At 60.4% G+C, this 56,424-nt stretch carries 55 protein-coding genes (2 of these 55 only partly in view); 20 read left to right on the plus strand and 35 right to left on the minus strand.

The genetic code is table 11. The features are described 5' to 3' along the window. The 22 genes from ASD07_RS25170 to ASD07_RS25265 all read right to left on the minus strand — a co-directional run. A protein-coding gene (locus tag ASD07_RS25170; protein ID WP_055936867.1) for a hypothetical protein crosses the window boundary here: on the minus strand, nt 1-317 show its 5' end (the start). 577 nt of this gene lie to the left of the window's left edge; the window shows 317 of its 894 coding nt (coding positions 1-317); the start codon lies at nt 315-317; the stop codon falls past the left edge of the window. A gap of 57 nt (nt 318-374) precedes the next feature. Continuing rightward, on the minus strand, nt 375-1,481 hold the full coding sequence (locus ASD07_RS31155; RefSeq protein ID WP_156398178.1) for a hypothetical protein: 1,107 nt from the start codon (nt 1,479-1,481) through the stop codon (nt 375-377). A gap of 23 nt (nt 1,482-1,504) precedes the next feature. Next, nucleotides 1,505-2,317: a hypothetical protein gene (locus tag ASD07_RS25180; RefSeq protein ID WP_055936872.1), complete on the minus strand. Its 813-nt coding sequence runs from the start codon at nt 2,315-2,317 to the stop codon at nt 1,505-1,507. A gap of 319 nt (nt 2,318-2,636) precedes the next feature. Further along, nucleotides 2,637-3,164, minus strand: a complete 528-nt coding sequence (locus ASD07_RS31160) for a hypothetical protein (RefSeq protein ID WP_156398179.1) — start codon at nt 3,162-3,164, stop codon at nt 2,637-2,639. Between the two features lie 335 nt (nt 3,165-3,499). Then, nucleotides 3,500-3,979, minus strand: a complete 480-nt coding sequence (locus tag ASD07_RS31165) for a hypothetical protein (protein ID WP_156398180.1) — start codon at nt 3,977-3,979, stop codon at nt 3,500-3,502. Nucleotides 3,980-4,189: 210 nt separating this feature from the next. Further along, nucleotides 4,190-5,188 carry a hypothetical protein gene (locus ASD07_RS25185; protein ID WP_156398181.1) on the minus strand — a complete coding sequence of 333 codons (999 nt, stop codon included), beginning with the start codon at nt 5,186-5,188 and terminating at the stop codon, nt 4,190-4,192. 4 nt (nt 5,189-5,192) lie between these two features. Continuing rightward, nucleotides 5,193-7,664: a glycoside hydrolase family protein gene (locus tag ASD07_RS30445; protein WP_082507558.1), complete on the minus strand. Its 2,472-nt coding sequence runs from the start codon at nt 7,662-7,664 to the stop codon at nt 5,193-5,195. Between the two features lie 6 nt (nt 7,665-7,670). Further along, nucleotides 7,671-10,553: a type VI secretion system Vgr family protein gene (locus ASD07_RS25195; protein ID WP_055936880.1), complete on the minus strand. Its 2,883-nt coding sequence runs from the start codon at nt 10,551-10,553 to the stop codon at nt 7,671-7,673. A gap of 101 nt (nt 10,554-10,654) precedes the next feature. Beyond that, nucleotides 10,655-11,173 (minus strand): hypothetical protein, encoded by a 519-nt coding sequence (locus ASD07_RS25200; RefSeq protein WP_055936882.1) that lies wholly within the window; start codon nt 11,171-11,173, stop codon nt 10,655-10,657. Between the two features lie 14 nt (nt 11,174-11,187). Beyond that, complete coding sequence (locus ASD07_RS25205) at nt 11,188-12,882, minus strand: PoNe immunity protein domain-containing protein (protein WP_055936886.1); 1,695 nt, start codon at nt 12,880-12,882, stop codon at nt 11,188-11,190. A 164-nt stretch (nt 12,883-13,046) separates the two neighbouring features. Further along, a complete protein-coding gene (locus ASD07_RS25210) occupies nt 13,047-14,342 on the minus strand; it encodes a M48 family metallopeptidase (protein WP_055936889.1) in 1,296 nt (431 codons plus the stop codon). Between the two features lie 95 nt (nt 14,343-14,437). Further along, complete coding sequence (locus ASD07_RS25215; RefSeq protein WP_055936892.1) at nt 14,438-15,535, minus strand: ABC transporter ATP-binding protein; 1,098 nt, start codon at nt 15,533-15,535, stop codon at nt 14,438-14,440. Nucleotides 15,536-15,538: 3 nt separating this feature from the next. After that, a complete protein-coding gene (locus tag ASD07_RS25220) occupies nt 15,539-16,828 on the minus strand; it encodes an MFS transporter (protein ID WP_055936895.1) in 1,290 nt (429 codons plus the stop codon). A 16-nt stretch (nt 16,829-16,844) separates the two neighbouring features. After that, nucleotides 16,845-18,332 (minus strand): glycoside hydrolase family 3 protein, encoded by a 1,488-nt coding sequence (locus ASD07_RS25225; protein ID WP_055936898.1) that lies wholly within the window; start codon nt 18,330-18,332, stop codon nt 16,845-16,847. Then, on the minus strand, nt 18,329-19,132 hold the full coding sequence (locus tag ASD07_RS25230; protein WP_055936901.1) for a carbohydrate ABC transporter permease: 804 nt from the start codon (nt 19,130-19,132) through the stop codon (nt 18,329-18,331). Before ASD07_RS25230 ends, ASD07_RS25225 begins: the two co-directional genes overlap by 4 nt. Then, on the minus strand, nt 19,129-19,968 hold the full coding sequence (locus tag ASD07_RS25235; protein WP_055936904.1) for a carbohydrate ABC transporter permease: 840 nt from the start codon (nt 19,966-19,968) through the stop codon (nt 19,129-19,131). Before ASD07_RS25235 ends, ASD07_RS25230 begins: the two co-directional genes overlap by 4 nt. Continuing rightward, nucleotides 19,965-21,254, minus strand: a complete 1,290-nt coding sequence (locus tag ASD07_RS25240) for an ABC transporter substrate-binding protein (RefSeq protein ID WP_055936907.1) — start codon at nt 21,252-21,254, stop codon at nt 19,965-19,967. Before ASD07_RS25240 ends, ASD07_RS25235 begins: the two co-directional genes overlap by 4 nt. Nucleotides 21,255-21,283: 29 nt before the next feature. Then, nucleotides 21,284-22,297: an SIS domain-containing protein gene (locus tag ASD07_RS25245; RefSeq protein ID WP_055936910.1), complete on the minus strand. Its 1,014-nt coding sequence runs from the start codon at nt 22,295-22,297 to the stop codon at nt 21,284-21,286. Further along, on the minus strand, nt 22,287-23,399 hold the full coding sequence (gene nagA / locus ASD07_RS25250; protein ID WP_055936913.1) for an N-acetylglucosamine-6-phosphate deacetylase: 1,113 nt from the start codon (nt 23,397-23,399) through the stop codon (nt 22,287-22,289). Before nagA ends, ASD07_RS25245 begins: the two co-directional genes overlap by 11 nt. After that, the gene (locus ASD07_RS25255; RefSeq protein ID WP_055937541.1) at nt 23,396-24,073 is read right to left on the minus strand and encodes a GntR family transcriptional regulator; all 678 of its coding nucleotides are present in this window, start codon (nt 24,071-24,073) and stop codon (nt 23,396-23,398) included. The genes nagA and ASD07_RS25255 overlap by 4 nt, the downstream gene beginning before the upstream one ends. Before the next feature lie 60 nt (nt 24,074-24,133). Beyond that, nucleotides 24,134-25,003 (minus strand): BadF/BadG/BcrA/BcrD ATPase family protein, encoded by an 870-nt coding sequence (locus tag ASD07_RS25260; protein WP_055936915.1) that lies wholly within the window; start codon nt 25,001-25,003, stop codon nt 24,134-24,136. A 285-nt stretch (nt 25,004-25,288) separates the two neighbouring features. Continuing rightward, on the minus strand, nt 25,289-26,653 hold the full coding sequence (locus ASD07_RS25265) for a GIN domain-containing protein (RefSeq protein WP_055936918.1): 1,365 nt from the start codon (nt 26,651-26,653) through the stop codon (nt 25,289-25,291). A gap of 193 nt (nt 26,654-26,846) precedes the next feature. On the opposite strand from ASD07_RS25265, the gene ASD07_RS25270 reads away from it, so the two are divergent. The 8 genes from ASD07_RS25270 to ASD07_RS25305 all read left to right on the plus strand — a co-directional run bounded on the left by ASD07_RS25270 (nt 26,847) and on the right by ASD07_RS25305 (nt 32,736). Next, the gene (locus ASD07_RS25270; protein ID WP_055936922.1) at nt 26,847-27,032 is read left to right on the plus strand and encodes a hypothetical protein; all 186 of its coding nucleotides are present in this window, start codon (nt 26,847-26,849) and stop codon (nt 27,030-27,032) included. Then, nucleotides 27,033-27,506, plus strand: coding sequence for a hypothetical protein (locus ASD07_RS25275; protein ID WP_055936924.1), 474 nt, complete (start codon nt 27,033-27,035; stop codon nt 27,504-27,506). 9 nt (nt 27,507-27,515) lie between these two features. Next, complete coding sequence (locus ASD07_RS25280) at nt 27,516-29,204, plus strand: ExeA family protein (protein ID WP_055936927.1); 1,689 nt, start codon at nt 27,516-27,518, stop codon at nt 29,202-29,204. A gap of 1 nt (nt 29,205) precedes the next feature. Beyond that, the gene (locus ASD07_RS25285; RefSeq protein WP_055936930.1) at nt 29,206-29,979 is read left to right on the plus strand and encodes a general secretion pathway protein GspB; all 774 of its coding nucleotides are present in this window, start codon (nt 29,206-29,208) and stop codon (nt 29,977-29,979) included. Further along, nucleotides 29,976-30,497: a molybdopterin-guanine dinucleotide biosynthesis protein B gene (mobB, locus tag ASD07_RS25290; RefSeq protein ID WP_055936933.1), complete on the plus strand. Its 522-nt coding sequence runs from the start codon at nt 29,976-29,978 to the stop codon at nt 30,495-30,497. The genes ASD07_RS25285 and mobB overlap by 4 nt, the downstream gene beginning before the upstream one ends. 52 nt (nt 30,498-30,549) lie before the next feature. Beyond that, complete coding sequence (locus ASD07_RS25295) at nt 30,550-30,750, plus strand: YjfB family protein (RefSeq protein ID WP_055936936.1); 201 nt, start codon at nt 30,550-30,552, stop codon at nt 30,748-30,750. A 108-nt stretch (nt 30,751-30,858) separates the two neighbouring features. Then, nucleotides 30,859-31,122 (plus strand): DUF2282 domain-containing protein, encoded by a 264-nt coding sequence (locus tag ASD07_RS25300; protein WP_055936938.1) that lies wholly within the window; start codon nt 30,859-30,861, stop codon nt 31,120-31,122. Between the two features lie 3 nt (nt 31,123-31,125). Further along, on the plus strand, nt 31,126-32,736 hold the full coding sequence (locus ASD07_RS25305; protein WP_055936941.1) for a DUF692 family multinuclear iron-containing protein: 1,611 nt from the start codon (nt 31,126-31,128) through the stop codon (nt 32,734-32,736). On the opposite strand, the gene ASD07_RS25310 is transcribed toward ASD07_RS25305, so the two are convergent. From ASD07_RS25310 to fumC, 3 genes are read right to left on the minus strand one after another with little or no spacing between them, the layout of a single operon-like run. Next, nucleotides 32,716-33,003, minus strand: coding sequence for a DUF883 family protein (locus ASD07_RS25310; RefSeq protein ID WP_055936944.1), 288 nt, complete (start codon nt 33,001-33,003; stop codon nt 32,716-32,718). The two genes, ASD07_RS25305 and ASD07_RS25310, sit on opposite strands and share 21 nt — an antisense overlap. 25 nt (nt 33,004-33,028) lie before the next feature. Beyond that, nucleotides 33,029-33,259, minus strand: coding sequence for an RNA-binding S4 domain-containing protein (locus ASD07_RS25315; protein WP_055936947.1), 231 nt, complete (start codon nt 33,257-33,259; stop codon nt 33,029-33,031). Between the two features lie 53 nt (nt 33,260-33,312). After that, the gene (gene fumC, locus ASD07_RS25320) at nt 33,313-34,710 is read right to left on the minus strand and encodes a class II fumarate hydratase (protein WP_055936950.1); all 1,398 of its coding nucleotides are present in this window, start codon (nt 34,708-34,710) and stop codon (nt 33,313-33,315) included. Nucleotides 34,711-34,850: 140 nt separating this feature from the next. Here fumC and ASD07_RS25325 point away from each other — a divergent pair, with 140 nt between their 5' ends. Beyond that, complete coding sequence (locus ASD07_RS25325; RefSeq protein WP_055936953.1) at nt 34,851-36,032, plus strand: FimV family protein; 1,182 nt, start codon at nt 34,851-34,853, stop codon at nt 36,030-36,032. A gap of 342 nt (nt 36,033-36,374) precedes the next feature. Here the strand turns inward: ASD07_RS25325 and ASD07_RS25330 are convergent, their stop codons facing one another. Both ASD07_RS25330 and ASD07_RS25335 read right to left on the minus strand, forming a co-directional pair. Next, on the minus strand, nt 36,375-36,641 hold the full coding sequence (locus ASD07_RS25330; protein ID WP_055936956.1) for a flagellar protein FliT: 267 nt from the start codon (nt 36,639-36,641) through the stop codon (nt 36,375-36,377). Between the two features lie 162 nt (nt 36,642-36,803). Next, complete coding sequence (locus ASD07_RS25335) at nt 36,804-37,619, minus strand: HDOD domain-containing protein (RefSeq protein WP_055936959.1); 816 nt, start codon at nt 37,617-37,619, stop codon at nt 36,804-36,806. 233 nt (nt 37,620-37,852) lie between these two features. On the opposite strand from ASD07_RS25335, the gene ASD07_RS25340 reads away from it, so the two are divergent. From ASD07_RS25340 to ASD07_RS25350, 3 genes are all read left to right on the plus strand, one after another. Further along, complete coding sequence (locus tag ASD07_RS25340; RefSeq protein WP_082507560.1) at nt 37,853-39,904, plus strand: M13 family metallopeptidase; 2,052 nt, start codon at nt 37,853-37,855, stop codon at nt 39,902-39,904. A gap of 9 nt (nt 39,905-39,913) precedes the next feature. Continuing rightward, on the plus strand, nt 39,914-40,528 hold the full coding sequence (locus tag ASD07_RS25345; RefSeq protein WP_055936963.1) for a bifunctional 2-polyprenyl-6-hydroxyphenol methylase/3-demethylubiquinol 3-O-methyltransferase UbiG: 615 nt from the start codon (nt 39,914-39,916) through the stop codon (nt 40,526-40,528). Nucleotides 40,529-40,608: 80 nt separating this feature from the next. Continuing rightward, nucleotides 40,609-40,815 (plus strand): CsbD family protein, encoded by a 207-nt coding sequence (locus tag ASD07_RS25350; protein WP_055936965.1) that lies wholly within the window; start codon nt 40,609-40,611, stop codon nt 40,813-40,815. Between the two features lie 65 nt (nt 40,816-40,880). On the opposite strand, the gene ASD07_RS25355 is transcribed toward ASD07_RS25350, so the two are convergent. The 4 genes from ASD07_RS25355 to ASD07_RS25370 all read right to left on the minus strand — a co-directional run bounded on the left by ASD07_RS25355 (nt 40,881) and on the right by ASD07_RS25370 (nt 46,384). Beyond that, nucleotides 40,881-41,567 (minus strand): DUF2314 domain-containing protein, encoded by a 687-nt coding sequence (locus tag ASD07_RS25355; protein ID WP_055936968.1) that lies wholly within the window; start codon nt 41,565-41,567, stop codon nt 40,881-40,883. A gap of 78 nt (nt 41,568-41,645) precedes the next feature. Beyond that, entirely contained in the window at nt 41,646-42,308 is a 663-nt protein-coding gene (locus tag ASD07_RS25360; protein ID WP_055936971.1) for a glutathione S-transferase family protein, read from the minus strand. 411 nt (nt 42,309-42,719) lie between these two features. Then, the gene (locus ASD07_RS25365) at nt 42,720-44,936 is read right to left on the minus strand and encodes a S9 family peptidase (protein ID WP_055936974.1); all 2,217 of its coding nucleotides are present in this window, start codon (nt 44,934-44,936) and stop codon (nt 42,720-42,722) included. 80 nt (nt 44,937-45,016) lie between these two features. Continuing rightward, the gene (locus tag ASD07_RS25370; RefSeq protein WP_055936977.1) at nt 45,017-46,384 is read right to left on the minus strand and encodes an MATE family efflux transporter; all 1,368 of its coding nucleotides are present in this window, start codon (nt 46,382-46,384) and stop codon (nt 45,017-45,019) included. A gap of 97 nt (nt 46,385-46,481) precedes the next feature. Here ASD07_RS25370 and ASD07_RS25375 point away from each other — a divergent pair, with 97 nt between their 5' ends. From ASD07_RS25375 to ASD07_RS25395, 5 genes are all read left to right on the plus strand, one after another. After that, nucleotides 46,482-47,177, plus strand: a complete 696-nt coding sequence (locus tag ASD07_RS25375; RefSeq protein ID WP_055936980.1) for a beta/gamma crystallin-related protein — start codon at nt 46,482-46,484, stop codon at nt 47,175-47,177. Between the two features lie 200 nt (nt 47,178-47,377). Further along, nucleotides 47,378-49,201, plus strand: a complete 1,824-nt coding sequence (locus ASD07_RS25380) for a hypothetical protein (protein WP_055936985.1) — start codon at nt 47,378-47,380, stop codon at nt 49,199-49,201. A gap of 124 nt (nt 49,202-49,325) precedes the next feature. After that, nucleotides 49,326-49,859: a hypothetical protein gene (locus ASD07_RS25385; protein WP_055936988.1), complete on the plus strand. Its 534-nt coding sequence runs from the start codon at nt 49,326-49,328 to the stop codon at nt 49,857-49,859. A gap of 71 nt (nt 49,860-49,930) precedes the next feature. Then, complete coding sequence (locus ASD07_RS25390; protein WP_055936991.1) at nt 49,931-50,797, plus strand: DnaJ C-terminal domain-containing protein; 867 nt, start codon at nt 49,931-49,933, stop codon at nt 50,795-50,797. Nucleotides 50,798-50,800: 3 nt separating this feature from the next. After that, nucleotides 50,801-51,112: a chaperone modulator CbpM gene (locus tag ASD07_RS25395; RefSeq protein ID WP_055936994.1), complete on the plus strand. Its 312-nt coding sequence runs from the start codon at nt 50,801-50,803 to the stop codon at nt 51,110-51,112. A 12-nt stretch (nt 51,113-51,124) separates the two neighbouring features. Here the strand turns inward: ASD07_RS25395 and ASD07_RS25400 are convergent, their stop codons facing one another. Both ASD07_RS25400 and ASD07_RS25405 read right to left on the minus strand, forming a co-directional pair. Continuing rightward, nucleotides 51,125-51,412, minus strand: coding sequence for a hypothetical protein (locus tag ASD07_RS25400; RefSeq protein ID WP_055936996.1), 288 nt, complete (start codon nt 51,410-51,412; stop codon nt 51,125-51,127). 91 nt (nt 51,413-51,503) lie between these two features. After that, nucleotides 51,504-52,421, minus strand: a complete 918-nt coding sequence (locus ASD07_RS25405; protein ID WP_055936999.1) for a LysR family transcriptional regulator — start codon at nt 52,419-52,421, stop codon at nt 51,504-51,506. Between the two features lie 100 nt (nt 52,422-52,521). Here ASD07_RS25405 and ASD07_RS25410 point away from each other — a divergent pair, with 100 nt between their 5' ends. The 3 genes from ASD07_RS25410 to pncB all read left to right on the plus strand — a co-directional run bounded on the left by ASD07_RS25410 (nt 52,522) and on the right by pncB (nt 55,359). Beyond that, nucleotides 52,522-53,136 (plus strand): FMN-dependent NADH-azoreductase, encoded by a 615-nt coding sequence (locus ASD07_RS25410; RefSeq protein WP_055937002.1) that lies wholly within the window; start codon nt 52,522-52,524, stop codon nt 53,134-53,136. 202 nt (nt 53,137-53,338) lie between these two features. Beyond that, nucleotides 53,339-54,172, plus strand: a complete 834-nt coding sequence (locus ASD07_RS25415) for a hypothetical protein (protein WP_055937005.1) — start codon at nt 53,339-53,341, stop codon at nt 54,170-54,172. Next, nucleotides 54,169-55,359 (plus strand): nicotinate phosphoribosyltransferase, encoded by a 1,191-nt coding sequence (gene pncB, locus ASD07_RS25420; protein ID WP_055937008.1) that lies wholly within the window; start codon nt 54,169-54,171, stop codon nt 55,357-55,359. The genes ASD07_RS25415 and pncB overlap by 4 nt, the downstream gene beginning before the upstream one ends. On the opposite strand, the gene ASD07_RS25425 is transcribed toward pncB, so the two are convergent. Continuing rightward, nucleotides 55,347-56,309 (minus strand): GlxA family transcriptional regulator, encoded by a 963-nt coding sequence (locus ASD07_RS25425; RefSeq protein ID WP_055937011.1) that lies wholly within the window; start codon nt 56,307-56,309, stop codon nt 55,347-55,349. The two genes, pncB and ASD07_RS25425, sit on opposite strands and share 13 nt — an antisense overlap. A 2-nt stretch (nt 56,310-56,311) precedes the next feature. Beyond that, on the minus strand, nt 56,312-56,424 hold the 3' portion of the coding sequence (locus ASD07_RS25430) for an SLAC1 anion channel family protein (RefSeq protein WP_055937014.1). It continues 859 nt past the right edge of the window; 113 of the gene's 972 nt are visible here — the last part of the coding sequence; the start codon falls outside the window, past its right edge; it ends in the stop codon at nt 56,312-56,314.

The following is a 56,424-nucleotide window of genomic DNA, read 5'->3' on the forward strand; positions in this document are numbered from 1 at the left end:
GTTCGCACTGGCTTCCCATCGTGGAAAGCCTTCAGCCCCGGAAAGGTCTTATCTGAATTTTCTTCGCCCTCACCAAGGCTCCCGAACAGCGGGGTGGCTGCATAAAAGCCCGCGTACTGCGGCTGCCCGGTAGCGTTCCGCACCGATATCGCCAATTCAACGTCATGACCGGTTATTCGAAGTTGAACGTCTTCGACCGTCGTTTCGCCCAACTGAAAGCCCAGTGTCAGCGGGACCCCGTTCTCGAATTCGTAAGCAAAGCCCGTGCTGGCGAAGCAGGCGAAAGTTATGAAAGCCAGCGTTGACTTAAGTTGCATCAGATGGGCCGCTCGATACCTGGGACAAGCATAAAAGAACTATTCCAGCGAACGTGCTCACAGCCGCTTGAACTTGCCGGTTTCGAGAAGCTGGAATTGTGGATTGTTGTCTTCATCTACGCAGGTATATTTCTCAGTTAAGTTGCAGCGCTCATTCAGTTGATCGACGATCTTTCCAGACTTGATTGACAGATAAACACCCCCCATAACTTCGCGGTCTTCTTTTGTCTTTGCCCCCAGATCGTTTACCCGAACTACCACAATGCCTTTTAATGGAGGAAGTACGTGAAAGACGGGGTGCTGGTTGTGCGAAAAAGGCGTTGAGTAGTGATCGGCGAAGGATGCGCCGCCTCTTCGATAGTCGTGATTTCCAACTAGCTGCGCGATATAGTTCGTGCTTTCTTTCTTAGCGATATATGAATTGAACACCGGCGAACACTTATCCAATTCGCGTTGCAACTCGCCGGCAAGCCCTACCTGGGCGGCACAATGATTGGCAAAAATATCAGTGTCGTAAGGCAGGTGGGATGCGGTGAGGCCCGCCAGCTCTGGGAATGGCACTTTCGGGTCAGCAGTTCGAACAAAGCTGTAGAAAATCTCGGCGCCTGCTGCGACCAAAAGCCTATCTCCGTCGACCCAAACGTCTTCGAATTGTTCACGGCACACGTCCGTCGGACCTTCGAGTCGGTAGTAGAATCCCTTTGCTGGTAACGACACGCCAAACTCTTTCTTGGTGAATGAGCCGAGCTCCCTCTCGTCAACGCCGCCTTTCATCGCCATTTGAAAAAGCATGTGGTACGAGTATTTTGTTCTTGTATACGTACCCAGGCAACGTGGCCCGAAATTGGTCCGGTTGTTGACAAGCTGAATCGTCTTTTGATCTGGTGGCGCGATGTTCTTTTGATGGCTGTAGAAGCCTCGGGCCCTTTCAAATTTCCATGTTCCTGCAAGCTCGGCTGCAGTTGACGAAGAAATTGCGAACAGGCTTATAGCAGACAGCGCAATGATCGGAATGGATCTATTCATTTTCAGTAATCTTCGGGTGTAACTGTGTGCGTGGGTAAATCGCGTCAGGAGTACAAAACCATGCAAAAGGCCTTGCTCGGCGATTTCAAGTTCATTGAGACGTCTACTTGCAGTCAATGATGCAAATCTGCTTGCCATCAGGGCGCTTGTACATCATTGGTTTAACTGGATCGGAGAAACGGGCGAAGCCAACGTCTTCCTGTCCAAACCATTCCACCTTGTTCTTCTCTTCGCGTTCGGCGTTGTACAAACTGAGGAGACGGAGAAGTGTGCAGCATGCTGATCCCGGGCCATCCTTGCGCCAGGTTTGCCGCGCTATAGCAACTCTCTTTCGAAAGTGAAGGGCACATGGCCTGGAGGCTTGAGTCGAAGTAGTTCAAAAACCGCCAGGTGGCGTTGTCGCGCTTCGCACCATCTGCTGGGGCCAGGTAAATCGCATTACCGACCTTAAAAACACGGTCGCCGGTCCGCTTGCCAGTTTTTGCGCTGATGGCGAATCCGTCTTTATCAAACACTACTTTGAAGAAGACATTGGAGAGATCTTTCTGGGGCGCGAGGTAAGGGCTACGTTTTGCCTCGTCCTGTAGTTCGTCGGTCTCTTCGCCGGGCATGCTGCCGCCAGCACTGGCCAACCAATAGCGAATCGGCCAGTTGGATTCTGGCTGGTATTCCGCTCCCGAGATGAAGTCACTGCGGCGCACCCAGCCTGCTTTTCCTTTGATATTGCATCGTACCCAGCCATCCTCGCTTTTCCCCAGGCAGGTATGGGCAAAGCCTGTGGGGCCAATCGCGTAGTAGGTCAGATCGTAAAATTCTGCCAGCGGTTTCTCGTCGTTTTTCGCCTTGTAGACTTTCAGGGTTCTGTTTTGCGGAAAAATAGGGGCCTTGAGATCTGGACCGAAAAGAGTATATGCCTGCGCGACCTGCATCAGGCCGATCAGCGCGATGGCGAGGGTAAGTGATTTGGCGGCCATGTTCAGGTTCAACAATTCGATGAGATAAAGTAGGCGTGACTATGCTTTGCTGATGCTCGCGGAAGCCAGTCATCTGCACGAAGCGTGTAGGGATTGGCTTGGCGTCATTCTTGTTTTTATAGACTTTCAGAGTCCCGTTCGCTGGGAATATCGGGCTCGTGAGGTCGTTCCCGAAATTGCTAAAAGTTTTACCGCTACTGGAGTTCCCTGCATAGCTCAATGGAGCCATGAGCGTTAACGCCAGCGCAAGTACGGTTGTTTTAATGTCCATGCCTCAGTTCGAGGTGGCCTTAAATAGCAATTCTTGGAATAACTACCCCTAACTATGTCTGGTAATTGGAGGAACCATGCTGCAGAAAGTTCTCCATGCGGTTTGCTCGTTATTTGGGTCATTTAATGGAAGTTTGGCGATCAATTTTCTACCGCGCACCAGATTTGAAAGCTGCGGTTTCGGATTTTCACTGTAAACGATAACGCCATCCAGACCCTTTGTGGAATATCCAGGGTACGTCCTTCCCAGCATTTGATCGAGTTCTGCAATGGATCTCCTGTCTTCTTGCACTATCGCATTATTGATTAAATCCCGCGGAATCCATTCAGGCGCAGGGAAGGCCTGCATATCTGGTCTACCGCAATCTTCGCCGGCGTTTAGATGCTTTTCGATTATCTTCTCAATGCGTTGATTGCTCGACGCATTCACCCAAAGAAAGTAAGGACCGCCCGCAAATCCTGCCTCGCTCGAACTGGAGAAGGCAATGAGTGCTAAACAGAGTAGTGTCTTGAATGCGGGACTGGATGACGCTCCCATCATTTGCAGTCCATCTCGATTCTCCAAATTCATCAGCATGAGCTTGTCCTGAAAAACTGATCCATATTATCTTATGTAAGACTTCGTTGCCGTTGCTTAAAATAATAAACGTCGGCACTGATTTGTCAGCCGTATTCGACTCATTTGCCGCGGATCGAACGTTTGGCGAACCTCTGCATTCGCACGTAGTTTTCTCGTGTACGGCGAGCACTGCAGGTTCCTCAGCCTTAGGCACATCGACAATGCTGTTTCCTCCGACGTAGACGATCGCTGACTGCATACGTATTTGAGTTCTTGCGAATCGGGGCAACAGGCTTGAGCATTAAACATGCGCCATTGGAGCCCGCCTCGTTAGCTAATGAATGGGACTTAAATCAAATTGGTCTGGTAATTGGTGGCACCATGAGGCAAAAGGCTTGCCATATGATTTCATCATTTGATCCTTTTTTTAATCGCTCTTTTATTATTATTTTTCTACCTCGTACGAAATTCAAAAAATGAGGCGTGGGGGATTCAGTATAAACGATGATTCCATCCAGGCCTTGGCTGGAATATTCTGGATATTTTTTTCGTAAAAGCTTATCCAGAGTGGAAATCGAATTCTTATTATCGTGAATAACTGCTTTGTCAATTAAGTCACGAGATATCCATTCGGGAGCGGGAACAATTTTCATGTCTGGCTCACCGCAGTCTTCTCTTTGGCTCCGGTTGCTTGCTATGACATCGTCGATATGGGTATTTTTAGAGAAGTTGATCCATAAGAAATATGGCCCTCCAGCAAATCCGGCATTGCTAAAGCTTGAGCTGGTCAAAAAAATTAAAAGAAAGAACGCGATAGTTATCTTTTTCGTCATCAAACTTTAGCTTTATGTTGTTGAATTTCTTGGGTTTGTTCACCCAATATTAAATTGTTTGTTAACGACATCGGAATCGATAATTTAAACAGCGCGTTCCGTAAGGGCTCTCGCAGATACCGATTCGAGCGATGCATGAGGGCGCGACTCGGTTACAGGTGAAAACAGTGTTGCCCTAGTAATGATTGCGAAGGGCAGTATTCATAGCTGTTATGGATTGGTAATCTTTTGAAACTTTCCGTTTGGAGCTAGTTTCGCGACCGCCTGTCCCTCAGCAAGGCAGACGTATTCTAGATTGAGATGGCAGCCGGAGATCTGGTCGACGACTTTTCCGTTGACTACCGAAAGATAAACTCCAGCCATTATGTCTCGCTCTTCATTGCGAACTACCTCAAAATCGTCCACTCGTAACAAAACTACTTGGTTCATTGGCGTGAATACGAGGAATGTAGCCGGTGCTTTCTGTTTAAATGGAGGGGAAAAGCCGTCAGCATATCTATGGCCTCCCATTGTGTAATTATGGTTACCAACCAGCTTCATCAGCGGGTCATCGCTCTTAGGGTCTGCGACGTAAGGGAAGAATTCAGGAGCGCATTTGTCAGAGGTTTGAGGTTTTCCTTTGGAATTCGTAATCTTCGGCCGGCAGGTATCATAATAACGATCGAAATCCATAGGCAGGCGCGATAGCTTGTAACCAGAGATTAAACTGTCATTCTTCGATTGGGTGGCATTATGGTAAGCGGCACCGTGATCAGGTTGCGTTTTTCCATAGATATAGAATATGTCTCCTGCCGGGATTAGAATTTTATCGTTAACAACAAAAAATTCCATTACCGGACTTGCGCAATATTCTGGGTTCGGCTTAAGTTTATAGACCATTTTCGTTTTCAATAGAGAAATGCCAAAATTTTTCACAAGAAAACGGTCAACTTGAGTTTCGGAAATTCCCTCTTTTGTCATCGCTTGGAATACCTCTGGAAAGAGATAATCTGTAGCGATTAGGCGTGCCGTACAGTTTTCAGATAGCTGAATAATGTTATCTTGGAATTTGATGATGGGAAATTTTGAGGCTTTTTTTGCCGGAGCATTGCTTTCGTAATCAACAGAGCGTTCGAGTTTCCAAGTGCCCTCAACGGGGGCAGCTTGAGTATTAATTGCTGTGAGAAGAACGCCGACGAATGTCAGCCATATAGGGAAAATTGATTTCATGTCGTTAATGGTTTGCGTCGTATATATTGTTACGAAATAATCGCATTTCAGATTGCCTGCGTGCTGTCAACGCACCTCCGCTGGTGATGTCAGCAAACTCATCGCAGCAGCCGCCGTAGTTTTTGGTATTTAGCTTGGCAAGTAACTTTATGAATTTTTTCAGCCCGCCTGTGTTGAATGCAAGACTCATCAGGGCATCAAATTCATGCTGGTGCAGGGGCACTTGAAGGCTGGGCAGAATACGATTGCGTATCCGTTCGACGTCTTCAGCGAACAGGGCCCGCTCTTCCTCAACTGTAATGCCGGCTGCATACTTTTTATAGGCAACGCTACCTGAACTTGCGAGCTCCGCACATGATCGCTCGCCATCGACTAAATGCCCGACGCCAACTGTGCATTGATCTTTTACGTCGTAAGGAGCGAGATGGCTAGTGGTTAGGTCGCCATTCTCCCAGACTCGAATAAAGTCCAAGCCTAGTTGCGATACATGGAGGCTGTCGGGGTCTTTTCGCGTCGTAGCGGCTGGCCCGGCCGTGACCGGGCTTTTCTTGCTCCCTTTGCCGGCAGCAGGCGGCGGTTTTTGAGCTTGCGGATTGGTGGCTGGTGGTTTAGCGGGCGGCTTAGGCGCAGGTGTCGGCTTTTGGGTCGCAACTGGCGCGGAAATTGGTGCCTCAACAGGTAGCGTTGGTGTACTGCCGCCACAATTGACTAAGCTAAGCCGGCCCTCGCGCCTTGCAATTGTAGCGATTGGGTCGCCATCAGCCGCCTCTCGGGTCTTAGCGTAGTATCGAGGTAGCAGGTATTTTTCCTTGAACATACGTACATCCATATGCACCCACGCATCAGTGATGTGTTTGGGCTCAAGTGAAATGCAGTTTTCCGTATCCCATTTTGGACGAGCCTTCATCCTGCTAACGAATACCTTATTCTTTAGGGACTCTAGGGCGTCACCGGTTACCTCGGAATTATTGCTAACACGCAAGAAATGCACGTCGCATGCGTTGCCCAGATGGTTCGTGGTGAAGATACCCATTTGTTTGGCTCGCTTCCAGCAGCGATAGCCGGACGCGACATACCCGAACTTGAAGCCTAACTGGCTCTCCTTGGCATCCAAGTAGAAGAGTGCCGCTCGTAGACTCCAGAACAGCGCGCGGTGAATTCCTGGTTTTTCCACTCCGGCAACGTTGGCGCCGTTTTTCAGGTGACTGACAGAGGCAGACCCCAGCCTAGCCTTGCCAAAACCATTACAGCGGTCAGCTACACTTGCCCCATGCGCACCGCATTGGCAAGCAAATGGATGGAATGAGATTGGATATTTGATTAGGAACTCGTCGATTGCAGTAAGGACGGCGCCACAAACTTTGCCGCTCTCTGCTACCCCCATATAGTCACGCTGAAACTGCTTCACAGCCTTTTCCGTAGCTACTGTAAATTCGTCGAGAGAAGCTGGGTCATGGATTGTATTGCCAAAACCCATGAGACGGAGGTTCAGTTCTTCGATCAGTTGGCCTTTGTCGCCGAGCTTAATACACCCACTTTGGTCGCAAACCGGGGTAACAACGGTTTTCGGCGTACCATTTGGCCCACGGTCTTCTTCCTTGGCGACAGGTACTGGTGTAGTGACAACAGTTGCTTTCGCTGGGATCGATTCAGTACTGGCCCCCTCGTTCGCAGGGACCGCAACAGTGGGGGCTTGAGTCGCAGCCTCCGAAGGTATAGGGGCCGATGATGAAGGCGTAGTCGGCGTTCCTGTAACGTTTAAAGTAGTTTCTTGCCCCGATACTGAGGCAGGTAACGATGTGGACGCAGACAATGCACCCGGCGCCGGCTGTGCAATGCTATTTGATGTTGCCGCAGGCGATGGCGAGGCACCAGTTGCTGTTCCTGTGTCGTTTGAGACTGGTCCTTGAATTGATACGGGCTCAGAAGTTGGCGCAGTAGATGGAGCCGTGGCATTTGATGTTGCAGCCCCTGATCGCGCTGGCTTATTCGGAACTTTGAGTATCTGATCAATATGGATAATGTCTGTCACTGCAATGCCATTTAATGCAGCCAAGTCTGCGGCAGTAGTTTCGAATTGGCTTGCAATATGGCCCAGCGTATCGTCTTTGCAGACTTTATACGTTTTGCGCTGGTAATTACCAGGATTTCCTTGGTGTTCCTTCGCGTTTAGGTTTTCTTTCCGTTTTTCGCTAACAAGCTTGATGCGGAAGTCTTCGGACCAAGGAATGATCTTTTTGATCTCCTTGAATTCGTTTGTGCCGAAGCGCTCGACGTATACGGTCAAGATTGTGCCTATGATTGACGCGAATGACGAAAACTTTCCTTCCGTGTTCGTGACACCTCTTGCGACAATTTGAGTGCCTTGACGAACTTGATATCGCAGACCAGCGATACGCTTACCAAACGGGTCAACCAGCTTTACGTTCACGATGCTGCGAAGTGCATCATCGATTTTTGTTTTGTTAAATTCCATAGCTTCTTACTCGTCGTCGTAGTCGTAAATCAGACCCCATTCAGTCTGCTTAGGACCAACCAGGACTTCAATTTTTTCTTTGTCTTTGACATACAGTTGATCGGTTCGGCCGTGTTGATCCAGTAAGCCCCGAACAACCTTCCCATCGGTGCGTTTAGCCGCGTAAGTGATCCCAGCCAGTTCATGCTGGATGAAGAGATCGTGTACGTCCAACCTATTGCTGTACTTTTCCGGATAGTTCGTTACCGCGAGCTTAGGAAGATTCGGCAGTCCAATGCTGCCATCCGACGGGCCTCCCAGTTCCTTCATGCTGGCCTTGAATTCGACCTTGCCAGGTGCATTCAGCGTGATGTTCCCGCCCTCGATGCGTATTGCTGCGCCTTGGGTCGTAAGCAGCACATGCTGTTTGGCGGCGATATTTACTTCGGCGTTGATGCTGGCGACGGCAACTGCCTTGTCGGCGGTCAGCATGGTCGCGGCATCCTGGCTTTGGCTGCTGTACTTCCCGCTCGCCGCGTGCAGGTGCAGGCCGGTTTCCTGGTTCGGCTTATCCTTGGCGTCCGCTTTGCCGTAGGTGAACAGGCTGATGCCACCAGCGGAGGAATGCAGCAGGTTCGCCTGCGCGGCGAAGTTGATGTCCTGGCTGGCGGTCACGCTGCTGGACGTTTCGGACGCAAGCAGTGCGTCGGCAGGCGTGGCCGCGACGATACCGGATGGGCTGTCGACCTGCAGCAGCGGAGCGTCGAAAGCCGGTGCGCCGCTGTTTGCACGCGAGGACAGGGTATCGGCGGTGCGTTGCAAGCCTTCGGTCACCGGCAGCTTGTCGGCTTCCTCTTGTTTCGGCAAGTTGGCTTTGTGGGTCTTTGCCTGCTCGGCCAGGGCAATTTGCAGTTGCCTCGCGCTTTCAACCTGGTTCTGGGCGGGACGTGCGTCCAGCACATTGCCGCTGGCGCCGCGCGCTGCGTGAGTGGAGAGCAGCATGCCTTGGCCGGAACGCAGGGCGAGGGCATGTTCGGTCTTCAGCTCCGCGCCAAAACCGACAGCATGCAGGCGCTGGTTGTCGCTTTGGTGTCGCAGGTGGCCGAGGTTCAGTTCAGCTGTGCCCTGGTGCGGCTTGGCGTGGCGCTGCAGGGCTACGCGCGACTGGCCGGGCGAGTCGTCGAATACCAGCTGGCTGTAGGCGCCCGCGCCGGCCTGGCTGCTTTGCATGGCCTGGCTTTTCAGGCCCGACAGCGATGCCGGGTGGGCGTGACCGCCGGACTCGCCGGGGAACCATACGGGCGCATTACCGGTGGCTGCGCCGGTGCCTGCGCCGATCTTGTTGTGTTGGGCGTCGGCCTGGCCGTCGCCGTTGTACAGGGCGCCAATAATGACGGGGCGGTCGATATCGCCTTCGAGGAAGTCAACCAGCACTTCCTGGCCAACGCGCGGCAGGGTATTGCTGCCCCAATTGGCGCCGGCAATCGGCGCCAGCGGGGTGGCGACGCGCACCCAGGTGCCGGCGCTGTCGTCGGCGGGAGCGCCACTGTCGCCTGCTTGCAGCGATGGCGCCAGGCGGCTATGGCTGCTGTCGCCGCGCTGCCAGTGGAATTGCACCTTGACGCGGTGGTCACGGTCAGTATGGATCGGCGCGCCGGATGGGCCCACCACGATGGCGGTCTGCTGTCCCTGCACGGTAGGGCGTTTCCATGGCGCCCCGCTGCGGTAGGGCAGGGCAGCTTCGATGGCGTCGATGCGGTTGCGGTACAGCGGGCGTTCGGCAATGGCGTTGCCGACTGCATGGCGGCTTTCGGCCAGGTCGCCGTCGTTAAGCAGCTGTAGTGCGGCCTGGCCCAGTTCGCGCTGGATATTCGAGCGCATTTGCGCGGCCAGGTTGTTGTGCATCAGGTGCAGCACGCGGATGACGATGAAGTCGCCGCTGTCACCGGTCACCGGCTCGCCTTGCAGGGAGAAGCGCGTGGCCGGGGCCATGGTGCGCACGGTGCCGGCGCCCGTCATGTTCTTGCGTGCGACATCGACTGCCTGCAGGCGGCGTTCGGCAAGGCGCTGGCCGTGTTCGCGGCCGCTGTAGGCATAGGCGCCTGGCACATCGCGGGCGGACAGCGGAATGCCGCCATCGTCGGCACTGGCTGCACTGGCGGCGCGCTGGTCCAGCGTGCGGTAATCCCAGCTTTGCAGCGCGACTTCGCTGGTGAGCAGGCTGGCCTGCATGCGCCAGCGGTCCATGCTGTCTTCGCGCATCACGGCGCCGGCCTGGGTGAAGCGCACTGCTGCCTGCTCGTTGGGCTGGAAGGCACCATTGTGGTCTGCAATCACCAGGAGGTGGCCGTCGCTGCGGTGTTCGAAGTAATAGAACAGGCCTTCTTCCGCCATCAGTCGTTCGGCGAAGGCCCAGTCGCTTTCCTGGTATTGGGTGCACAGGCTGCGCTTTGGATAGGCTGCGCGGTCGGCCAGTTCGAAACGCCACTCGGGCACCAGTTTGCCCTGGCCTTGCCAGCTGCCCAAAACGGCATCGAGGATGTCGCATACCGACAGGTCCTGGAAAACACGGCTGTCACGGTTTTGCGCGAGGAAGGCCGTCCAGGGCTCCAGCCGCACCATGTAGCGCGCCAGGCCGCCGTTGGAGCCGCTCAACTCGATGGCAGTAATATGGCCGTGGAATGGGCGCGGCGCTTCCTTGCTGGCGGCGGTCACCAGCTCCAGTATAGCCGGCTGGCCAAGCAGGGACTTGAGCGGGATCGCTGCGTCGGTGGACAGCGTCGAAATATCGAAGGCGAAGGGTTTGCCGATCGCCTCCTCTCCGCGCACGCATTCGACCAATAGCTGCGCGGCGCCCTGCGGCGTGGTCAGTCGCAGCAGGCGTGTATCTTGAGTGAGGCGGTCCAGCATGAGATTGTGTTTTAGATAACCATACGGACCGCCATTACAGCCTAGAAGTTCTTTTGAAGCAAGAGAGATTCAATTGAATCGCTATACTTGCAAAATGAAAGTCATTTCTTCAAGCGTGCGGCTTCCGCATCCAGCGCCTGGTTGACGTCGCAGAATTTGCGCTGGCTGGTGAACTTGTTGACCTGGCGGAAGGACAGGGCCGGCGCATCGACCGATTCCTGGTCGTCATTTGCTTTCAGTTCCATGACCGTAAAAGTCACGCGGCGGTCGTCCGCCCACATGCCTTCGCGCTCGGCATAGATCACACGCAGGCCGGCCTTGGACTTGAAAGCGCGAAAATCGCTGATGGCGCAGTCGGCGCCCGCATTCAGCTGGAGCGTCGGTATGAACTTTTCGTTGACCTCAAAAGGGATCTGCTCTGCGGGACCTTTGTCGTTGGAGCGGAAGAAGGTGATTGTGCGCAGGGTGTGATTGCCCCTGTCGATATCCGTGTACAGCATTTTCAGCTCGATGCCGTTCGCCGAAATGCTGGTGATGTCGCGTTGCGGGGTGATGGCTTGTTGCGCGTGCAGCGGCAGGCCAATGGCGAGCAGCAGCGCGCCAAGGAATGGGGCTTTCAAAGTGGATCTCCGGTTTATGCGGTGCGTGAGCGTGCGAAGTCGGCCAGCTCGCGCGGGTAGAAGTGATCGTGGCGGTAGGAAGTGTCGTCGATGCCGAGCAGCACGCTGATGGCGGCGGCTTCGAAGGACCAGTAGCCGAAGAATTGGAAGCCCTTGCGGTTGGTACCGAAGTAGGGCTCGTCCTCGCTCATGTCATACCAGGCCTGCAGGTATTCGGCCATCAGGGCGGGGCGCTTCTCAGGCGCCGCGACAAAAATTGGCAGGGTTTGCGAATAGGGCTTGCCGCGCGTGCATTTCTTTGGCGGGGATTCTCGGCCCGCCACGAACGGTGCAACCAGGTGCTCCAGCAGCGCGTCGCGGCGGCGGTTGCCGTAGTCGAGTATCGGCATGATGCGCGCCAGCTTGTCCTGGTGGCCTAGCAGGATGGCGAAGCACACCAGCGACAGGCCGGTGTGATAGTCATCGTCTTGCAGGTCCAGCCAATGCTTGTAGCAGTCCTCGTCCTCGTCGTCCTCCGACGGTGTAAATGGCGCCAGGAAGCGCGCGTAGTTTTCCCAAAAGCTGAGAGCCAGCGGAAAAAAAGTATTGAGGTCCTCCAGTGCATGGCCGGCGCTGTAGCTGTTGCGCAGGTGGTTCACGGATTCCCATGCCAGCCAGTGCGCCCCGTCATACTGGTCCTGGTCGGCGCAGTCGTAACAGACCTTGTCGGTGAAGAGCACCAGGTTTTCTTCGTAGCTGCCATAGCGCATGCGGCTGGAACGGCGCCGCTGTTCGAAATCGGCTGGCGACAGCTTTTTGTGCCGCCAGTATTCGGCCAGTTCGCTGATGCTTTCTGGCGGCGCCAGCTCGGCGCTTTCTTCGATAGCCGGCGCTACGTAGGCTGGCATCCTGCCGGCATTGGCCTGGCGTGCGAAGGCGGCCATGTCCGTCGGGTAGTAGGGCAGGTGGCGATAGCTCGCATCGTCGATGCCCAGCACCAGGGTGATGGCGGCGGCTTCCCACGACCAATAGCCGACGAACTGATAGCCCGATTTGTGCAGGTCATAGTAGTTCTCCCGGCGGCTGGCCTCGTACCATTCTGCGAGGTATTGCGCCATCAGGGCGGGCCGCTCGGAAGGCTGGGCGGCAAAGATCGGCAGCGCTTTGGAGTAAGGCAGGTTGCGGCGGCAGATGCTGACCGCCGGATCGCGGCCTTCGACGCAACAGCTGAGCAGGCGCTCGACCAGCGCATCGCGCTTTTCATTGAGGTAATCGATCAGGGGCACCAGGCGATGCAGCACATCCTGTTTGCCTAGCAGGATGCCGAGGCAAACCATGGTCAATGCCTGGTGGTATTCCGGCCCGGCCAGGGCCACGTGCGGCCACGGCGTCTCGCGATCGTTGCTGTCGTTATAGGCTTTGTTGTAGTGGGCGTAGGTTTCCCAGTATTCGACCGCACGGTCATAGAAAGCTTGCAGTTGAACGATGTCGTGCCCACCGCTGTAGCAGTTGACAAGGAACGCGCTGGCATCGGTCGCCAGGCGCTTGGTGGTGTTCATCAGGTTGTACAGGGGGATCGCCGAGATCATGTCCGGCGCTTGCTGCAGGCGTTCCCGCACATGCTCGAAGGTCTCAAGCTGGTCCAGGAAATTCTCTTCGTAGCCGTAATACCTAAGCAGGGGGTCGCGCAGGGACTGTTGAAAGTCGCTTTCTGACAGCGGGGCGTGCATGGGTGTTGCTCTTTCAGTAACGGTGCGGACCGCCATTACAGCCTAGAATTTCGCGAACGGCAAGAGCGATTCAATTGAATCGGGGGTAGCGTGCGAAAAAAAGCGGGAAGGGCCCGAAAGCCATTCCCGCTTTGTTGTATCGCTTAGACGCTCAGGCGTTTTGCTTAGCCTTGCTTTTCGTCGTCGCCAGCAGTCGCCGGGTATGGACGGTTGACCCACAGGATCCAGTAGCGGGCCAGGTCGGCACGGCCGTCGGCGCCTTGCACGGTTTCCAGGATCTTGATGGCTTCCTCCTTCTTGCCGGCCATTGCGTAGGAGTAGCCCAGGCGCAGCTTGGCGTCTTCCGCATTTTTCAGGCCGCCCTTGGCGATACCGTCCTGGATCAGCTGGATGCCCTTGTCGTACTGGCCCATAGTGACGAAAGCGTAGCCCAGGTTGACCATGCCGGTACCGTTCTTGCCTTTGCGGGCCGAAGATTCAGTGGAGGCGATGTTCTTCATGTCGTCCGCGGCCTGGCGGTCCAGGTCAGCCTTCAGCTTCTTGACTTTGGCGTTCTGGGTGATGGCACCGTTGGCGATACCGGCGTCCAGTGCTGCCTTGCCTTCGATGAACTGGCCTTCCAGCTGGTCGACTTCGGCCAGTTCCAGGTAATCCTGCTCTTCCATCTTGGTGGTGGCCACTTTCTGCAGGCGGATGATGTCAGCCGAGAAGCGGGTGGAGTAGTTTTCCTTGCCGCGGGTGCGGTACAGCATGTCCGACCAGTAGCGGTCACGCGGATGCCAGCGTACCAGGCCTTCCAGCGCGGTCAGGTAGGTGCCCTTGTCTTTCAGGCGGTGCGATGCGTCGGCCAGCATGTGCAGCTCTTCGCGGGTCATTGGCTGGTTGGCCTTGATGCTGTCGTTCAGCTTCTTCAGCAGGTCGGTTTGCACACCCTTGTGGTCGCCCGATTCGAAGCGGATCGCCATGATCTGGCGCGCCACTTTCGGGTCGCCGGACAGTTCGCCGTACTTCTGCAGGTTTTCAATGGTCTTCGGGTAGTTCTTCTGTTCCTGGTAGTAGCCGGCCAGCGCCTGGGTGAACTTGGCTTGCTCAGGTTTGTCGAGGCGGCCGGACGCCAGCACGTACTCCAGCATTTCGATCAGCTTCGGCTTGTTGCCAGCGCCCAGGGCAGTGGCCAGGCGCATGCGGTTGATGACGTACTGTTCGTAAGGGGTCTTGTTCGGCATTGCATCTGCCTGGTCCAGCAAGGCGTTCACTTCGCCATAGTTCTTGGCATCCAGCAGGGGGCTCAGGACTTTACCGTCCAGGAATTTGACCATTTCTTTGCGCACGGTCTCTTGTGGAGCACTGGCGGCAGCCTGTTTGTCTTGCGCGTGGGCGGTCTGGACCAGCGCCGGGACTGCGCCCAGGCCGATGGCTGCCAGCAGCAGGCCGATACGTGCGAAACGATGTTGGGTCATGGTGTGTGATCCTTCTTGTGATTGAGGCAAACGTCTATTCTCCCATAATTTTGTCATGGGACCGCTTTTCTGAAGTAGCCAATTGTAACGATTTCTCAGGGCCGGCAGAAAGCCGCGCCATCGGCCGCAAACAGCATGCAGCGCTCCGGCGGCAGGAATAGCGAGGCCGGCGCACCGGAGGCGGGAACGGGGCAATCCTGCGCCAGTTTCACCGCCAGCGCCTCTTGCATGCCGGGCAAGGCAGCGTAAACAATCGATTGATCGCCAAGGTACTCCACATGGCTGATCGCTACAGCGGCGGCATTGTAAGCTTCTTCGCGCAATTGCAGGTGCTCCGGACGCACGCCAAGCGTGACGCGGCTGCCGCGCTCGATGTCGCCGGGCAGGGCTGCCACTTCGACGATGGCGCCGCCCGGCAGCAGTACCGCGACATGGGTGGCGCCAAGGGCGATCACTTCAGCCGGGATGAAGTTCATGCGCGGCGCGCCCAGGAAGCCGGCCACGAACAGGTTGGCCGGCCTGTTATACAGCTCCTGCGGCGTGCCGGCCTGTTCCACCTTGCCACCGTTGAACACCACGATGCGCTGGCCAAGCGTCATGGCTTCCACTTGGTCGTGCGTCACGTAGATGGTGGTGGTGCCAAGTTCCTTGTGCAGGCGGCCGATTTCCAAACGCATTTGCACGCGCAGCCCGGCATCCAGGTTGGACAGCGGTTCGTCGAACAGGAATAGCTGCGGTTTGCGCACGATGGCGCGGCCGATCGCCACGCGCTGGCGCTGGCCGCCGGACAGCTCCTTCGGCTTGCGATTGAGCAGGTGACCGATCTGCAGCGTGACGGCCGCCCGTTCAACCGCCGCGCGCACCTCGGCGGCCGGCATGCCGCCCAGCTTCAGGCCGAAAGCCATGTTTTCATAGACCGTCATGTGCGGATAGAGCGCATAGGACTGGAACACCATCGCCAGTCCACGCTGCGCCGGCGGCACGTTGTTGGCGATCCGGCCGCCGATGTGCAGCTGCCCGCCGCTGATCTCTTCCAGCCCCGCGATCATGCGCAATAGCGTCGATTTGCCGCAGCCGGACGGGCCGACGAACACGGTGAATTCACCATCCGCGATATCCAGGTCGATGCCCTGGATTACCGGGGTATTGTCGCCATAGCGCTTGGCGATGTTGCGCAGCGAGACCGACGCCATGGGTCAGGCTGCCTCGGGCACGGCTTCGCCACTGGCCTGTTCGCGCGACTCCATCGGGATGAACTGCGACAGGATAGTGACCGGGATCGCGGCCACCAGCACCCATAGGAAGAAGTTCTTGTAGCCCAGCGCCATCTGGATGTCGCCGCTGATCCAGCGGAACAGCACGAAGCCAAGCTGCATCACGCCGGTGGAGAAGGCGTAATGGGCGGTGGTGTAGCGTCCCGGCGCCACCACCTGCATCATGTACAGGATCACGCCGACGAAACCGAAGCCGTAGCCGAACATCTCGACGCTGAGCGCCACGCCGATCAGGGTCAGGTCGGTCGGCAGCGCATGCGACAGGTAATAGAACACCAGGTTGGGCAGGTTCACCGCCAGGATCAGGAACAGGATGGCGCGGCGCAGGCTGAGCCAGGAAGTGAAGTAGCCGCCGGCAATGGAGCCGATGATGAAGGCGATAGTGCCGCTGGTGCCGTACACGGCGCCCACTTCGGTCGTGCTCAGGCCAAGTCCGCCCGCTTCGCGTGCTTCGCGCAGGAACAGCGGGCCGATGGTCTGCACCTGGGCCTCGCCGGCGCGGAACAGGATGATGAACAGGATCGAAACCCAGATGCCCGGTTTGCGGAAGTAGTCGAGGATCACTTCCTTCAGCGTGCGCGCTACGCCCGCCACGGTATGGTCGTCCATGCGTGCGTTGGGGCTGAGCGGCAGCGCCCAGAAGTTGTAGGCGCCCAGCGCGCACATGGTCAGGCCGAGGATGCCGAAGATGACGGTCCAGGCGGAAGTGACGCCCTGGGTCTTTTCCAGGTAACCGGCCAGCATCAGCAAGCCGCCCTGCGCCAGGAAGCGCCCGGCGTTGAAGAAGGTGCCGGTCCAGCCGGCATACTGTGCCTGGGCCTTCTTGTTCAAGCTGGCGATGTACAGGCCGTCGCAGGAGATATCGTGCGTAGCCGAGGCAATCGACACCAGGAACAGCACGCCGATGCTGGCGCTGAGCCAGAACGGGAACTGCAATGCCAATGCCACCATGCCAAGGCACACGCCGCCGAACAGCTGCAAGCTGACCACCACCAGCTTCTTGCTGGACGCCAGTTCCAGGAAAGGACTCCACAATGGCTTGAAAATCCAGGCGCCGCCGAGGAAGGCCAGCCAGTGGCTGATCTCCGCGTTCGACATATTCATGCTCTTCATCATCTGCCCGAAGACGAGGGCAATGGCGAAGTAGGGCAGGCCCTGCGCCAGGTATAGCGTGGGAATCCACTTCAGCGGGTTGTTGCGTGCGGCGTCCATCTTGTCTCCTTAAGCTTCAAGCAAAGCCGGGAACCGGGCAGCGCCCGGTGGCTTCGAGTTCGCCCGACAGCCAGGCGTTGATGGCTTCCAGCGCGGGCGCGGCAAAGCCGTAGGTCATCAGGGCGGGGGACTGGATGTCCAGCGCCTGGTAGGGATTCCACAGCGCGAGATGCAGGTCCGGCTTCCAGTTGTTGCGGGCGTTGTCGCCGTAGCGCAGGCGGGAAGTGGAGGCCAGCACGGTAAAGCGGCCATCCTGCGGCAGCGAGGACCAGTCGAAAGTGTTGGCGTCGGCGAAGGTGAGCAGTTCCACGTCGTACAGCTTGCCCAGCGAGGCGGCCACGCCGGCTGCCGGTACGCCCGCTTCGGACACGCCGTCGCTCACCACGTCCTGCCGCACCACCAGGCGCAGCCTGCTGTCCGCTGCCGGGCGCTGTGGGTTGCCGCGCGCCGTCAGCGCACGGCGCCAGCCTTCGGCCATGATCGCGCGGTCGGCGGCATCTTCTTTATAGGAGCGCTGCTGGCAAGGGTAGGCTTGCGCCAGGGCGTTCAGGCGCGCCAGGCGTTCCTCCACGGCGCCTTGCGGCAGGGAGCCGTCGGCCAAAGCGGCCGCAATGGCGTCCAGGGTTTCATCCTGGGTTTCCGTGGTGCCGAGCGCCATCACCATGTCGGCGCCGGCCAGCAGGGCGCGCACGGCAGCATTGCCCACGCCGTAGCGGCCGGCGATGGCATGCATGTCCATGCCATCGGTGATGATGATGCCCTTGTAGTTCCATTGCTTGCGCAGGATGCCGTCCAGGATGGCGGGCGACATGGTGGCCGGATTGTCAGGGTCGATTGCCGGGTAGACGATGTGGGCGGTCATCATGGCTGGCGCCACCGGCGCGGCGGCGCGGAACGGCGCCAGTTCCAGCAGGTCCAGTTCGGGCAGCGCTTTGTCGACGGTCGGCAGGTCGCGGTGCGAATCGACGTGGGTGTCGCCGTGGCCGGGGAAATGCTTGACGCAGCAGGCTACGCCCTCGGCATGGCTGCCGGCCATCCAGGCCATGGCCAGTTCCACCGCGCGCTGCGGTTCGGCGCCGAAGGAGCGTTCGGCGATCACCGGGTTGTTCGGATTGTTGTTCAAGTCCAGCACGGGCGCGAAGTTCCAGTTGAAACCAAGCGACTTGGCGGCGCGCGCCACGGCGGCGCCGGTACGGTAGGCCAGGTCGGTATCGTCGGCGGCGCCCAGGCCCATCGCCGCTGGCGGCGCAGGGACCCAGGTCGAGCGCACCACGGCGCCGCCTTCCTGGTCGATGGCGATCAGGGAATTCGGGCCCATGGCGTCTCGCAGGTCGGCGGTCAGCTTGGCCAGCTGCGCGGAGTCGGTCATATTCCCGCGGAACAGGCACACGCCGCGGATGCCGTTGGCGCGGATGAAGTCTGCCGTCGCCGGCTCCAGCACTGTGCCGGGGAAGCGGATCATGATCAGTTGTCCCGCGATTTTTCGTAATTCTTGTGTGCTCATTTAACTGCTCCGTCCATGCCGCGCATGAAGTAACGTTGGGTGAAAAGGAATGCCGCCAGTGTCGGCACAATAGTGATGATGGTACCTGCCGCTATGACGCGCGTGCTGCTGCCGAAGGTGCCGCGCAAATACAGCACGCCCACCGACAGCGGGAATTCGTCCGGCTTGCTCATCACGATCGAAGGCCAGATGTACTCGTTCCAGGCTTCGACGGCGGTCAGGATGCCGACGGTCGCCAGCCATGGTGCGACCAACGGCAGCATGATTTTCGTGAAGATGGTCCATTCGGAGGCGCCGTCGACGCGGGCGGCATCGACCAGGTCCTGCGGCACTTCCTCGAACGCTTGCTTCAGCAGCAGGATGGCGACCGCGTTCACCACGTTCGGCAGGATCACGCCGGAGTAGGTGTCGACTAGCCCCAGTTCGGTCACCGTGATGAAGTTGACCAGGAAGTTGACTTCGGACGGCAGCACCATGGTCGCGACGATCAGCCCGAAGACCAGTTTCTTGCCTTTGAAATGCAGGCGCGCCAGAGGATAGGCGGCCATGGAGCAGAGCACCAGTTTCCACAGTACGGTAAAGGCGGTGATCAGGATGGAGTTTTTCAGGAAAGACCAGATCGGGATCACGCGGAATACCTCCGCGAAGTTTTCCAGCGATGGCTGCTTCGGCCAGAAGGTCGGCGGGTACGAGAAAATATTGCCCTCAGTCGACAGCGCCGTGACCAGCGTCCACCAGAACGGGAATATGCAGAGCAGCGCGATGGCGGCCAGCAGAAGGTATTGTGCGGTCTTTTTCATCGGTGCTTTGGCTTCAGGTAGCGCAGGAAAAGCAGGGCGATGCCGATGCAGATCAGCGAGACGATGAAGCTCGCAGCCAGGGCGCGCGGCAGCTTCAGGTGCTTCAGGCCCTGGTCGTAGGCGTAGTACAGGGCGGTGAAGGTGGAATTCATCGGGCCGCCCTGGGTCAGCACGTCGACCTCCTGGTAGGCTTTGAGCGCGCCCAGCACGGACAGGATGGTGCAGACCATGATGGTGGGGCGCAGCATCGGCACGGTGATATGCCAGAAGCGCTGCCAGCGCGAAGCGCCGTCGAGGATGGCGGCTTCCTGCATTTCCTGCGGCACCGATTGCAGCGCGGCCAGGTACATCACCATATACCAGCCCAGGCCACGCCACAGTGTGACGAACATGATCGCGGCCAGTGCAAAGGTATCATCCTGAAGCCAGCCGATGTTGGTGCCGAGGATGTAATTCAGCGCGCCCTGTTCGTGGAACATGAAGCCCCACATGATGCCGACCACGGAGACGGTCGTCACCACCGGCACGTAATAAGCGGCGCGGAACAGCTTGATGCCGGGGAGCTGGTTGTTAACCATCACCGCCAGCGCCATTGCGCCGAGCTGCACGCAGGGGACGATCAGCAGGAACAACAGCGAATTTTTCAGGCCGGTGACGAACATCTCGTTGTTGAAGATGTAGCGGAAGTTGTCGAAGCCGACCCAATGGGTGGGACGCACCAGCGAAAAGTCGGTGAACGCCAGCACCGACCCAAACAGCACCGGCCAGAACGCAAAAACCGCCAGCAGCACCAGCGCCGGCGCCAAAAACAGCCAAGCCGCAATCGAGCGCCTCATCGCGCATTCCCCCGCGAAATGTCCACTTTCGTTCCTGACCCCGGGGTGGACAATTTGCGGTTCCAGATAGCGACGGCGGTGTCCAGCGCTTGCTGGATGTCTTGGCGGCCGGTGACGCCGGCTTCCACGGCTTTTACCAGCGCGCGGCGCAGTTCGTCGTAGTCTTCGATGCCGGCCACGTACATGGTGCGCGAGTAGGGCATGGACACGGCACCGGCGGCGACGGCTTTCTCTGCCGCGCCGGCATTGGGCGGCACCACGGTGAAGAAGGGATCATTGGCAGCCTGCGCCGAAGCGGGAAATACGCTGGCCTGCCGGGCGAATTCCAGCTGGTTCGCGTCGCTGGTCAGAAAGCGTGCGAACTTGCCGATGCCCGGCAAATCCCCGGCCGGCACGCGCGCCGGTACGCCGAAGTGGATCAGCCAGCCGCCATCGGCAATCCCGGTCGGCCCCAGCGGTGCGGGCGCCACATCGGTAATCGCATACACCTCGTGCGCATCGGCCTGGATGCGCTTCAATGCCGTCGGCGGCGCCAGCAGCATCCCAAGGCGTCCGCTCTTGTAAGCTTCCACTGCAGGCGGGAAGTTATCCTCCGCAAACAGGCCGTCTTTCAGCAGGCCGCCCGCGCGATACGTCTCGGCCAGCTTGCGCACAAAGGCGACGTGCGCAGGGGAGTTGAACACCGCGCGGCCGCCAGCCAGCACCGGCAAGCCTTGCTGCAGCATCAAGCCATCGACTTTTGCGAGGGCAGGGCATAGCCCCGCCTTGCCGGTGCGCTGGGCGATCTGGCGCGCGAAAGCGAGCTGTTCATCGAGGTTGCGCGGCGCCCGAGCAATGCCTGCCGCACGGAAGATGTCGCGGTTGTAGGCAATCACAGCGACATTGCTGTACATCGGGAAGCCGTAAGTCTTGCCGCCGAAGGAGAGGTCCTGCAATGCGCTGGCCAGGTAGCGCGGACGTTCGCCGCCGAGCATCGCATCGACAGGCGTCAGCAGCCCGTCGCGCGCGAACTCTTCGGCCCATGGCACATTCAGGTTGACCAGCGCCGGCGGCTTGCCAGCCACGATGCGTGTCACCAGCTTGGTCTGGATAATATCCCAGGGGAAGTCGACCCATTCTAGCTTGACGCCAGGGTTGGCCGCTTCGTAGCGCTTCACTACGTCCTCGAAATAAGGCGTGAAGCGCGGCTTCATGCTGAAGGTCCAGAACTCGATGCGCTGCGCCGGCGTCGCGAGCGCGGCGCCGGCAACGGCCATCAATGCAGCAAGCAGGAGACTGTTCTTCATCGATGGCCGCGCGCTGGAATCTCAGTGGATCAATGGGTTTTGGTGACTTTGTTCAGGTGACGCGGACGATCCGGGTCCAGGCCGCGCGCTGCGGACAGCTTGGCCGCCATCACGTAGAAGGCCTGGATCGCGACGATCGGATCAAGATCCGGTGTTGCCGCCACAGGCAAGGTCAGGTCGCGCGTTGCCACGTCTTCCGGCGCCGCCAGCAGCACGCGCGCCCCGCGGCCGCGCATCTCCTCCGCCAGTGCCAGCAAGCCGGCCTGGGTCGGGCCGCGCGTTGCGAAAATCAGCAGCGGATAGCCTTCTTCAATCAGCGCCATCGGGCCGTGCTTGATCTCGGCGCCGGAGAAGGCTTCCGCCTGCAGGGCCGAAGTCTCCTTGAATTTCAGCGAGGCTTCCAGCGCAACCGGGAAGCTGATGCCGCGGCCAACCACCATGATGTTGCGGGCCGGCGCCAGCACTTCAATGGCCGCCGTCCAGTCCACGTTGCAGGCTGCGCGCAGCGCTTCGGGCAGGGCCGCCAGGCCCTGCAGCAGTTCAGGATCGTTCTGCCAATGCGCGACCATGCGCGCGCCGGCGACCAGGGAAGTGATGAAGCTCTTGGTCGCAGCCACGCTTTGCTCTTTGCCGGCACGCAGCGGCATTGCCCATTCGGCGCTATGCGCCAGCGGCGAATCGGCATCGTTGACCAGCGCCACGGTGGTGGCGCCGCCGCCGCGGAAGTAGCGGATCGGCTCCACCACGTCCGGGCTCTGGCCGGACTGGGAGACCGACACCACCAGGGTGTCACGCGTAATCAGCGGCGACTTGTGCAGCGTTACCAGCGACATCGGCAGCGAAGCCACCACCCGTCCCAGGCGCGACATGATCAGGTAAGCGATGTAGTTGCAGGCATGGTCCGAGCTGCCGCGGGCCACGGTCAACGCGGAGTTGAACGGAGTGCTCCTCAGTTTGCGGCCCAGTTCCGCGTAGCGGTCGGTGTCGTTCGCCAACTGCTGTTCCACGCAGTCGGCGGCAGACAGGGCTTCTTTAAGCATCATTGAGGTCACAACGTTCTCCTTCGATATAAACGGCTTTCAGTTTCAAGTCCCGGTCCATTACGACCAGGTCGGCATACGCACCGCGTGCCAGGCGGCCGCGGTCCTGCAGGCCGAGGTAATCGGCTGCATGGGTGGAAACTCGTTTGGAGGCGTCGGCCAGGTCCAGGCCCAGCCCGACCAGGTTGCGCAGGGCCTGGTCGAGCGTCAGCGTGGAACCGGCCAGGGTGCCGTCGGGCAGGCGCACACCGCCCATGCATTTATGCACGATGTGGCGGCCCAGCATGTACTCGCCATCCGGCATGCCGGTGGCAGCGGTGGAATCGGTCACGCAGTACAGGCGCGGGATGGCGCGCAGCGCGCCCTTGATTGCGCCCGGGTGCACGTGCAGCAGATCGGGAATCAGTTCGGCAAATTCGGCATGCGCCAATGCGGCGCCGACCATGCCGGGCTCGCGGTGGTGCAGCCCGCTCATCGCGTTGAACAAATGGGTGAAGCCGGTGGCGCCATGGTCCAGTGCTGCCACGCCTTCTTCATAGGAGCCCAGCGTGTGGCCGATCTGCACGCGCACGCCGTGGCCAGCCAGGTCGCGCACCAGTTCCAGGTGGCCGGAAATCTCCGGCGCCACGGTGATCACGCGCATCGGCGCCAGCTTTTCCAGGCGATGCACTTCTTCGATCGTGGCGGCGCGCGCAAAGTTCGGCTGCGCACCCAGCTTGCCGCTATTGATATACGGGCCTTCCAGGTGGGCGCCCAGCACGCGGGCTTCGCCTTTGCCGCGCTGGCGCACCGCCTTGCCGATGGCGGCCAGCGCCACGTCGATATCCTCCGGCGGCGCGGTCATGGTGGTGGCCAGCATCGAGGTGGTGCCGTGGCGCGCGTGGATCGCGGCAATCGCATGCACCGCGTCGCCGCCTTCCATCACATCCTTGCCGGCGCCGCCGTGCACGTGCAGGTCGATGAAGCCGGGCAGGATGTAGTCGTCGCTGTTTGATTTCGGGTCGCTGCCGCTGCCCGCGACGTCCTCGATCCGCTCGCCGAAGGAAATGGTTCCGTTCAGCCAGCCGGACGGTGTCAGGATATTACCTTTGATTGCCTGGTTCATCGACGCGACTCCGCTACAAATTCATAATAGTCACTCCGGCAGTAGGAGTGGGTAAGTTCTACCGCTGCGCCGCTCTCCAGGTAGCTCACGCGCGTGATGTGCAGCATGGCGGTGCCGGGAGCGATATTGGCCAGGCGGGCTTGCTCGGCATTGGCGTTGATGGCGCGGATGTGCTGCAGCGCGCGCATCGGCACATTGCCGCCGGCTTCCAGGTAGCCGTACAGGGAGCCGTGCACCGTGCCCGGGTCGGGCATGTACATGGCTGGAATGGTCGAAGTCTCGATCGCCATCACCACGTCATCGGCCGTGCGCAGGCGCTTCAGGCGTGCCACCGGCATGTTCGGCGACAGGCCGAGCGACAACAGCTCGAGCGGCGCCGCAATGCCGATTTCGCGCTGCAGCCAGCGCGAGCCCGCAGTAAAGCCGCGCTGGCGCAGTTCTTCCGAAAAACTGGTCAGGCGCGACAGCGGCTGTTCCAGCTTGGGCGTGATGTAAGTCCCGGAACCGCGGCGGCGCGTCAGCATGCCGCGCGCGCACAGCATGTCGATCGCCTTGCGCGCAGTCACCCGCGAGATATTGAGTATTTCCGACAGCACGCGCTCGGACGGCAGCGCTTCGTTGGCGCGCCAGTCGCCACTCGCTATGCCATCGGACAGCTTGTTAGCCAACTGCATGTACAGAGGGGTGTCGCTGTCGGCGTCAGGCCGGAAATCGCTCAACTGGGATAGCACGGGCTACTCCTTCAAATGTTGTTGGATCAGGCGCAGGCCACCCGCGGCCGAATCGCCCCTGGGTGGAACAATCCGCTGCAACAGGGCAGGCGGCAGGAAAGCGCGCAGCGGTTCACCGAGCCCGCCGCACAGCGCGATCGGCAAGGTGCCGCTCGGGTCCAGGCCATGCGCGATGAGCGCCACTTGCTGGCCTGCCGCGGACAGGATGCCGTGCGCGGTCGCATCGCTGCCAGCAAACTGCAGGACGACGCGCGCCAGTTGCGCAAAGGCGGTCTGGTTGGCATTGGCCAGCCAGACCTGGATGCGGTCACGGCTGCCGCCGCAAGCATCGGCCACTGCCTGGGAGAAGGCGCTGCCGGGCACGCGGCCATCGGTAACCTGCTGCACATGGTTGATCGCCTTCATGCCGATCCAGGCGCCGCCGGCTTCATCGCCGGATGGGAAGCCCCAGCCGCCCACTTCATGGCGCGAGCCATCGGCATGCAGAATCTCGCCCACGCTGCCGGTGCCCAGCGCGATGATGGCGCCCGGCTGGCCTTCGTGCGCACCAAGCACGGTGGTAAAGGCATCGGTTTCCAGGGCCACGGCGGCATAACCAGGATTGGCGGCCACGAAATTGGCGGCCCATTGTTTGTTGTGCACCCCGGCCAGGCCCAGGCCAATCGCGATGTGCTCGCGCGCCGGTTGCGCCAGGCCGGCCGCTTCGAAGGCGCGCGCAGTGGCTTCCTCAACGGCGGCCCACGCATTCTTAATACCGTGCAGCAGGGCGGATGGACCGGCCTGGCCTTCGCCCAGCAACTGCCCGTTGGCACGCGCCAGGCGTACCCGTGTACCGCTGCCGCCGCCATCGACGCCTATCAGGAATTCGATCATTTTTTCAAGGGTTGAAAAGAACTGTGGCGACTATATGAGGAGCACACCAGCTTGTCAACAGGTATTTAACTGGTATTGTTTAGGTCTGCGGGTAAACGTCGATATGCAAAGACAAGTCGTTGATTTGTATGTGAAATTGCGCTGGCTGGAATGGTATGCACTTTGGTATGGACTGTGGTGCCAAAGTTGCAATAGAGACGAAAAAAAGCCCGGCACGTGGCCGGGCAATAGGGAGAAAAAGCTAATCGCTGCCGGCGCCTCAGGCGTCAGCAGCGATGTCGTCAATCATTCAGCGTGGGCGCCGCGACGGTCGACCGTCACCACACGCTGTTTGTCGGAGATCAGTTGCTGGCCCTGTGCTGCGACCTTGCCTTCCACGTTGACCGTGGCGTTGCCCGGGCCGCGTACATTGACTTCGGCCTGTTTGGCCAGCATGTCGCGCGCATCCAGGCTGCCGGAGCCGGTCACCTGCGCATTCAGGGTGCTGGTCCAGCCGCGCAATTGCACGCCGCCTGGACCGCTCATGGTGACTTTGACGTCCTTGCATTCCGGTTCGGCATGCAGCTCGCCCGAGCCGCGTACGTCGGCATCCAGCGAATCGCTTACCTTGCTCAGGTAGATATTGCCGGGCCCTTTGCTGCGGGCGATGGCCTTGGCCACCTTGAGCTGCTTGGCGTCCAGGTCGCCGGAGCCGCTGACATCGGCGCTCAGGGTTTCGCTGCTGCCGGACAGGTTCATGCCGCCGGGACCGCTCAGGCTGACGCGGGTATTCTGGGTTTGCAGTCCGCGCGCTTCCAGGTCGCCGGAACCATGCACTTCGGCGTCGAACTTCTTGATCTGGCCGTTCAGGCAGGCGCCGCCCGGTCCATTCAGCATGGCGCTGACGTTTTCCACCTGCAGGCTGCAGGCTTCCAGGTCGCCCGAGCCGGAAATCTCGACGCGGATATCGCGGCTGCTGCCACGCAATTCCACCGAGCCGGGACCGCTCAGCACGGCATTCACCTTGTTGGCACGCACATCGCCCGCCTCCAGGTCGCCCGAGCCGGACAAGACCGCGTTCAGGTCGCCGGTAATGGCCGGTGCGCTGACGTCGCCAGGACCGGTCATCACCAGGTTGAAGTTGGCGGTACGCATGCGGTGCAGGTGCATGTCGCCGCTGCCGCTGGCTTTGACGGTCAATTCGGTGGCGCTGCCGGAGGCACTGAAGTCGCCCGGTCCGGTGGAGATCAGTTTCAAGTCGCTGCCCTCCACGCGTTCCAGTTCCACGTCGCCGCTGCCGCTGTTGCTCAGGGCTTTCAGGCCGCTGGTGCTGATTTTTACGATCACAGGCTCGCGCTGCTTGCCAAAGCTGAACACCCAGTGGTTGCGGCGCAGCGGCCGCACGTGCAGGGTATCGCCCTGGACCACGGTTTCAAGCTGCTCAACCTGGCGTTTCGGGCCGCTGACTTCCACCGCCGGCGCGCCCTGGGCGTTGATCAGCACCTTATAAGGGCCGTCAACTTCTATGCGCGAGAACGCCGCCACCGGCCGGTTTTCCCTGGTCGGGGTGTAATCAGCCTTCTTTTCGCTGTCCGGAGGGCTCGCATGCAGGGCCGTGACGCCCAGCGCGATCAGGGAAACAGCGGCGCCGTAGGTGATCAGCTTATTCATTTTGATTGTCACTGTTCAGGATTGGTGATGCTGCAACGATATGCGAATTGGCCTTGCCGCCGCGGCGGAAAAAGACAGACGCGCAAAAACGAGGCGCCAACTGCATTTTTCCGCTACTGAAATGCACACGGTACCGGCCAAAAAGTTGTGATTTCGCCTTGAAATGTCATAATGCTCGTCAGGAGAGACACTTATGATCAAGTACTTAGGGACCAAAAAGACCGACCAGGGTGGAACGGTATACGTGTTCCTGATCAATGGTTTGCAGAAGGAAGTCCGCGAAGGTTCCCTGAAGCAATACCCTGGCTGCTACGAAGCGTTGCCTCCCGCGGCCAAGGCCAAGATCAGTGCCAACCGCGCCTGGATGCAGAAGCTCTGAATGATGCGGCGCTTCCTTACGGCGGCGGGCCTGCTGGCTGCCAGTCTCGCGGCGCAGGCAGCGCCGCCTTCCCACTTCGGCGACGTGCTCGGCAACGGCTTGCTGTGCCGCGACCAGACCTCCAACCGTTACTTTTTCGACTACCTCAGCCAGTACTTCGGGCGCCCCTACAAGCGCGAGGGCGGGGCCTACTGGTTCCGAACCAATGACGCGATCCTGTGGGGCTTTCCCGTGCTGGAGGTGATCATCAGCGACGAGAGCTTCCCCTACAGCTTTGTCGGCGCCGTGACCGATACTACGCCGGAGGAGCTGGAAAAGGCCATCCTTCGCCAGGATGGCCAAGCCTATGCGAAAATCGACACCTCGCGCTATCCGGTGCGGGAGTCCAAGCCAGGCAGCCGCATCGTCTATTTCAACACGCGCTCCAAGATATACTGCGCCAAATTCAAGCAACTGCCGCCCGCGCTGCGCTAAGCGCCGACCATGTACACGCAATACTTCAACCTCAAACAGCAGCCGTTTTCGATTGCCCCCGACCCGCGATACCTGTTCATGAGCGAACGGCACCGCGAAGCATTGGCGCACCTCCTGTATGGCGTGGGCAGCGGCGGCGGCTTCGTGCTGCTGACCGGCGAAATCGGTGCCGGCAAGACCACCGTCTGCCGCTGCTTCATGGAGCAGATTCCGGCCGATTGCCGCCTGGCCTATATCTTCAATCCCAAGCTGACGGTGGAAGAACTGCTGCAGTCGGTATGCGATGAATTCGGCGTGGCGCCGGAGGGGGCCAGCGTCAAATCGTATGTGGATGCGGTCAACAGCTACCTGCTGGAATCCCACGCGGCCGGCCATAATAATGTGCTGGTCATCGACGAGGCGCAGAACCTGTCAGCCGATGTGCTGGAACAGCTGCGCCTCCTGACCAACCTGGAAACCAGCGAGCGCAAGCTGCTGCAGATCATCCTGATCGGCCAGCCGGAACTGCGCCAGATGCTGGCGCGGCCTGAACTCGAACAGCTGGCGCAGCGCGTGATTGCGCGCTACCACCTGGGGCCATTGTCCGAAGCGGAAGTCGGCAGCTACATCCAGCACCGGCTGGCGGTGGCTGGCGCTGGCGCGGTGGAACTGTTCCCGCGCGGGCTGCTGCGCCGCATCCACCAATTGAGCAAAGGCGTACCGCGCAGGATCAACCTGTTGTGCGACCGCGCGCTGCTTGGCACTTACGTTGAAAATCGCGCGCAAGTGAATGCCACCATCCTGCGCCGCGCGGCGCAGGAAGTGTTTGCGGGCGAGAGCGCGCCCATCAAGTCGCGCGCATGGCGCGTGGCTGCCGCCGGCGTATTGACCGGCGCCGCGCTGACGGCCGCCGCCGCGTGGCAGATGATGCCAGCCGTGCGGACGCCAGCCGCCAGCGGGCTTGCCGCCGCGCCGCCCGCGGCTGCCCGTAGCGCGCAAGCGACCGGGCGGATTTCGCAAGCTGCTGCCGCGCCTGCAGCGAGTGCGGCTGCTGCGCCCCAAACCATGGCCAGCGCAGCGCCGCAAGCAGCCGCCGCGCCGGCCATGCCCACAGCCGCGCAAGCCGCTGCGCCGGCCTGGCTGACGATGGATGCCGCCTTGATCCAGCTGGCTGAAAAGTGGGAGGTGGCGTTGCCCGAAGGAGAGGGCTGTGCCGAAGCGGCCAAGCGCAACCTGCGCTGCATGCAAACCAAGGGCGGCCTGGAGGAAATCCGCAAGCTTGACCGTCCCGTCATCATCAAGCTGCGCGACGGCCAGGCGGTGCCGCGCAACGTCCTGCTGACTGCCCTCGACGACAAGAGCGCCACGCTGGTGGGCACACGCGGCAGCGAAAAGGTCCCGCTCGACGCATTGGATGCCCGTTTCGACGGTTCCTTCACCACGTTCTGGCGTGTGCCGCGCTCCTGGCGCGAGGAAGTCAGCGAAGGTGACAAGGGGCCGGACGTCGACTGGCTGGCGCGTCGCCTGGCGCAGGTGAACGGGGTCAAGAAACCGCGAGAAAACCAGCCACTATCCGGTGAAACTTTGCGATACTTGCGCGAGTTCCAGCTTGCCCAAGGCTTGAAGGCCGACGGCGTGGCGGGACCAAGAACTTTCATCCGCCTGTCGCAGCCGGGCAGGGAGACCGAGCCGCACCTGTTGGCCGAGGCGGGTAAATAATATGTCCTACATTCTCGAAGCACTGAAAAAGGCGCAGGCCGAACGCCAGATCGGCAGCACCCCGACCATCCATGCACCCGCGCTGGCCAGCGTATCGGCAGGGCAGGGCGCGCGCAGCAGGCGCGTGCCAGTGATCGCAGCAATGGCACTGATGGCCGCCGCCATCGCCGGCCTCGCCATCATGCTGGTGCGCCAGCAGCCGGCAGCCAACCAGCCGCCAGCCGCCGTCGCAGCTGCCCCCGCGGCAACTGCCGCAGCCATCGTCGCCCCTGCGCAGCCACCAGTTTCAGCGCCCGCCGCCCCTGTCGCTGCCGCGCCCCCACCCATTGACACTGGCATTGCACAACAGGCCGCGACCCCGGCCGTCCAGCAAGCAGCCAGCCAGCGCGTCGCCGACACCCGCGCCGCGCCGCACGCCGCTGCGCCAGCCGCCACCAAGCAAGCTGGAAGCGCGCCGCGCGGGGCAAGCGTAGCTGCTGCGCCGGCTCCCGCAACAGCCCCTGCGCCAGCCCGCGCAACGGCCCCGGCACCGGCCCCGCTAGAAGAACAAGTGCAATCCCTGCGCGAGCTCCCCGAGCCAATCCAGCGCGCCATCCCGCAAATCACCCTTGGTGGCTACATGTATTCGAAGAACCCCGCCGATCGCCTGCTGCTGATCGACAAAGTCCTGCGCCGGGAAGGCGAAGAAGTCGCCCCCGGCCTGATCCTGGATAAACTCCAGCCCAAGCAGGCAGTCTTCAGCTTCCGCGGCTACCGCTACCGGGTGCCGTTATGAGCGGCAAGCAGAACGTCGTTGGCGTTACCGGCCCCTCGGGCAGCGGTAAAACCACCCTGATCGAATACCTGGTCACCGAGCTGGCCGCACGCGGCTGGAAAGTCAACGTCATCAAGCACAGCCACCACGACTTCGAGCTCGAGCCGCCAGGGAAAGACAGCGCCCGCTTCCGCCACGCCGGCGCGGCCGAAGTGATGATCGCCTCGCCATATCGTTTCGCCATCATCCACGAACTGCGCGGGGCCGACGAACCGGGAGCCGACGAACAGTTGGCGCGCCTGCAACCCGCCGACCTGACCCTGGTCGAAGGCTTCCATGCATGGCAAATCGACAAGCTTGAAGTCTATCGCCCCCTCGCCGGCCAGCCGCCGCGTTACCTGGACGATCACACCATTGTCGCCGTCGCTTCCGACCAGCCCGCCCCGGAAGGCCTGCCACCGCGCCTGCAATGGCTCGACCTGAATCGTCCAGACAGCGTGCTGGCCTGGCTGATTAAAAAAATCCCGCGCCAAGCCTAAAGTTTGCCCAAAGCTGTCCGTAAATTAGGATAGGTATATCTGGGAGACATAAATGGATGCAATGAGCATTGCAAGGCTGGCAACGACAATGGCCGATACGAGCAATCGTACCGAGATCGGTTACGCCGTATTGAAAAAAGCACAAGACGTGCAAGCCTCCAGCGCCCAAGCCTTGATCGAAGCGATCCCGCCAGCGCCGGCAGCGGCCAGCCTGCCATCCCATCTCGGCCAGAACATCAATACCACCGCCTGATCGCGCAAGACGCGCAGGCCACAGGAAACCCGCCGCACCGTCACCGGTGCCAGCGGGTTTTTTTTATGGTCTAATCCCACACCTGCAAACCTACCGAGGAGACCCTGCATGAAAAACCGTCAAGCCCTGATCGCCGCCGCCCTGGCCACTGCCTGCGCCACCGCCACCACCGTCGCCACCGCAGCCCAGGAAAAGCCAGCGGAACAGGAAAAGTGCTACGGCATCGCCAAGGCCGGCCAGAATGACTGCGCTACCGGCACCCACGGCTGCTCCAACCAGGCCAAGACCGACAATTTGGCAGGCGAATGGAAACTGGTCGCCAAAGGCACTTGCGAAAAAGCCGGCGGCAAGACCAGCGCACCTGCCAAATAAACCATGACGCCACATGCCGCGGCCCATGGGGTTGGCATTGGATTGCGGGCACCGCATTACCGCCAATTCCTTGAGCAGCGGCCGCGCGCCGCCTGGCTCGAAGTCCACACGGAGAACTACCTCGACCAGGCCGGCGGCGACTTCCACGTATTGCAGGAGTTGAGGCGCGACTACGCGCTCAGCCTGCACGGCGTTGGCCTTGGCCTTGGTTCCGCACGCGGCTTCAGCACCGGCCACCTCACACGCATCGCCAGCCTGGCCCAGCGCATACAGCCCGCGCTCATCTCCGAGCACCTGTGCTGGGGCGCCGTCTTCGACCGCCACCTGAACGACCTGCTGCCGCTGGCGCTGAACCACGCCGCGCTCGACTTGCTGGAAGAGCGGGTAGGGCGCATGCAGGACGCGCTTGGCCGCACCATCCTGCTCGAAAACGTCTCCAGCTTCGTGCGCTTCGCCGACGACGCCATGAGCGAAGCCGAATTCCTCGCCGCCCTGGCAGGCCGCACCGGCTGCGGCCTGCTGCTCGACGTGAACAACCTCTACGTCAACCAGTGCAACCACGAAGAGGACGCCATGGCAGCGCTGGCGGCAATCACCCCCGGCACGGTCGGAGAAATCCACCTCGCCGGCCACCTCGTCACCCCCGATGCCGTAGTCGACCACCACGGCGCAGCCGTCGCCGATCCCGTCTGGCGCCTGTACGAAGCAGCGCTGGCCCGCTTCGGCGCCGTCCCCACGCTGGTCGAATGGGACACCGACATCCCGTCCCTGGAAGTCCTGCTCGGCGAAGCCGCCAAAGCCGCCACCATCGCCACCGGCTTCCCCCCAGCAAATGTCCACCCCGGGGTCAGGAACGAAAGTGGACATTTTCCCCGCGGCAGCGAAGACGCGCTGGCCGCGCAACAGCAGTCATTTGCCGAGGCCTTGTTCGCCCCCGCCGCCGAGGCAGCCCTTCAGCTCAGGCACGCGGAACGATTCGCCCTATACCGGGGCAACCTGACGTCGACCTGGACCAAGGCCCTGGTCGCCGCCTACCCCGTCATCGCCCAACTGGTCGGCGAGGAATTCTTCACCGGCCTGTCGCGCGAATACGGCCGCGCCCACCCCTCTGACAGCGGCGACCTGAACCGATTCGGCGCCCACCTGGAATCCTTCCTGCGCAGCTTCGAGCACGCCAAAGACCTGCCCTACCTGCCCGACATGGCCCGCCTGGAATGGCAACTGCACCGCATCCACTACGCGCGGCACGAGCTGGCGCTGCAAGCGCAGGACATCAATCCGCACACCGTGGAAGAGCAAAGTTTCCCCTGGCAGCCCACAGCCCGGCTCTTCGAGTCGGCATGGGCCGTCGTGCCCCTCTGGCTCGCTCACCAGGGCATGGAATTCCCGCAAAAGATGGATGAGCCAAGCCGCGCACTGCTCAGCCGCCCCGCCTGGACAGCCCAGGTCGCGCCGCAGCAAGCAGCGCAATTCGCGGCGCTGCAGGAACTAAAAGAAGGGAAAACATTCGGCGCCGCACTAGACGCCGCTTTTGCGCTGGATGAAAACTTCGATCTGGCCGCCAGCCTGCAGCAATGGCTGCAGCAGCAAATCCTAGTCAAACGCCCGCATTAACTTGTCCTCGCCGGACAAGTCCTGGTGCAGCAGGTTAGCGCGGTGGGTCGTTTCGATCATGCGCAAGAGCTGCGCATCCTCGCACCGTTCCAGCTCTTCATTCGCAGCGAGCAAAGCCTGGGCGAGCTTGGCGCGTGCTGACTGGTACAGCACGCTGGTGTAGTGATCGGTGTTTTTCAGCAGCTCCTCGGCATTCTCGATGACCTGCCGCAGGTCGCCGATCAATTGTTCCTGGGACTGCACATGCTTCTCGTCGGGACCATTCATGGAGCTACCCCTCCGCGCGGATCAATCAGGCCGCACTGCCCTCGGCATGAACCTCGATCTGCACGTCGCCCAGGCGAACCTTCTGGCCCGCCCGGATCTTCGCCGTCTTTCGCAACTCCTGTTTGCCGTCGACCTTGACATCGCCGCTAGCCACAATCTGCTTGCCGGCGCCGCCGCTGTCGCACAGGCCAACCACTTTCAGGAGCTGGTTCAGCTCGATGTACTCGCCTGTCAATTCGAAATCTACTTTCTGCATTTTAATCCTCTTTCTGTTGGGTTGGCGCGGAGGTGTTGTATTCCCACCTGGCATTAACCCTTGCCGCCTGGCTTGGTCATCTCCAGTGGAACAATCCACGCATTGAACTGGCTTTCGTTCACAAAACCCAGGGCTAATGCCGCTTCTTTCAAGGTGGTGCCCTCATGCTGCGCCTGCTTCGCAATTTGTGCGGCGCGATCATAACCGATATGCGGGGCCAGCGCGGTCACCAGCATCAGGGAGCGCGCCATCAGCTCTTCAATGCGGCCCAGGTTCGGTTCGATGCCGTGGGCGCAATGCTCATCGAAGCTGCGCATGCCGTCGGCCAGCAGGCGGGCGCTTTGCAGGAAGTTGTGCGCAATCAGCGGCTTGAAGACATTCAGCTCGAAGTTGCCGGACGAGCCGCCGACTGTAATTGCCACGTCGTTGCCGAACACCTGGCAGCACAGCATGGTCAACGCTTCGCTCTGGGTCGGGTTGACCTTGCCCGGCATGATCGAGCTGCCCGGTTCATTTTCCGGGATGCTGATTTCGCCCAGGCCTGAGCGCGGACCGGAGGCCATCCAGCGCACGTCGTTGGCCAGCTTCATCAAGGCGGTAGCCAGGGTTTTCAGTGCGCCATGGGCGGATACCAGGGCCTCATGCCCGGCCAGCGCGGCGAACTTGTTATCGGCGGTGCGGAAGGGGAGCTTCAGGCGGCTTGCCAGTTCGGCGGCAATGCGGGTTGCATATTCAGGATGCGAATTCAGGCCGGTGCCGACCGCAGTCCCGCCGGCGGCCAGTTCCAGCACGGCGGACAGGGTGGCTTCGATCGCTTTTTCGGCATAGTCCAGTTGCGCGACGTAGCCGGAAAACTCCTGGCCCAGGGTCAGCGGCGTTGCATCCTGCAGGTGGGTGCGGCCGATCTTGACGATGCCCTCGAACGCCTGCGCCTTCGCCTGCAGCGTGGTGCGCAGCTGGCGCAGGGCCGGCAGTACGTTGTTCGCCACAGCCTGCGCGGCCGCCACGTGCATGGCAGTGGGGAAGATGTCGTTCGATGATTGGCCCTTGTTGACGTCATCGTTCGGGTGCAGCTTGCGCCCTTCGCCGCGCTCGCCGCCCAGCAGCTCGGAAGCACGATTGGCCAGCACCTCATTCATATTCATGTTCGACTGGGTGCCGGAACCGGTCTGCCAGACCGCCAGCGGGAACTCACCCGCATGTTTGCCCTCCAGGACTTCATCGGCTGCCTGCATGATGGCATTGGCTTTGCTGCCATCGAGCACGCCAAGATCGACGTTCACCTTGGCTGCGGCGCGCTTCACGCTGGCGAGAGCGGCGATCAGTTCGACCGGCATGCGCTCGCTGGAAATGCGGAAATGCTCGAGCGAGCGCTGGGTCTGGGCGCCCCACAACTGGCTGGCTGGAACTTCAATCGGACCAAAGCTGTCGCGCTCGGTTCTGCTGTTCATGTAAAGCTCCCTCGTTTGAAAGTGATGTCTGAATTCTAACGCCAATGCGACTCGCCCTGCCGAGGCCTACAAAATCGGGATATTCTGCCGTTAATGAATACATTGAAGTAATAGGCCTGTCTTCCATGCTAAGCAAACGATTGACCATTCATGCCCTCGCGCTGCCGCTGCTTGCCGCCTTATGCGGCTCGTTGCGCGCCGCCGAACTGGGCGAGATCAAGGTCAATTCCCACGTTGGCCAGCAGCTTTCGGCGGATATTGAACTGGTCGACCTGACGGCGGCCGACCTGGCCGATGTGCAGGCAAAGCTGGCAAATCCAGACGTCTTTAAAGGCGCCAACGTGGCGATGCCGCCCGCGCTCAGCGGGCTGTATATTTCTATCGCCAGGCGCGATAACAAGCGCTTCGTGCACTTGACCACGCTGCAGCCGGTGCATGCCGATGCTTTGCACTTGTTCCTGGAGTTGAATAGTGGAGGACGGCAGATCATCCGCGCTGCCTCGATCTGGCTGACGCCGGAGCCGCCAGGGCAGCGGACAGTCAATCAAGCTGCGACGCCGGCTGCGGAGCCAATGCCTGCTGTTGCTGCTGCTGTTGCTGCGAAACCCGTCGTGCCGGATAACGGCGAGGCCGGATTGAGCGAGGCGGCGCAACGCGCCTTCGCGCACCGCCAGCAAGTCGCCTTGGCGAAGGCCCAGCAGCAGGCCGCCAATCCGGCACCGCAGGCGGCACCGCTTCCTGCGCCGAAGGCCGAGGCGAGCCGCGCGACCGAGGCGCCGCCGCCTTCCCGCAAGCCGACCGCAAAGCCCGCAGCCTCACCTGCGCCAATTGCCACTCCGCCGGCCAGCGCATCTGCCCAATCCTGCGCACCTGCCAAAGTGGTAGAGGCCCAAATCCGGCAATGCGAAGCCATGACAAGCAAACTGGCTGATATCGAAAGCAAAGTGCAGCGCCTGCAGACTGCCGTGGTGGCGCCCGCCGCCGTTGCGGCTGTCGCCAGCGCCACACCTGGGCCGGCGCCCGTACCCAAAACCGAAGCGGTTCCAGCGCCGGCCAAGCCAGGCGCAGCACCCGGCAAACCCGGCGCGACTCCAGTCAAGCCAGGTGTCGCCGCGGACCTGGCGGCCAACCCACGCAGCCGGCTGATGATGATTGCAGGTGGCGTGCTCGCCGGCCTGGCAGCACTTGCAGGCCTGATCTACTTCCTGCGCAAACGCCAGGCGAAGGGTCCGTTAAAGATCTGGCAATCCTTCCGCAGCAAGGGGAGTACGGAAGATGATGTGCCAGTCCTGGAAGACGCGGTGGAGGTTGCTGCACACTAGTAACTACCGTTGCATTCCAGTGCTGGACAAGATTTTTTTACCTGCGTTATACTGGGTTCACACGGACCGGGTTCTGCCGCAGTCACCACCGATAGCGTGACGCGAACCGCAGAGCGACGTTGATGAAACGACCCCTTCCGGAAGCAGTTCATAGCCGACTGAGGCGATCTGAACGCCGGGTGCAACCGGCGCTGAGGCGACACCAGGAGATACCTGGTGCTCGCCCCTCCCAATTCCAAGGCGCCCCAAGCGGGCGCCTTTGTTTTGTCCGCATTCGTTCCTGACCCCAAGGTGGACAAAATAAAAAAGCGCCCGGAGGCGCTTTCTTTGCGTTCGCTGGAATCAGCCGTTCAGGCGATCCTGCCAGGCATCGGTCACGTCGCGGATGGCGCGGTCGTTGGCCATGATCTGTTTCAGCAGTTCAATCTTGCGCTGGCGGGCATCGCCCTGCAGCGGAGCCGCACCACCCATCAGGGCTACCGAAGTCGCTGCGCACTGGTTTTCCATGCGGTCGAGCGAATCCCAGTCGCTGGCTTGCGCGGCGCCTACCATCTGGCTGGTCAAACCGGCAATTTTTTCGTAGGTAGCGAGAACTTGGGTCGAGGACATTTTGAGCCTTGGATTCTGTGCGCGGAGTACCGCATGTCAGGATTAACGTCAGGCTCGGAAGGAACTTTAGGGTCGTTTTGAAAAATAATTGGAAAATTCCCAAAAAAATTGCCGTTGCGCCCCCATCCCAAGGGTCGCAACGGCAAATCTCAAGCAAAGCGGTCAGGAGATCAGTTCGTCGAGGCCGGCGCTCAGCTCATCCAGCGATGGCATTTGATCAATCAGGGCGTTTTCTTCCAGCCCCAGGCTTTCGGCCACTGCGCTTGGATAGCAGGCAGCGATTTGTTCTGGGGTCAGTTTGTTCTCGTCAACGCGGGCGCGCCAGCAAGCCAGGTGAATCACCGCAGCCAGCTCGTTCTCACCCGGATTGGGGATGGCGGCAATGGTTTCGGCGAAGGTCGGCGGGAATTTCCAGCGGCTGGCCAACTCGGCGCCGACGTCGGCATAGGTGTAACCCAGCGCGGCTTTTTCGGTGTCCAGGCGGCGCTCATCCAGCGGGCCGGCTTCCTTGTCGAGCGCTTTGGCCTGCTCAGGCATGCCGGCGTGGATCACGAGCTGGCCGATCGCATGCATCATGCCGATGGTGAAGGCGAGGTCGGTGTTTTGCTTGCAAGCCTTGGCGATGAATTTGGCTCCCACCGCGGTGCGCAGGCTGTAGCGCCAGAACTGGCGCAGGTCCATCCCGGGCACGGTCTTGAAGCCGCTCACCAGCCCGGAGCTGATCACCAGGGTGCGCACGGTGACGAAGCCCAGCATCAGGATGGCATCTTCCACGGTGCCGATCGAGCGCGACACATGGTAATAGGCGGAGTTGGCCAGGCGCAGCAGCTTGGCACTCAGCACCGGGTCGGCTGACAGTTTCTTGGCGATTTCCTCGGTGGAGACGCTGGCCTTGTCGAAGCTGCTGATCAATTCGTCAACAACCTTCGGGGCGGTTGGCAACGCAGTTGGATTCTGGAACAGTGCTTCGAGCTTCATGAAAAATCTCCTCTAAATTCGGCGTTGCTGTGGGTGAAACTATATAGCGATTCCAGAGGGGAGTGCAGCAAGTTTTTCGACAAACGTTGACAGGGCCGCACAGCATTCCCAGCTTTTTGCATTTGATCCCGGGAATTTGCAGTCTGTCGCAATTGGGCGATGCTGCGCCTGTGTTGCCGTTAGAGTGCAACCTGGCTCATTCCGCCACTTATAACTAGATAGGGATACAAAAAATGCAAGCATCCACTCGCGTCACGCCGCTCAAGCTGGCCATTACCCTGGCCTTCTGTGGAGCCGCTTTCGGGCTGGCCCCGGCGATTGCCCAACAGGCAACCCCGGCCCCAGCCGCGCAAACGCAGGACGCCGCCCCGCTGCCGGGCGACGATTTCTTTGGCCATGTGAACGCCGAATGGCTGGCCAAGACCCAGATCCCGGCCGACAAAGGCAGCTGGGGCGCAGGTTCCGCCCTGGGCGACGCGACCAATGAGCGCATCGTCAAGCTGATCGACGAAACCGCTGCCAAGTCGCCCACCGGCGATACCCGCCGCGTGACGGACTTCTATCGCAGCTTCATGGATGAAGCGGCCATCGAAGCGCATGGCCTGAAATCGCTCAAGCCGGAGCTGGAAAAGATCGACGCCATCAAGGACAAGGCCGCCCTGGTGCGCGCGCTGGCCGCTTCCATCCGCGCCGACGTGGACCCGTTGAATTCCACCAATTTCTACACCGAGAACCTGTTCGGCATCTGGATCGCCCAGGGCCTGACCGACCCGAACCACTACACCCCCTACATCCTGCAAGGCGGCCTGGGCATGCCGGACCGCGCCTACTACCTGGACGACAACCAGCGCATGCACCAGTTGCGCACCGCCTACCAGGCCCACATCGCCGCCATGCTGAAACTGGCCGGCTACAGCGAACCGGAAGCCCGCGCCGCGCGCGTTTATGAACTGGAGCGCAAACTGGCGCAGGCCCACGGCAGCCGTGAAGATTCCGCCGATATCCAGAAAGCCAACAACAGCTGGACCATGCGTGACTTCGCCGCCAAGGCGCCTGGCATGGACTGGCGCGCTTTCTTCCGCGCCGCCGGCCTGGGCAAGCAGAACAAATTCATCGTCTACCACCCGAGCGCGATCACCGGCAGCGCAGTGCTGGTGAACGAGATGCCGCTGCAGGCCTGGAAAGACTTCCTGGCCTTCCACACTGTGAATCACTTCGGCGGCTTCCTGCCGAAAGCCTTCGTCGACCAGCGTTTCGAGTTCTATGGCCGCACCATGAACGGCACGCCGCAGCTGTCGCCGCGCTGGAAGCGCGGCCTGGGCGCAGTCAATGGCGCGCTGCCGGATGCTGCCGGCAAGATGTACGTCGAGCGCTACTTCCCGGCAGAAGCCAAGGCACGCCTGCAAACCATGGTGTCGAATATCGTCGACTCCTTCCGCAAGCGCGTCGATGCGCTGGACTGGATGGCGCCGGCCACCAAGAAGGAAGCGCAGGAAAAGCTGCGCACCCTGTATGTGGGCGTAGGCTATCCGGACAAATGGACTTCCTACGAAGGCCTGGAAATCAAGCCTGACGACGCAATGGGCAACGCGCTGCGCGCCGAGCAGTTCCACTACAAGCAGCAACTGGCAAAACTGGGCAAGAAAGTTGATCCAACCGAATGGTGCATGCCGCCCCACGTGGTGAACGCGGTGAACATGCCGATGCAGAACGCGCTGAACTTCCCGGCCGCGATCCTGCAGCCGCCGTTCTTCGACATGAAGGCCAGCGATGCGCTGAACTACGGCGCGATCGGCGCGGTGATCGGCCACGAAATCAGCCACAGCTTCGACGACCAGGGCGCCCAGTTCGACTCCAAAGGCCGCCTGCGCGACTGGTGGACCAAGGAAGACGGCGAGCACTTCAAGCAAGCTGCTGCCAAGCTGGTAGCGCAGTACGACTCCTATGAAGCCTTCCCCGACCTGAAGCTGAACGGCACACTGACCCTGAGCGAAAACCTGGCCGACCTGGCCGGCCTCGCTGCAGCGCTGGATGCCTATCACGTTTCGCTGGGCGGTAAAGTCACCCCTGCGCAAGACCGTGATTTCTTCAATGGCTACGCCGCGAGCTGGGCCAACAAAGCGCGTGACGCCTCACTGCGCAACCAGGTCATGACCGACGGCCACTCGCCGGCAAAGTGGCGCACTTACACCGTGCGCAACCTGGACGCGTGGTACCAGGCCTACGACGTGAAGCCGGGGCAGAAGCTTTACCTGGCGCCGGAACAGCGCGTGCGCGTCTGGTAAAGTAGGGGAATGGACGACATCGAGCAGATCACCCGCCGCACGCTGGAGCATTACGAGCGCAATGCGCAAGCCTTCCTGGAAGGCACGCGCGACCACGACGTAAGCCAGAACATCGCGGCGCTGCTCGATGCGATTGAAGGAACACCTCCGTTCCGCATTCTTGATTTGGGCTGCGGCCCCGGCCGCGACCTGCGCACCTTCAAGTCACTTGGGCATGAGCCGGTCGGCCTCGACGGCTCGGCTCACTTCGTGGAGATGGCGCAGCGCTGGAGCGGCTGCACCGTACTGCACCAGGATTTTGTCGCGTTGGACTTGCCGGCTGAATCGTTCGACGGCATCTTCGCCAATGCATCCCTGTTCCACGTTCCCAGTGCCGTATTACCCGCTGTAATCGCGCACCTGCTTGCAGCGTTAAAGCCGCGCGGCGTGCTGTTCAGCTCCAACCCGCGTGGCCACAATGAAGAAGGCTGGAACGGCCCACGCTACGGTTGTTACTACGATTTTGAGACCTGGTCGGAAGTGCTCACCACGGCAGGCTTCGAACCAGTCAACCACTATTACCGCCCGGCAGGCTTGCCGCGGGACCAGCAACCATGGCTGGCTTCAGTCTGGCGTAAAGGTTAGTTCTGTTAGCTTGCGTACAGTGGCTCTCGATGCCTGTTCGTATGATTTGCTCGTCGCACTTTTTTAATGAGGAGTGGATCATGAACAAGGACCAAGTGAAGGGCAAGGCTAAGGAAATCGGCGGTAAGATCCAGGAGGAAGCCGGTGAACTGGTGGGCAGCTCGAAGCAGCAGGTGAAGGGTGTCGCCAACCAGGTCGAAGGCAAGCTGCAGAAACAGCGCGGCGACCTGCGTGAAGCGATCGACGACGCCACTGACGAGCTGATCGACCGAGGCAATCGCCAGTAATAGCTGCCAAGGGCCAGGATGCACGAGGTGCACGCTGGCCCTTTTCTTTTTTGCTGATAGGTCAGTCAGCTGCCGATGGTGACATACGACTCTACCCCGACATGCTCATCGAAGGCCGCTCTTTCCGCATCGCTCATTTTGGAGCGCGCATATCGCAAGGAATATCCGCCGTGGAGCTTGCCCTCATCATTGATCATCCAATCTTTGACTTCGCTATCTGGCACTTCAATTTGGTCCCCCACAAGGTATTCTTTGAACCCTGAAGGCAATTCAAAAATCTCGCCGACAAATCCGACGCTATCGTGAGAGACAACAGACAGCCATATATAGGCGCGGTAGTCGGGCTCCGAAAGCAACGTTTTCACCAGAGGGAATTTCTGCTGTGAGGCGTCGACGAGCAAATGTCGAAATTCTCCCAACGTATCTTGTGCAGCGACGATCGTCGCTTGAAATTCCTCATTATCCTTGCTGACGAATGAGAATCGTGCCCCGGGGTCCAAATCGGGCTTTCTGCCTAATTTGCGCCTCAGCATCTGCCAATCGTACCAACAATTTTCCGGATCAAGATCCGCATACCCGCGACTTTCCGCCATCGATTCGAAATGCTCTTTGGAGACCATCATGACGGAGGCCTTATCCCTGAGGGCGAGTACCTCATCCTCATCGAGCGGACTACCCTTCTCGTCTTCCATATTCACCAACAGCACGCCAAGTGCTGGGATAAATAGAGGAACCAGTTCTTCGTTGCTCATATTGTTCAGTCCTAATACCCGTCTTGATTGCTGGATGGGCAATTGTAGATGAACTTGTTCATCAAGATGAGCCAAGGCTTATTCCTCTCCGGTAGGTACGCCCAGCGGGAACATGTGCCGGTATGGCTTCGCTTCCGCCCAGCAGCGGACAAATGAAGGGCGTTCGCGCAGGCGGCGCAGGTAGGCCATGACGTGTTCGTGTTTTTCGGGAATCGGGTGCGACCAGTGGGCGTACAGCAGGAATGGGGCGGCGCCGCAGTCGGCCATGCTGAACTCTTCTCCGGCAGCCCAGGTGCGGCTTGCCATGATTTTGTCCAGCCAGGCGTAGGCGCTATCGAGCTTGCGGCGTGCTTCGGCCACGCCATGCGGGTCGCGTGCACCCTCGGGGCGCAGCACGTCGGCGACCAGCTTTTGCTGCGGTGTGGCGATGTGGTTGTCGAAGAAGCGGTCCATCATGCGTACTTCCAGCGCGCCTTTGGGATCGGCGGGCAGCAGCTTGACCGGTCCCGGATAGTAAAGCGCCAGGTGCTCGATGACGATGCTGGCCTCGACCACCATGCGCTCGCCGTCCAGCAGGATGGGGAACTTCTGGATTGGCCAGATTTGGGCGAACTGCTGGCAGTTGCTGGCGTGGTCGGGTGACAGCATGCGGTACTCGAACGGCGTGCCGTTTTCATAGAGCGCAATCAGTGCTTTCATCGAATAGGAAGAGAGGGGATGGTAGAACAGCTGCAGGGACATGATGCCTCCGTCGGTAGTGGGTGATCGTATCACTACGACGGATGAGGCATTCCTAATTCGACAGTGCTCCGCTTATTTCATGTAGGAGATTAATAGGATCTCCAGGACGAAGCACACCATCAATATGCCAACCATCCAGTTTGCAATGATCCTGGATGCGCGATCTTCATCACTCAAGGATCTTGATAGCCATTGTTTCATTGGTGACCTCCTGATATGGACTGAGTTTGACATGCCCTGGCTTAATTGCAAGCAAGCTCAAGCGAAAGGTGGACTTTGTAAAGTACGAACGCGGCAACAACGACTGCAATGATGGAAGTGCATAAGTTGGGATAATGCCGCGTCCACGGCAAAGAAAAAGCCCGCCGGCTTGCGCGGGCGGGCTGGCAGGCGAGGGCGCTTGCCCGGGCCTTAATTCGATTCCGGTTTCAGGTGCTTGCGGAAGAAGGCGTCGATGTAGGTTTGCACGTGGCGCTTGGCGAGGCGGTTCGACACGCCGTGCTTGGCGCCCGGGTAGGTCATCAGCTCGAACTGCACGCCGCGGTTCACCAGCGCGTCGATCATCTTGGTGGTATTGGTGAACAGGACGTTATCGTCCGCCATGCCGTGAATCAGCAGCAGCTTCGACTTCAGGCCATCGACGTGGTAGAACACGTTCGATTGCTTGTAGCCTTCCACGTTGTCGCTTGGACGATCCATGAACTGCTCGGTGTAGTGCGTGTCGTACAGGCCCCAGTCGGTCACCGGCGCGCCGGACACGCCAGCGGCGATCTTGTCCGAACCTTGCGACAGCAGGCGCAGGGTCATGAAGCCGCCGTAGCTCCAGCCGTACACGCCAATGCGCTTGGCGTCCACGAACGACTGCTGGCCCAGCCAGTCGATACCGGTCAGCTGGTCTTCCACTTCCACCTTGCCCAGGTTGCGGTAGATGGCGTCGGTGAACACCCGTTCGCGGCGCGAGGAGCCGCGGTTATCCAGGCGGAAGACCACATAGCCTTGCTGCGCCATGTACTGGTCGAACTGCGCGCCATCCCACTTGCGGGTCACGTGCTGCGAGTGCGGACCGCCATAGGTGGACAGGTAGACCGGATACTTCTTGCCGGCGTCGAACTTGTACGGCTTGATCATCGAGTAGTACAGGGTCTGGCCATCCTTCGCCTTCATATTGCCGAATTCGACCGGCAACTGGTCCGGCTTGTACTTGAAGTAGGGATGCGACTCGTTGACTTCATTCTTTTCCAGCCAGCTCACGAGCGCGCCGTCCGGGCGGCGGATCCCCACTTGCGGCGGGGTTGCCGGGTCGGACCAGGTATCCACGAACACTTCACCGTGCTTGGAGAAGGACGCATCGTGCCAGCCGTCCGCCTGGGTGATGCGCTTTGGCTTGTCGGCAGTGGAACCATCCAGCTTCAGCTCGTAGACCTGCTTGTCGTAAGCCGCATCCTTGTTGGAGGAGACGAAGACCTTGCCGGCCTTCTCGTCGACAGCCAGCACGTCGTCGAAGCCCCACTCGCCTTTGGAGATGGCGTGTTTCAGCTTGCCGTCCATGCCGTAGAAGTACAGGTGGTTGCGGCCAGTGCGCTCGGACGACCAGATGAAGCCCTTGCCGCTTTCGAGGAAGCGCAGGTCGTCATTGATGGTGGTCCAGGTCTGCGCGGTTTCCGCCAGTACCGGGCGCTGCGCCAAGGTGGCCGCGTCGACCGCAATCAGCTCCAGCGTCTTCTGGTCGCGCGACTGGCGCTGGAAGAACAGCGACTTGGAATCCTTGCTCCAGTCGGCACGCACCAGGTAGATATCCTTGTTGGCGCCCAGGTCCACCTCGCGGATCTCGCCGCCGGCAGGCGAGACGATCTTCAGGCCCACGATGGCGTTCTTGTCGCCGGCGGCTGGATAACGCTGCTCCACCACATCGGTGCGGTCGGCATAGATCTCGAAGCGGCGTGCCACCGGCACCTGCGCTTCATCGTACCAGCGGAAGGCGATCGCGGAATCGTCCGGCGCCCAGTAGTAGCCGGTGAATTGGTGCATCTCTTCCTGTGCCACGAACTCGGCCTCGCCGTTATGCACGGTGCCCTTGCCGTCGGTGGTCAGCTGGCGTTCCTTGCCGGTCGCCAGGTCGATCACGAACAGGTTCTGGTCGCGCACGAAGGAAACGTATTTGCCCTTGGGCGAAATCTTCGGATCGATCACGCTGCCCGATGCCACCAGGCGCGCGCTGTCAGGCTTGGACAGGTCCACCAGGTACAGGTTGCCGGCCAGCGGCACCAGCAGTTGTTTGCCATCCGGCGACCAGTTGTAGGAAATGATGCCTTTCAGCGCCGCGGTGCGGGCGCGTTCGCGCAGCGCTTTTTCAGCGTCGGACAGGTTCTCGACCGGGACCAGGGCCTTGGAGTCGACCAGACGGCGCGTGGTCTTGTCCTTCATATTGTATTCCCACAGGTCCATCTGGTACTGGTCGTCCGCGCGGGCGCGCAGGAAGGTGACGCGGGCGCCGTCCGGCGAGACTTTGAGGGCACGCACGCCGGGGCCGGATAAGGCCGGATCGGCGTACAGGCGATCCAGCGTCAGGCGTTCGGCGGAAGCAGTACCGGCGGCCAGCAGGGCTGCCAGGGTGAGGATAAGGCGCATTGTTTGTCCCGGAATGGTTTACTTACGAATCGCAAGACAATACCAGAACCCCCTCCCGCGGATATTCGGAATGCTAAGCCCTATGCCGTTTTTCCTTCGGCCACCCGGGAATTCGACAGTGTGCGCAAATAGGCTGTGAGCAAAATGGCAGCAATCGTCAGGCCAAGTACCAGCCCGATCCAGAAGCCGGCCGCCGCCATTTCTTTCCCCAATCCCAGCAGGCAGCCGACCGGCAGCGCAAAGACCCAGAAGGCCAATAGCTGGATCAGCATCGGCCCGCGCGTCACCTTGTAGCCGCGAATCGCGCAAGCCGCCGCCACTTGGGTTGCGTCGGACAGCTGGAACAGCGCGGCAAACAGCAGCAGGGTGACGCAAGTCTGCTGCACGGCGGCATCGCTGGTGTAAGCGGCCGCGATCTCATTGCGGAACAGGGCAATGAAGGCTGCCGACACCACCGCAAACGCCAGCGACATGCCGAGCCCGACCCACGACGCCGAACGGGCGCGGTGCGCATCGCCTTCGCCCAGCGCCTGGCCGACGCGCGTCACCATGCCGATGCCCAGGCTAAGCGGCACCATGAATACCAGCGACGAAAAGTTCAGCGCAATCTGGTGCGCCGATTGTTCGATGACGCCGAAACGGGCCACCAGCAGGGCCACCGCACCGAACGCGCTGACCTCGGCGAAGTAGGTGACGCCGATCGGCAGGCCGAGCTTCAGCATGCTGCGGATTTCCGGCCAGTGCGGCCACTCCCAATGGGTGAAAGGGAAGGTGGCGCGATAGGCCGGCGAAATGCGCATCCACAGCAGCATGGCGCCTAGCATCAGCCACATGCAGATGCCGGTCGACACCGCGCAACCCACGCCGCCCATGGCCGGCAGGCCCCAATGGCCAAAGATCAGCAGCCAGTTGACGAAGACATTGAAGGCGAGCCCGAACAGGGCGATCACCATCACCGGCTTGGTCTGGTTGATACTGGTGCTGTAGCCATACAGCGCACGGTAGCAGGCGAACGGCGGCAGGCCGATGCTGATGAAGTGCACAAACAGGGACGCGCGCTGGTTCACTTCCGGCGCCAATTGCAGGTGGTCGAACAGCAGGGTGCACAGGTTGGCCAGCACCATGGCGAGCAGGCCGACGCCCAAGCCTTTCCACAAGCCCTGGCGCACCAGGTGTGGAATGCGGTGGTAGCTGCCGGCGCCCACTTCATGCGCCACCAGCGTGTTCATTGCCATCATGGTGCCCATCACGGTTACCAGTACGATGGACCAGATCGCGGCGCCGGTCGACACCGCAGCCAGCTCGGAAGCCCGGGTGTGGCCGGTCATCGCCACGTCCGCCACCGCCATGCCGACAGTGGCGAGCTGCCCAATCAATACTGGCCAGGCCAATTTCCATAATGCTGTTGCTTCGTTGCGTAAATTGGCGGTCAAAATCGTGGTTGGCATGTGTTGCGCAGTAGGAATTTGTTACAAGGTAGGGTAGTCTAACGGCCTTTGCGCCGCGTTAGAGCGCTTAGGATGCCTGAATACCGGAGATTTAGTAATGAAGAATACCTTGACCGCCGCTTTCCTGCTGGCCACTTCCCTTCTTGGCCAGGCCGCTTCGGCTGGTGAAATGCAGCTCTTCTCGCGCGAAGACTTCCGCGGCCAGCGCGTGGTGATCGCCGACGGCGCCGCCAACGATTTCCGTGACTTCGATTTCAACGATCGCGCCTCGAGCCTGGTGGTACGTTCCGGGACTTGGGAGCTGTGCGAGCACGTGAATTTCCAGGGCCATTGCGCCGTGTTCGAGCGCGGCGAATATCCAAACCTGCGCCAGTTCAACAATAACTTCTCGTCCGCGCGCGAGATTGACCGCCGCCGCGACCGGGACCACGGTGGAAGCGGGGGCTGGGGCCGTGCAATTCGCGGCGACCGCGACGACCGTTGGCAAGAAGAGCGCCGTGAAGAGCGTCGCGAAGAACGCCGTGACTACCGCGAAGAGGCGCGCGGCCCGGCGGTGGAACTGTTCAATGACAACGGCTTCCGCGGCCGCGTCGTGCAGATCAACAATGACCTGAACACCATGCGCAACGTCAATTTCAATGACAACGCCAACTCGATGGTCGTCAACTACGGCACCTGGGAAGCCTGTGAGCATGCTGATTTCGGCGGCCAGTGCCGCGTGTTCGCGCCAGGCCGTTACCCGGACCTGAGGGACTTCAGCGACCGCATCTCGTCGATCCGCCGCGTCCGCTGATCGCCACATGCCCCCGAAAAAACGCGCTTCCCAGCGCGTTTTTTTTCGTTGGTGCGGCGCGCGTATTTTGCGCAACACCAGATTTGAAGCGGCTTCCCGGCCTGTGTTAGCATTGCTTTCTAGTACTAATAGTTGTGAGATAGAAATATTAATAGTGACTATTAGACAAAAATAGACGATGCTAACAACCCGAGGGAAGAATGAAATTCAACAAACTGATTTTGGCTGGTGCCGTGAGCATGGCATTGGCCGCATGCGGCGGTGGCGGCAGCGATTCGAACAGCGCGGCGCCACCGGTGCAGACGTCGCCGGTTTCGGTAGTATTTAACGGTACGGCAGCCGTGGGCGCCCCACTGGCCGGCAGTGTGACCGTCAAGGATTCGAAAGGCGCCACCAAGGTCGCCCAGATCGGCGACAACGGTGCTTACTCGGTCGATGTGACCGGCATGACCGGCCCGTTCGTATTCCGCGCCTCGGGCATGGCCAATGGCCGTACCTACACGGTGCACTCAGTCGCCACCAGCGCCGACGCCACCGGCAAGATCAATATCACCCAGCTGACCGACCTGATTGCCGCAAACGTGGGCGGCCAGCTCGCAGCCGACTATTTCGACCAGTTCGACAAAAACGCTGCCACCGCAACTGCAAGCACGATCGATGCCGAAGTCGCCAAGCTGAAAGAAAAGCTGCAGCCTATCCTGACCGCGCTGGGCGTCGATGCCAATGCCGACCTGCTGCGTACCCCGTTCACCCCGCTGACCAGCCCGCTTGATAAAGCCCTGGACGCGATCCAGGTGTCGGTCGATACTACCACCTCCGTGGCAACCATCAGCACCACCGCCAATGCCTCCGTCATCACCGACGACCTGAAGCAGAAGGCCACCGCCGAAACCAACCCGCTGAAACTGGCTGCGGACAATATCAGCACTGCGACTACCGATGCCCCGCTGGTGAAGAAAGCGCTGACCGACTTTATCGGCCAGTTCGCCAACGGCCAGCCGACCGTTGAAGCGCTGCTCCCATTTGTTTCCGACGGCTTCCTCCACGATGACGTGGGCGCCAAGGACTTCCTCCGTCAGCTGGTCAGCGAAACTGTACTGGTAGGCGCGACCTTCAGCGATTTCGAGATCCACCAGGTCGATTACAGCGATCCGGCCAAGGTCACTGCACGCGTGTCGTTCACTGTGAAGACCAAGGGCGGCCAGATCCTGGACCGCCTGGAAAACTGGAAAATCCGCAAGAGCCCGACCGACGGCGTATGGCGCCTGCACGGCAACCAGCGTGCGCTTGAACTGGAAGCGTTTGCCAGCATGACCAAGCTGGTTAATGCCGGCGGCACCTGCTACCGCACCGGCCTCAACTTCAACATCGTTGACCGCAACCCGGCCAACAACACGACCGCTGGCCTGGTCGACCACATCGTAGTAATGGGCCCAGGCTTGCCGCAGGCAGGCCTGCGCTATAACGTGGCAGGCTGGGGCCAAGAGTGGCGCAACACCGTCAATTCGTCGACCACCTATGTCATGGGCACCGACTGCAGCGGCACGATTTCGCCGATGGGTGATGATGGCATTGCGCGCCTGCCTGACAACGCGGCCTATGTGCTGACCGCGTACGACGCATCCAATGCCAAGCTCTCCTTCGCTTCCGGCAGCGCCGACGGCACTTACGTGCTGAAAGTACAGCGCCGTCCACTGAACCTGAGCGAAACGAAAGCCAGCACCGGCTTCCCGACGCTGTCGGAGCAGAGCCTGGCAGCGCTGGCGAGCTTCAGCACCCGCGACCTCACGCTGGCAGTCTCCGGCGTCAATCCAGGCACGGTGACCTGGCTCTCCATCTGGGAAGAAACCTCGCTGATCGGCAACGGTCTGGAATCGACCGAATCGCCGACTGCGGCAGGCACTTTCAGCACCAATTTCAAGCTCACGGCACTGGCAGCAGGCGAGACAGTCAAGGCGCGTTCGGTGCGGATCGAGTCCACGGATACTTACCGCCGCTATATGCAGACCGTATATAACCGCTAAGCTGCGGCTACTCCACGACAAGAAGCGCCTTCAATTTGAAGGCGCTTTTTTTTGGCAATGTTTATTGCTGTTTTGAGAATGAAACCGTACACTGGCGCGCTCCCAACAATGGAATTGCGGACGTATGAAAGTTCTTTCCTTGAAGTGCGTGAACTGCGGTGCCGGCCTCGAAGTGAAGCAGGACATCGACGACTTTGCTTGTGGCTACTGCGGTGTTCAGCAACACGTTGAACGCAGTGGCAGTATTGTCTCCTTGAGCCGATTGGAAGACGCACTGGACGACGTCAAGCTGGGTACAAACCGGGCTGCATCCGAACTTGCACTTGAGCGCCTTCAAACCGACGTCGTAGCCATTTACAAGAAAAGAGATCGTGAAGTGCGCGCTTTGCTGGATGCCAATCACAAGAATAATGTTCGAATCGGATTGGGGCTCACTCTCTGCGTAGCCTTCTCCATGGGAATCTTTGGCCCGTTGTATGGCATGCCGCTCATCTTTATCGGCTGTTTTATTGGGTCGCGCTTCATGAAATCTGTCGCCAGAGATAAAAGGGCCATCGAAGCAAACGCCGAAGCAACGGCCAGCCCCTTGAAGGCGCAGATAGCTCGCCATCAGTCGATCATTGACTCCTATGACTTCGGAACCCAGGGTGCGAAATGAACGAATGATCGCGAAGCCACATCCGGCGATTTCCTGATAACCTATCCTCTCCTTCACAGAGAGGGTAAAGCGTGGAATACAAGGACTACTACGCCACGCTGGGAGTCGCCAAGACTGCCAGCGAAGACGAGATCAAGAAGGCTTACCGCAAGCTGGTCCGCAAATATCACCCGGACGTCAGCAAGGAAGCGGATGCCGATGCCCGCACCAAGGAGCTGAACGAAGCTTATGGCGTGCTGGGCGATGCCGAAAAGCGTGCTGCCTACGATTCGCTGGGCAGCGGCCAGTACCATGCTGGCCAGGAATTCCGTCCGCCACCGGACTGGGGCGGCGGCTTTGAAGGGGCCAGCGCCGAAGACTTCTTTGCCGACCTGTTTGCCCATGTGGGCGGGCAGCGCGGCGGCCGCCAGGGCTTCCGCATGCGTGGCGAAGACATCCATGCCGTCCTCGAAATCAGCCTGCTCGATTCCTATCATGGCGCCCAGCGCGAGATCTCCCTGGGCCGCCAGCGCAATCTCAAAGTCAGCATTCCAAAAGGCGTGACGGCCGGCCAGCAATTGCGCTTGGGAGGGCAGGGCCAGCCCGGCGCGAATGGTGCCGAGGCAGGTGATCTTTTCCTCGAAATCGCTTTCCAGGCCGATGACCGTTATCGCGTCGAAGGCCGCGACGTTTATGAGAAGGTCCCGATCCCGCCGTGGCTTGCTGCGCTGGGCGGCGAGCGTGATGTGAGCACGCCCTCCGGCCGCGTGACCGTGACCGTACCGTCCAATTCGCAAAGCGGCCGCAAGCTGCGCCTGAAAGGGCGCGGCATTCCCGCTGCCAATACCTCCGGTACGGCCGGCGACCTCTACCTGACGTTGGAAATCTTTGCCCCGCCGGCCGATACACCCGAGCGGCGCGCGCTATACGAACAAATGCAACGCGAAATAGGAGGATGAGCGATGCCAAAGGAAGAGATTGTGGAAGGCGTTCCGCTTGAATACCAAGCGTTGACGCTGGATGAACTGGCGCGCGCCTGTGCCGTCGAGCCGGAATGGGTCGTGCACCACGTGCAGCGCGGTATCCTGATCGGCAGGGAGGGGGGCGGCATCGAAACCCTGCAATTCACCAGCGTGGACTTGGGGAGGGCGCGTCGCCTGGCCCAGCTTGAGCGGGATTTCGATGCGGACGAAGATTTGGCGGCGCTGGTAGTGGATTTGTGCGACGAAGTCCGCCGCCTGAAATCGCGCCTGCGCGCCGCCGGAATGGCTTAGCCGCTTGGCTGCCTAGCGTTGCTGGTCACGGCCGCCGCGATTGTCGCGGTTGCCGGTGTTGCCTTCTTCCTCATCCATCAAGTCATCGCGACTGCCTTGGCGCTGGCCCTGGCCGACGTCGCTCTGCTTGTTGCCGCGGCTCTGATCGGATTGCTTGTTGCCGCTCTCCTGGTCGGATTGCTGATTGCCTCCGGTCAGGTTTTCGCGCTGGCCTTGTTGACGGTTACCGCCACTTTGGCCTGCTTGACCAGCCTGGTTGCGCCAATCATCCGATTGCTCGCTATCTTTGCGTGATGCCATGATCGCTCTCCTTTGTGTTGAAGCGATTCCATGCTAGGCCGATGCTGCAGGCCAGCCTGTAGGTGCACACGCCGCTGGCCTGTAGGAATGCTTAGAAAGCGTCCTGCGGCAGCGTGTGATCGAGGTCGATGAATTTCTGGCGCAGCCATTTGCCGGCTGGACCGAGTTCATCGTCACTGCGATGGATCACGAACAGCGGGTATTCCAGCTCACGGCCTTCCTGGGTATGCAGCCGCAGCAGGCGCCCCTCCGCCAGGTCGCGCATCACCGTATGCTCGGGCATATTGCCCCAGCCAAGCCCGCCGACCAGCAGCGCGTGCTTGGAGCCGAGGTCGCCCAGCCGCCAGTCGCGCAAGCCCAGCACGCCGAAATCGCGGCCTTCCGTCAGCGGGCTGCGGTCGGTCACCACCAGTTGCAAATGCTCGCGCAGCACCGAGGTCGGGATTGGCGCGGCCTCGCGCGACAGTGGATGCAATGGTGAGCAGACCGGCATCATTTTCACAAAGCCCGCCGCATGGCGTTCGATAATTGCGGGCGCGCTGGCAGCCATGCCGGCCACGCCCAATTGGCAGCGGCGATCAGCCACCATTTGCGCCACCGCGCCCAGTGCTTCCGTATGCAGGCGCAGCGAAACGGTCGGGAACTCGCGCTGGAATTGTTCGAGCGCGCGCACCAGCACGCAGGCCGGGAACATGACGTCGACCACGATGCTCAGTTCGGCCTCCAGGCCCATGCCAAGCGCTTTGGCGCGCGAACGCATGCCATCCACCTTGCTGGTCACTGCGCGGGCGTCGGCCAGCAGCGTCCTGCCCGCTTCGGTCAGGGTCGGCTTGCGCGAGCTGCGATCGAGCAGGGTGAGATTCAGTTGCTCTTCCAGGTTGGCAATGGTGTAACTGATGACCGATTGGGTGCGATGCAGGGCGCGCGCGGCATGGGCAAACCCGCCGTGGTCAATGACGGCGATGAAGACGCGCAACTGGTCGAGGGTGGGGTGGCCGGGATCTCGCATATCAATAAAATCGATAATTTCTATCGTTATAAAACCTATTTCGTCGATAATAAACCCGTTCTAAGATGGCTGCAATCACCCACTTTCTTGGAGCAAGTACATGGCAAACGTTCTCTACATCAACAGCAGCGTGCGTAGCGCTGGTTCCCTGTCACGCCAACTGTCGGCTGAATTCATCGCCAAATGGAAGGCTGTCAACCCGTCCGACACCGTGGTCGAGCGCGACCTGGCAGCGAATCCGGTGCCACACCTGACCGAGCAGATGATGGGCGCCTTTTTCACTCCGGCTGAGGCGCGCAATGCCGAACAGGCGCAGGTGGTCAAAGTATCGGACACCCTGGTCGACGAACTGCTTGCAGCGGATGTGGTGGTGATCGGCGCGCCGATGTACAACTTCTCCGTACCATCGTCGCTGAAGGCCTGGATTGATCACGTAGCCCGCGTCGGCCGCACCTTCCAATACACCGCCAACGGCCCGGAAGGCCTGCTAAAAGGCAAGAAGGTCTACGTCTTCACCGCCAGCGGCGGCGTGTACAGCGAAGGCGCAGCAGTGGCCTATGACCACCTGACCACCTTCCTGCGCACCGTGCTGGGCTTCATCGGCCTGGTTGACGTCCAGTTCATCCGCGCCGAAGGCGTAGCGATGGGCGAGCAAGCGGTAGCCGACACCTTGGCCAAAGCACAGAAGTCGATCGAACAACTGCTCGCCGCGTAACTACAGCCCAGCCCGTGTCACACCTTGGGGTCACACCCTAGGTGTGACACGGACTCGACTGCTACGTGCTTGAGCCCGTGTCACACTTGGGGTGTGACCCCATGGTGTGACACGGGCTCGACCATTCACTTTCCCGTAGTGGACTTGGCAGCACTGGCCCGCCGGCCGTGCTGCCTTTTTTATCATTTGCTATCATTGCAAAATGAAACGCCACTATCACTTGCTCATCATCGATCCGCAGAACGATTTCTGCGATTTGCCACCACCGGCTGCGCCGGCTTTGCCGGTTCCGGGCGCCCATCAGGATATGCTGCGTGTCGCCAGCCTGATCGAGCGGGGCGGCGCCGGTCTTTCTGCCATCACCGTTACGCTCGATTCGCACCACCGCTATGATGTGGCGCACCCGACCTTCTGGCATACGGCCGAAGGCGCGGCGCCGGGACCGTTCACGCAGATTTCGGCCGCTGACGTGCGCGCGGGGCGGTTTGCGCCGCGCGATGCTGCCGCTTTGCCGCGTGTGCTGTCCTATCTCGATGCGCTGGAATCGGCCGGCCGCTACCAACTGATGGTCTGGCCGGTTCATTGCGAAATCGGCAGTTGGGGCTATAACGTGCACGACGCAGTGCGCGCTGCCTATAACGCTTGGGAAGAGGGGCGCCATGCCGTAGTTGCCAAAGTCGGCAAAGGTTCCAATCCCTGGACTGAACACTATTCCGCTGTCATGGCCGAAGTGCCCGATCCGTCCGATCCGGCCTCGCAACTGAATCGCGAACTGATTGCCAGCCTGGCGCAAGCGGACACCATCTACATCACCGGTGAAGCCGGCAGCCATTGCGTGAAGGCGACCACCGAACATATTGCCGATCATATCGATCCGCGCAAGCTGGTGCTGGTGACCGATTGCATGAGTCCTGTGACCGGTTTTGAAACCCAATACCTCGAATTCGCGCAAGCTATGCAGCGCCGCGGTGCGCGCCTTGCCGCTTCGGCTGAAGTGCTGCCGGAACTGCTGGCCAATGCGGAGAGCAAACAATGATCCCTGTCGTCCGCAGCCTGCTTGAAACTGACCTGTACAAATTCACCATGTGGCAGGCCTTGCTGCATAGCCACCCAAGCGCGCATGCCGAATATGAATTCGTGTGCCGCAACCAGACGGCCTTCCCGCTGTCGGCGCTGAAGGAAGAAGTCGAGGCCCAGCTTGACCACTTGTGCAGCATGTCCTTCATCGAGGACGAACTGAATTACCTGCGCTCCCTGCGCTACATCAAGAGCGACTTCGTCGATTTCCTGACGCTGTTCCGCTTCCAGCGCAAGTTCATTGAAGTGCGCGCGGAAGGCGACACGCTGGTGATCCGTGCCGAGGGCCCGCAAGTGCACATCATGGCGTATGAGATCTTCGTGCTCTACATCGTCAATGAACTGTACTTCCGCCGCGTCGGCACGCCGGCTGCGCTGGAAGAGGGGCGCAGGCACCTCGGCGACAAGATCGCGCAGCTAAAGGCTTTCGGGACTGATCCGGCGCTGCGCCATCCCTTCGAGTTTTCCGACTTTGGCTTGCGCCGCCGTTTTTCGGCCGTATGGCACGATGAAGTCGTCGAGCGCCTGGCACGCGAGGTGCCGGAGTGCTTCAAAGGCACCTCTAACGTCTACATCGCGAAAAAATTTGGCCTGATCCCGATCGGCACCATGGCCCACGAGTACATGCAGTCCTTCCAGGCTTTCGGCGTGCGGCTGCGCGAATTCCAGAAAGCTTCGCTCGAGGCGTGGGTGCAGGAATACCGTGGCGACCTCGGTATCGCGCTGACCGACGTGGTGGGGATGGATGCTTTCCTCGACGACTTCGACCTGTACTTCGCCAAGCTGTTCGACGGCTTGCGGCATGACTCGGGCGATCCGATCGTGTGGGGTGAAAAGGCCATCGCGCATTACCAGGCCTTGCGTATCGACTCCAACACCAAGCGCCTGGTGTTTTCGGATGGGTTGGACTTCGACACGGCGTTCCGCCTGTACCGCCAGTTCGCCGACCGCATCATGGTGGGCTTCGGCATCGGCACCTGGCTGACCAACGATGTCGGCATCAAGCCGCTGAATATTGTGATGAAGCTGATTCGCCTGAACGGGCAATCGGTTGCCAAGCTGTCCGATTCGCCCGGCAAGACGCTGTGCAAGGATGAGACTTTCCTCGCCTACCTGCGGCAAGTCTTCAACCATCAAGCTTCCTGAGGATGGAAGCGCTGGCGGTAGTCGCCCGGCGTCACGCCGAGGCGGCGCACGAAGGCCCGCCTTAAGCTGTTCTGGTCGTGGAAGCCGCTGCGTGCCGCTACCCGCTTGAGCGGGCTGGCGGTTTCCTCCAGCATGCGGCGCGCTGCGTCGAGCCGCGCGGCTTCGACGAAATCGGCTGGCGTTTCACCCGTATCGCTTTTGAACGCGCGTGAGAAATTGCGTACGCTCATGCCGGCTTGAGCGGCCAGTTGGTCCACGGTCAAATCTTCTTCCAGGTTTTCCAGCACCCATTCCTGTACTTGGCGGATCGGGTTGCGTTGCGCCGTTTGCGCGGCGAGGTGGGCGCTGAACTGCGCCTGGCCGCCGGGGCGCTTGATGAACATGACCAGCTCACGTGCCACGGCCAGGGCGACGTTGCGGCCCAGGTCTTCTTCCACCAGGGCCAGCGCCAGGTCCATGCCGGCCGTGACGCCGGCCGAGGTGTAAAGGTTCCCGTCGCGCAGGTAGATCTGGTCATGCTCGACCTGCACCTGCTCGAAGCGCAGTGCCAGCGAGGCTGAAATATTCCAGTGGGTGGTGACGCGGCGGCCGTCGAGCAGGCCGGCGTGGGCCAGCAGCCAGGCGCCGGAACATACGGAACCGAGGCGGCGCACCGTGGTTGCCTGCTGCTGCAGCCACTGCATCAGGCGCGGGTGGCCGGTTACTTCCTGCACCGCGTGGCTGCCGGTGACGAGCAGCGTATCCACCGCGTGGCCGAGCGTATCGATGGTGGCCGTCGGCTGGAACAACATGCCGTTGTCGGCGCGCACCGGTCCTTCTTCCAGGGCGACCAGGTCGAACTGGTAAGTGCCCGGCTTGCCCGACTGGCGGGCCGCTTCATGGAAGACATCCATCGGCCCGGCCACGTCGAGCAATTGCACGCCAGGGAAAACGAGTAAAGCGATACGCATGGTCAGCCTGCCAGGAGTTTGCCGGTGTACAGGGAATATAAGGTACGCACCAGCAGCACGGCAATCGTTACGGTCAGGAAGGCGAGCAGTACGCCGGCCAGCACCACGACAGCTG

The sequence above is a fragment of the Duganella sp. Root336D2 genome (genome assembly GCF_001425005.1).
Taxonomy (GTDB): domain Bacteria; phylum Pseudomonadota; class Gammaproteobacteria; order Burkholderiales; family Burkholderiaceae_D; genus Rugamonas.

Bases quoted from the DNA above. Each gene is read 5' to 3' on its own strand.
- ASD07_RS25255 (WP_055937541.1), bottom strand. From the start codon at position 24,073: ATGCAGTTGGCTAACAAGCTGTCCGATGGCATAGCGAGTGGCGACTGG.
- ASD07_RS30445 (WP_082507558.1), bottom strand. From the start codon at position 7,664: ATGGAATTTAACAAAACAAAAATCGATGATGCACTTCGCAGCATCGTG.
- ASD07_RS25355 (WP_055936968.1), bottom strand. From the start codon at position 41,567: ATGAGCAACGAAGAACTGGTTCCTCTATTTATCCCAGCACTTGGCGTG.
- ASD07_RS25270 (WP_055936922.1), top strand. From the start codon at position 26,847: ATGATCAAGTACTTAGGGACCAAAAAGACCGACCAGGGTGGAACGGTA.
- ASD07_RS25230 (WP_055936901.1), bottom strand. From the start codon at position 19,132: ATGAAAAAGACCGCACAATACCTTCTGCTGGCCGCCATCGCGCTGCTC.
- pncB (WP_055937008.1), top strand. From the start codon at position 54,169: ATGATCCCTGTCGTCCGCAGCCTGCTTGAAACTGACCTGTACAAATTC.
- ASD07_RS25405 (WP_055936999.1), bottom strand. From the start codon at position 52,421: ATGCGAGATCCCGGCCACCCCACCCTCGACCAGTTGCGCGTCTTCATC.
- ASD07_RS25280 (WP_055936927.1), top strand. From the start codon at position 27,516: ATGTACACGCAATACTTCAACCTCAAACAGCAGCCGTTTTCGATTGCC.
- ASD07_RS25415 (WP_055937005.1), top strand. From the start codon at position 53,339: ATGAAACGCCACTATCACTTGCTCATCATCGATCCGCAGAACGATTTC.
- ASD07_RS25310 (WP_055936944.1), bottom strand. From the start codon at position 33,003: ATGAATGGTCCCGACGAGAAGCATGTGCAGTCCCAGGAACAATTGATC.
- mobB (WP_055936933.1), top strand. From the start codon at position 29,976: ATGAGCGGCAAGCAGAACGTCGTTGGCGTTACCGGCCCCTCGGGCAGC.
- ASD07_RS25350 (WP_055936965.1), top strand. From the start codon at position 40,609: ATGAACAAGGACCAAGTGAAGGGCAAGGCTAAGGAAATCGGCGGTAAG.
- ASD07_RS25335 (WP_055936959.1), bottom strand. From the start codon at position 37,619: ATGAAGCTCGAAGCACTGTTCCAGAATCCAACTGCGTTGCCAACCGCC.
- ASD07_RS25315 (WP_055936947.1), bottom strand. From the start codon at position 33,259: ATGCAGAAAGTAGATTTCGAATTGACAGGCGAGTACATCGAGCTGAAC.
- ASD07_RS25340 (WP_082507560.1), top strand. From the start codon at position 37,853: ATGCAAGCATCCACTCGCGTCACGCCGCTCAAGCTGGCCATTACCCTG.
- ASD07_RS25300 (WP_055936938.1), top strand. From the start codon at position 30,859: ATGAAAAACCGTCAAGCCCTGATCGCCGCCGCCCTGGCCACTGCCTGC.
- ASD07_RS31155 (WP_156398178.1), bottom strand. From the start codon at position 1,481: ATGGCAAGCAGATTTGCATCATTGACTGCAAGTAGACGTCTCAATGAA.
- ASD07_RS25295 (WP_055936936.1), top strand. From the start codon at position 30,550: ATGGATGCAATGAGCATTGCAAGGCTGGCAACGACAATGGCCGATACG.
- ASD07_RS25360 (WP_055936971.1), bottom strand. From the start codon at position 42,308: ATGTCCCTGCAGCTGTTCTACCATCCCCTCTCTTCCTATTCGATGAAA.
- ASD07_RS25205 (WP_055936886.1), bottom strand. From the start codon at position 12,882: ATGCACGCCCCGCTGTCAGAAAGCGACTTTCAACAGTCCCTGCGCGAC.
- ASD07_RS25185 (WP_156398181.1), bottom strand. From the start codon at position 5,188: ATGAAATCAATTTTCCCTATATGGCTGACATTCGTCGGCGTTCTTCTC.
- ASD07_RS25245 (WP_055936910.1), bottom strand. From the start codon at position 22,297: ATGATGCTTAAAGAAGCCCTGTCTGCCGCCGACTGCGTGGAACAGCAG.
- ASD07_RS25240 (WP_055936907.1), bottom strand. From the start codon at position 21,254: ATGAAGAACAGTCTCCTGCTTGCTGCATTGATGGCCGTTGCCGGCGCC.
- ASD07_RS25365 (WP_055936974.1), bottom strand. From the start codon at position 44,936: ATGCGCCTTATCCTCACCCTGGCAGCCCTGCTGGCCGCCGGTACTGCT.
- ASD07_RS25425 (WP_055937011.1), bottom strand. From the start codon at position 56,309: ATGCGTATCGCTTTACTCGTTTTCCCTGGCGTGCAATTGCTCGACGTG.
- ASD07_RS25260 (WP_055936915.1), bottom strand. From the start codon at position 25,003: ATGATCGAATTCCTGATAGGCGTCGATGGCGGCGGCAGCGGTACACGG.
- ASD07_RS25275 (WP_055936924.1), top strand. From the start codon at position 27,033: ATGATGCGGCGCTTCCTTACGGCGGCGGGCCTGCTGGCTGCCAGTCTC.
- ASD07_RS25305 (WP_055936941.1), top strand. From the start codon at position 31,126: ATGACGCCACATGCCGCGGCCCATGGGGTTGGCATTGGATTGCGGGCA.
- ASD07_RS25215 (WP_055936892.1), bottom strand. From the start codon at position 15,535: ATGGCGTCGGTCTCGCTGCGCAACATCGCCAAGCGCTATGGCGACAAT.
- ASD07_RS25195 (WP_055936880.1), bottom strand. From the start codon at position 10,553: ATGCTGGACCGCCTCACTCAAGATACACGCCTGCTGCGACTGACCACG.
- ASD07_RS25330 (WP_055936956.1), bottom strand. From the start codon at position 36,641: ATGTCCTCGACCCAAGTTCTCGCTACCTACGAAAAAATTGCCGGTTTG.
- ASD07_RS25265 (WP_055936918.1), bottom strand. From the start codon at position 26,653: ATGAATAAGCTGATCACCTACGGCGCCGCTGTTTCCCTGATCGCGCTG.
- ASD07_RS25410 (WP_055937002.1), top strand. From the start codon at position 52,522: ATGGCAAACGTTCTCTACATCAACAGCAGCGTGCGTAGCGCTGGTTCC.
- ASD07_RS25210 (WP_055936889.1), bottom strand. From the start codon at position 14,342: ATGACCCAACATCGTTTCGCACGTATCGGCCTGCTGCTGGCAGCCATC.
- ASD07_RS25345 (WP_055936963.1), top strand. From the start codon at position 39,914: ATGGACGACATCGAGCAGATCACCCGCCGCACGCTGGAGCATTACGAG.
- ASD07_RS31160 (WP_156398179.1), bottom strand. From the start codon at position 3,164: ATGCTGATGAATTTGGAGAATCGAGATGGACTGCAAATGATGGGAGCG.
- ASD07_RS25395 (WP_055936994.1), top strand. From the start codon at position 50,801: ATGCCAAAGGAAGAGATTGTGGAAGGCGTTCCGCTTGAATACCAAGCG.
- ASD07_RS25375 (WP_055936980.1), top strand. From the start codon at position 46,482: ATGAAGAATACCTTGACCGCCGCTTTCCTGCTGGCCACTTCCCTTCTT.
- ASD07_RS25235 (WP_055936904.1), bottom strand. From the start codon at position 19,968: ATGAGGCGCTCGATTGCGGCTTGGCTGTTTTTGGCGCCGGCGCTGGTG.
- ASD07_RS25385 (WP_055936988.1), top strand. From the start codon at position 49,326: ATGAAAGTTCTTTCCTTGAAGTGCGTGAACTGCGGTGCCGGCCTCGAA.
- nagA (WP_055936913.1), bottom strand. From the start codon at position 23,399: ATGAACCAGGCAATCAAAGGTAATATCCTGACACCGTCCGGCTGGCTG.
- ASD07_RS31165 (WP_156398180.1), bottom strand. From the start codon at position 3,979: ATGACGAAAAAGATAACTATCGCGTTCTTTCTTTTAATTTTTTTGACC.
- ASD07_RS25370 (WP_055936977.1), bottom strand. From the start codon at position 46,384: ATGCCAACCACGATTTTGACCGCCAATTTACGCAACGAAGCAACAGCA.
- ASD07_RS25180 (WP_055936872.1), bottom strand. From the start codon at position 2,317: ATGGCCGCCAAATCACTTACCCTCGCCATCGCGCTGATCGGCCTGATG.
- ASD07_RS25380 (WP_055936985.1), top strand. From the start codon at position 47,378: ATGAAATTCAACAAACTGATTTTGGCTGGTGCCGTGAGCATGGCATTG.
- ASD07_RS25220 (WP_055936895.1), bottom strand. From the start codon at position 16,828: ATGGACGCCGCACGCAACAACCCGCTGAAGTGGATTCCCACGCTATAC.
- fumC (WP_055936950.1), bottom strand. From the start codon at position 34,710: ATGAACAGCAGAACCGAGCGCGACAGCTTTGGTCCGATTGAAGTTCCA.
- ASD07_RS25225 (WP_055936898.1), bottom strand. From the start codon at position 18,332: ATGAGCACACAAGAATTACGAAAAATCGCGGGACAACTGATCATGATC.
- ASD07_RS25285 (WP_055936930.1), top strand. From the start codon at position 29,206: ATGTCCTACATTCTCGAAGCACTGAAAAAGGCGCAGGCCGAACGCCAG.
- ASD07_RS25400 (WP_055936996.1), bottom strand. From the start codon at position 51,412: ATGGCATCACGCAAAGATAGCGAGCAATCGGATGATTGGCGCAACCAG.